The sequence below is a fragment of the Antarctobacter albus genome (assembly GCF_900101505.1).
Taxonomy (GTDB): domain Bacteria; phylum Pseudomonadota; class Alphaproteobacteria; order Rhodobacterales; family Rhodobacteraceae; genus Antarctobacter; species Antarctobacter albus.
This window is the reverse complement of the sequence record NZ_FMZI01000019.1, coordinates 1-57,671: the sequence shown is the minus strand read 5'-3', so window position 1 is coordinate 57,671 and position 57,671 is coordinate 1. Positions and strand designations below refer to the sequence as shown.

General features: G+C 67.7%; 47 protein-coding genes and 1 riboswitch (1 of these 48 running past the window's edge). Of the genes, 30 read left to right on the top strand and 17 right to left on the bottom strand.

Features of this window, described 5'->3' with window-relative positions; translation table 11 throughout:
* The 4 genes from BLQ71_RS23255 to BLQ71_RS26915 all read right to left on the bottom strand — a co-directional run.
* Positions 1-658: the 5' portion of a hydantoinase B/oxoprolinase family protein gene (locus tag BLQ71_RS23255; protein WP_074623434.1), read on the bottom strand. Its footprint begins 1,040 nt before the window's first position; only the first 658 of its 1,698 coding nucleotides appear in the window; the start codon lies at positions 656-658; its stop codon lies off the left edge, out of view.
* Positions 651-2,759 (bottom strand): hydantoinase/oxoprolinase family protein, encoded by a 2,109-nt coding sequence (locus BLQ71_RS23250; RefSeq protein WP_074623433.1) that lies wholly within the window; start codon positions 2,757-2,759, stop codon positions 651-653. Before BLQ71_RS23250 ends, BLQ71_RS23255 begins: the two co-directional genes overlap by 8 nt.
* 70 nt (positions 2,760-2,829) lie before the next feature.
* Positions 2,830-3,324: a LysR substrate-binding domain-containing protein gene (locus BLQ71_RS26920; protein ID WP_229754846.1), complete on the bottom strand. Its 495-nt coding sequence runs from the start codon at positions 3,322-3,324 to the stop codon at positions 2,830-2,832.
* Complete coding sequence (locus tag BLQ71_RS26915) at positions 3,284-3,634, bottom strand: LysR family transcriptional regulator (RefSeq protein ID WP_229754845.1); 351 nt, start codon at positions 3,632-3,634, stop codon at positions 3,284-3,286. Before BLQ71_RS26915 ends, BLQ71_RS26920 begins: the two co-directional genes overlap by 41 nt.
* A gap of 80 nt (positions 3,635-3,714) precedes the next feature.
* A riboswitch (cobalamin riboswitch) is annotated at positions 3,715-3,918 on the top strand.
* 116 nt (positions 3,919-4,034) lie between these two features.
* On the opposite strand from BLQ71_RS26915, the gene BLQ71_RS23240 reads away from it, so the two are divergent.
* Positions 4,035-4,337, top strand: coding sequence for a hypothetical protein (locus tag BLQ71_RS23240; protein ID WP_074623432.1), 303 nt, complete (start codon positions 4,035-4,037; stop codon positions 4,335-4,337).
* A gap of 20 nt (positions 4,338-4,357) precedes the next feature.
* Here BLQ71_RS23240 and BLQ71_RS23235 read toward each other — a convergent pair whose 3' ends face one another.
* Positions 4,358-6,676 (bottom strand): mechanosensitive ion channel family protein, encoded by a 2,319-nt coding sequence (locus BLQ71_RS23235; protein ID WP_074623431.1) that lies wholly within the window; start codon positions 6,674-6,676, stop codon positions 4,358-4,360.
* A 364-nt stretch (positions 6,677-7,040) separates the two neighbouring features.
* Between BLQ71_RS23235 and BLQ71_RS23230 the strand changes: the two genes are divergently transcribed.
* From BLQ71_RS23230 to BLQ71_RS23180, 11 genes are all read left to right on the top strand, one after another.
* Positions 7,041-8,654: a PIG-L family deacetylase gene (locus tag BLQ71_RS23230; RefSeq protein ID WP_074623430.1), complete on the top strand. Its 1,614-nt coding sequence runs from the start codon at positions 7,041-7,043 to the stop codon at positions 8,652-8,654.
* A gap of 273 nt (positions 8,655-8,927) precedes the next feature.
* The gene (locus tag BLQ71_RS23225) at positions 8,928-9,806 is read left to right on the top strand and encodes a Hint domain-containing protein (protein WP_074623429.1); all 879 of its coding nucleotides are present in this window, start codon (positions 8,928-8,930) and stop codon (positions 9,804-9,806) included.
* A gap of 352 nt (positions 9,807-10,158) precedes the next feature.
* A complete protein-coding gene (locus tag BLQ71_RS23220; RefSeq protein WP_074623428.1) occupies positions 10,159-12,564 on the top strand; it encodes a GcvT family protein in 2,406 nt (801 codons plus the stop codon).
* On the top strand, positions 12,564-14,111 hold the full coding sequence (locus tag BLQ71_RS23215; protein WP_074623427.1) for a trimethylamine methyltransferase family protein: 1,548 nt from the start codon (positions 12,564-12,566) through the stop codon (positions 14,109-14,111). Before BLQ71_RS23220 ends, BLQ71_RS23215 begins: the two co-directional genes overlap by 1 nt.
* A 95-nt stretch (positions 14,112-14,206) precedes the next feature.
* On the top strand, positions 14,207-14,773 hold the full coding sequence (locus tag BLQ71_RS23210; RefSeq protein WP_229754844.1) for a TetR/AcrR family transcriptional regulator: 567 nt from the start codon (positions 14,207-14,209) through the stop codon (positions 14,771-14,773).
* Positions 14,770-16,020, top strand: a complete 1,251-nt coding sequence (locus tag BLQ71_RS23205; protein ID WP_074623425.1) for a sarcosine oxidase subunit beta family protein — start codon at positions 14,770-14,772, stop codon at positions 16,018-16,020. Before BLQ71_RS23210 ends, BLQ71_RS23205 begins: the two co-directional genes overlap by 4 nt.
* An 81-nt stretch (positions 16,021-16,101) precedes the next feature.
* Positions 16,102-16,377: a sarcosine oxidase subunit delta gene (locus tag BLQ71_RS23200; RefSeq protein ID WP_074623424.1), complete on the top strand. Its 276-nt coding sequence runs from the start codon at positions 16,102-16,104 to the stop codon at positions 16,375-16,377.
* The gene (locus BLQ71_RS23195; RefSeq protein ID WP_074623423.1) at positions 16,374-19,184 is read left to right on the top strand and encodes a 2Fe-2S iron-sulfur cluster-binding protein; all 2,811 of its coding nucleotides are present in this window, start codon (positions 16,374-16,376) and stop codon (positions 19,182-19,184) included. The genes BLQ71_RS23200 and BLQ71_RS23195 overlap by 4 nt, the downstream gene beginning before the upstream one ends.
* Positions 19,174-19,701 (top strand): hypothetical protein, encoded by a 528-nt coding sequence (locus BLQ71_RS23190; protein ID WP_074623422.1) that lies wholly within the window; start codon positions 19,174-19,176, stop codon positions 19,699-19,701. Before BLQ71_RS23195 ends, BLQ71_RS23190 begins: the two co-directional genes overlap by 11 nt.
* Before the next feature lie 95 nt (positions 19,702-19,796).
* Positions 19,797-21,680 carry an autotransporter assembly complex protein TamA gene (locus tag BLQ71_RS23185; RefSeq protein ID WP_083342348.1) on the top strand — a complete coding sequence of 628 codons (1,884 nt, stop codon included), beginning with the start codon at positions 19,797-19,799 and terminating at the stop codon, positions 21,678-21,680.
* Positions 21,680-25,741, top strand: coding sequence for a translocation/assembly module TamB domain-containing protein (locus tag BLQ71_RS23180; RefSeq protein ID WP_074623421.1), 4,062 nt, complete (start codon positions 21,680-21,682; stop codon positions 25,739-25,741). The genes BLQ71_RS23185 and BLQ71_RS23180 overlap by 1 nt, the downstream gene beginning before the upstream one ends.
* A gap of 282 nt (positions 25,742-26,023) precedes the next feature.
* Here the strand turns inward: BLQ71_RS23180 and BLQ71_RS23175 are convergent, their stop codons facing one another.
* The 4 genes from BLQ71_RS23175 to BLQ71_RS23160 all read right to left on the bottom strand — a co-directional run bounded on the left by BLQ71_RS23175 (position 26,024) and on the right by BLQ71_RS23160 (position 31,180).
* Complete coding sequence (locus BLQ71_RS23175; RefSeq protein ID WP_043145741.1) at positions 26,024-26,443, bottom strand: universal stress protein; 420 nt, start codon at positions 26,441-26,443, stop codon at positions 26,024-26,026.
* Between the two features lie 23 nt (positions 26,444-26,466).
* The gene (locus BLQ71_RS23170) at positions 26,467-29,085 is read right to left on the bottom strand and encodes a TRAP transporter permease (RefSeq protein WP_074623420.1); all 2,619 of its coding nucleotides are present in this window, start codon (positions 29,083-29,085) and stop codon (positions 26,467-26,469) included.
* A 234-nt stretch (positions 29,086-29,319) separates the two neighbouring features.
* Positions 29,320-30,285 carry a TAXI family TRAP transporter solute-binding subunit gene (locus tag BLQ71_RS23165; protein ID WP_069210057.1) on the bottom strand — a complete coding sequence of 322 codons (966 nt, stop codon included), beginning with the start codon at positions 30,283-30,285 and terminating at the stop codon, positions 29,320-29,322.
* 19 nt (positions 30,286-30,304) lie between these two features.
* On the bottom strand, positions 30,305-31,180 hold the full coding sequence (locus BLQ71_RS23160; RefSeq protein ID WP_074623419.1) for a MurR/RpiR family transcriptional regulator: 876 nt from the start codon (positions 31,178-31,180) through the stop codon (positions 30,305-30,307).
* A gap of 120 nt (positions 31,181-31,300) precedes the next feature.
* On the opposite strand from BLQ71_RS23160, the gene BLQ71_RS23155 reads away from it, so the two are divergent.
* Both BLQ71_RS23155 and BLQ71_RS23150 read left to right on the top strand, forming a co-directional pair.
* Positions 31,301-32,110 (top strand): beta-keto acid cleavage family enzyme, encoded by an 810-nt coding sequence (locus tag BLQ71_RS23155; protein WP_083342347.1) that lies wholly within the window; start codon positions 31,301-31,303, stop codon positions 32,108-32,110.
* 9 nt (positions 32,111-32,119) lie between these two features.
* A complete protein-coding gene (locus tag BLQ71_RS23150; protein WP_074623417.1) occupies positions 32,120-33,442 on the top strand; it encodes an aspartate aminotransferase family protein in 1,323 nt (440 codons plus the stop codon).
* A 4-nt stretch (positions 33,443-33,446) separates the two neighbouring features.
* Here the strand turns inward: BLQ71_RS23150 and bchO are convergent, their stop codons facing one another.
* Genes bchO through crtA form a run of 4 tightly spaced genes read right to left on the bottom strand, consistent with a single transcriptional unit; the run spans position 33,447 to position 37,724 of the window.
* A complete protein-coding gene (bchO, locus tag BLQ71_RS23145) occupies positions 33,447-34,337 on the bottom strand; it encodes an alpha/beta fold hydrolase BchO (protein WP_074623416.1) in 891 nt (296 codons plus the stop codon).
* A gap of 5 nt (positions 34,338-34,342) precedes the next feature.
* A complete protein-coding gene (locus tag BLQ71_RS23140) occupies positions 34,343-36,019 on the bottom strand; it encodes a magnesium chelatase subunit D (RefSeq protein ID WP_074623415.1) in 1,677 nt (558 codons plus the stop codon).
* Positions 36,016-37,017: a magnesium chelatase ATPase subunit I gene (gene bchI, locus BLQ71_RS23135; protein ID WP_074623414.1), complete on the bottom strand. Its 1,002-nt coding sequence runs from the start codon at positions 37,015-37,017 to the stop codon at positions 36,016-36,018. The genes BLQ71_RS23140 and bchI overlap by 4 nt, the downstream gene beginning before the upstream one ends.
* A complete protein-coding gene (gene crtA, locus BLQ71_RS23130; RefSeq protein ID WP_074623413.1) occupies positions 37,014-37,724 on the bottom strand; it encodes a spheroidene monooxygenase in 711 nt (236 codons plus the stop codon). Before crtA ends, bchI begins: the two co-directional genes overlap by 4 nt.
* Positions 37,725-37,849: 125 nt before the next feature.
* Here crtA and BLQ71_RS23125 point away from each other — a divergent pair, with 125 nt between their 5' ends.
* Genes BLQ71_RS23125 through tspO form a run of 3 tightly spaced genes read left to right on the top strand, consistent with a single transcriptional unit; the run spans position 37,850 to position 40,920 of the window.
* Positions 37,850-39,418, top strand: a complete 1,569-nt coding sequence (locus tag BLQ71_RS23125; protein ID WP_074623412.1) for a phytoene desaturase — start codon at positions 37,850-37,852, stop codon at positions 39,416-39,418.
* Positions 39,415-40,449 carry a 15-cis-phytoene synthase gene (crtB, locus tag BLQ71_RS23120; protein ID WP_074623411.1) on the top strand — a complete coding sequence of 345 codons (1,035 nt, stop codon included), beginning with the start codon at positions 39,415-39,417 and terminating at the stop codon, positions 40,447-40,449. The genes BLQ71_RS23125 and crtB overlap by 4 nt, the downstream gene beginning before the upstream one ends.
* Before the next feature lie 6 nt (positions 40,450-40,455).
* A complete protein-coding gene (gene tspO / locus BLQ71_RS23115; RefSeq protein WP_074623450.1) occupies positions 40,456-40,920 on the top strand; it encodes a tryptophan-rich sensory protein TspO in 465 nt (154 codons plus the stop codon).
* A 6-nt stretch (positions 40,921-40,926) separates the two neighbouring features.
* Here the strand turns inward: tspO and crtC are convergent, their stop codons facing one another.
* Both crtC and crtD read right to left on the bottom strand, forming a co-directional pair.
* Positions 40,927-41,757 carry a carotenoid 1,2-hydratase gene (gene crtC, locus BLQ71_RS23110; RefSeq protein WP_496559535.1) on the bottom strand — a complete coding sequence of 277 codons (831 nt, stop codon included), beginning with the start codon at positions 41,755-41,757 and terminating at the stop codon, positions 40,927-40,929.
* Between the two features lie 5 nt (positions 41,758-41,762).
* Complete coding sequence (gene crtD / locus BLQ71_RS23105) at positions 41,763-43,346, bottom strand: 1-hydroxycarotenoid 3,4-desaturase CrtD (RefSeq protein ID WP_074623410.1); 1,584 nt, start codon at positions 43,344-43,346, stop codon at positions 41,763-41,765.
* Between the two features lie 87 nt (positions 43,347-43,433).
* Between crtD and BLQ71_RS23100 the strand changes: the two genes are divergently transcribed.
* The 13 genes from BLQ71_RS23100 (at position 43,434) to dxs (ending at position 56,346) form a co-directional block, all read left to right on the top strand.
* On the top strand, positions 43,434-44,303 hold the full coding sequence (locus tag BLQ71_RS23100; RefSeq protein ID WP_082024762.1) for a polyprenyl synthetase family protein: 870 nt from the start codon (positions 43,434-43,436) through the stop codon (positions 44,301-44,303).
* Between the two features lie 4 nt (positions 44,304-44,307).
* A complete protein-coding gene (locus BLQ71_RS23095; RefSeq protein ID WP_373286033.1) occupies positions 44,308-45,459 on the top strand; it encodes a methyltransferase in 1,152 nt (383 codons plus the stop codon).
* Between the two features lie 94 nt (positions 45,460-45,553).
* On the top strand, positions 45,554-46,495 hold the full coding sequence (gene bchC, locus BLQ71_RS23090) for a chlorophyll synthesis pathway protein BchC (RefSeq protein WP_074623409.1): 942 nt from the start codon (positions 45,554-45,556) through the stop codon (positions 46,493-46,495).
* The gene (locus tag BLQ71_RS23085; RefSeq protein WP_229754843.1) at positions 46,492-47,517 is read left to right on the top strand and encodes a chlorophyllide a reductase iron protein subunit X; all 1,026 of its coding nucleotides are present in this window, start codon (positions 46,492-46,494) and stop codon (positions 47,515-47,517) included. Before bchC ends, BLQ71_RS23085 begins: the two co-directional genes overlap by 4 nt.
* The gene (gene bchY / locus BLQ71_RS23080) at positions 47,504-49,003 is read left to right on the top strand and encodes a chlorophyllide a reductase subunit Y (RefSeq protein ID WP_074623408.1); all 1,500 of its coding nucleotides are present in this window, start codon (positions 47,504-47,506) and stop codon (positions 49,001-49,003) included. Before BLQ71_RS23085 ends, bchY begins: the two co-directional genes overlap by 14 nt.
* A 61-nt stretch (positions 49,004-49,064) precedes the next feature.
* A complete protein-coding gene (gene bchZ, locus BLQ71_RS23075; RefSeq protein ID WP_074623407.1) occupies positions 49,065-50,537 on the top strand; it encodes a chlorophyllide a reductase subunit Z in 1,473 nt (490 codons plus the stop codon).
* A 3-nt stretch (positions 50,538-50,540) separates the two neighbouring features.
* The gene (pufQ, locus tag BLQ71_RS23070) at positions 50,541-50,765 is read left to right on the top strand and encodes a cytochrome PufQ (RefSeq protein WP_043145765.1); all 225 of its coding nucleotides are present in this window, start codon (positions 50,541-50,543) and stop codon (positions 50,763-50,765) included.
* 137 nt (positions 50,766-50,902) lie between these two features.
* Positions 50,903-51,052 (top strand): light-harvesting antenna LH1, beta subunit, encoded by a 150-nt coding sequence (pufB, locus tag BLQ71_RS23065; protein ID WP_043145768.1) that lies wholly within the window; start codon positions 50,903-50,905, stop codon positions 51,050-51,052.
* 14 nt (positions 51,053-51,066) lie between these two features.
* On the top strand, positions 51,067-51,234 hold the full coding sequence (gene pufA / locus BLQ71_RS23060; RefSeq protein WP_043145809.1) for a light-harvesting antenna LH1, alpha subunit: 168 nt from the start codon (positions 51,067-51,069) through the stop codon (positions 51,232-51,234).
* Positions 51,235-51,358: 124 nt separating this feature from the next.
* On the top strand, positions 51,359-52,198 hold the full coding sequence (gene pufL, locus BLQ71_RS23055) for a photosynthetic reaction center subunit L (RefSeq protein ID WP_043145769.1): 840 nt from the start codon (positions 51,359-51,361) through the stop codon (positions 52,196-52,198).
* A 2-nt stretch (positions 52,199-52,200) separates the two neighbouring features.
* Positions 52,201-53,178 carry a photosynthetic reaction center subunit M gene (pufM, locus tag BLQ71_RS23050; RefSeq protein WP_175459258.1) on the top strand — a complete coding sequence of 326 codons (978 nt, stop codon included), beginning with the start codon at positions 52,201-52,203 and terminating at the stop codon, positions 53,176-53,178.
* 5 nt (positions 53,179-53,183) lie between these two features.
* A complete protein-coding gene (gene pufC / locus BLQ71_RS23045) occupies positions 53,184-54,299 on the top strand; it encodes a photosynthetic reaction center cytochrome PufC (protein WP_074623405.1) in 1,116 nt (371 codons plus the stop codon).
* A gap of 109 nt (positions 54,300-54,408) precedes the next feature.
* Complete coding sequence (dxs, locus tag BLQ71_RS23040; RefSeq protein WP_074623404.1) at positions 54,409-56,346, top strand: 1-deoxy-D-xylulose-5-phosphate synthase; 1,938 nt, start codon at positions 54,409-54,411, stop codon at positions 56,344-56,346.
* 64 nt (positions 56,347-56,410) lie between these two features.
* Here the strand turns inward: dxs and BLQ71_RS23035 are convergent, their stop codons facing one another.
* Together BLQ71_RS23035 and hemA are read right to left on the bottom strand one after the other, a co-directional pair.
* Positions 56,411-56,869 (bottom strand): c-type cytochrome, encoded by a 459-nt coding sequence (locus tag BLQ71_RS23035; protein ID WP_043145773.1) that lies wholly within the window; start codon positions 56,867-56,869, stop codon positions 56,411-56,413.
* A 59-nt stretch (positions 56,870-56,928) separates the two neighbouring features.
* Positions 56,929-57,671 (bottom strand): 5-aminolevulinate synthase (gene hemA / locus BLQ71_RS23030; protein WP_074623403.1); only part of this gene is annotated, 743 nt, incomplete at its 5' end.

Below are 57,671 nucleotides of genomic sequence, written 5' to 3'. Positions count from 1 at the left end.
GAGAGTTGGTGAGGATGAACTCGGACACGCCCGCAAGATCGGATAGCGCGAATTCCTCCATCATCTCCAGCAGGCGCCGCTGCCCGATCTCGTTGCAGGTGGCCAGCGCGTGAATGTCGCCCACCAGCTGGTCGGGTTCGCGCACGTTGCCCCGGATGATCTGCAACAGCGTGCGGTCGACCTTGCCCCGTTCGGCGAATTTCATGATCGGCAGGTACAGCCCTTCCTCGTGCACGTCATTGGCATCTGCGCCAAAGCCGCGCCCGCCGATGTCGGTCACATGCGCGGTGCAGGCGAAAAACCCGATCAGCACCTCGTCGCGAAAGACCGGCGTGACCACGGTGATGTCATGCTTGTGGCCGGTGCCTTCCCAAGGGTCGTTGGTCAGGTAGACGTCGCCGGGAAACATCGCCTGTCGCCCGATGCGGCGGATGAAATGGCCCACGGCATCGGCCATCGCGTTGACATGGCCGGGCGTCCCGGTGACCGCCTGCGCCAACATCTGGCCCTCGGCGTCATAGACCCCGGCGGAAAGGTCCCCCGCCTCGCGCACGGAGGGGGAAAAGGCCGTGCGCACCAGCGCCTGCGCCTGTTCCTCGACGACCGAGATCAGGCGGGTCCACATCACCTGGTAGGCGACTTTCGACGGTTCAGACATGGGCGGCGTCCTTCTGGTCTGCGGGCTGCGGCAGGTGCACGTCCAATGTGCCATCTGGCAGCGCGATGACTTCGCGGCTGGCAGGGACGACGACCGTGGTCTCGTCCTCGGTGATCAGCGCGGGTCCGGTGACAAGCGCCCCTGCGGGCAGATCGGCGCGCGGCAGCACCTGCGCCGTCAGGCGCTCGCCCCGCGCCGGATCAAAGAGCGGTCGTGTGGCCGTGCCCGTCATCCGCGCGGTGCGCGTGGGCGCCGGGACGCGCCGGGCGGCGGGCCGGGTGGTGAAGGCATTGACCGACCAGACCGTGATTTCCGCCTCCAGCCCCTCGACCGTGCGGCCGAACAGGGCGGTGTATTCGGTCTCGAACCGCGCCAGCAGGCGGTCGGCATCCGGTGCGGCCATGTCCTTGGATGGAACAGGCACGGGGATTTCCCAACCCTGACCGGCATAGCGCATGAAGACCTTGGCCTCGGCCTCGATGGGCGCCGTGGCATCGCAGGTGCGCACGAAACTTTCCGCCTCCTCGCGCAGTTCCGCGAACAGCGCCTTGACCGTCTCGGAATCGAACTCGCGCATCCGGGTAAAGACCGAGCGGTTGGCCTCGAAACTGAACGGCGCCCGCAGGAACCCGATGGCAGAACCGACGCCAGCCCCCTGTGGCACGAGGCAGCGCGCCACGCCCAGTTTCTCGCACAGCCGCGCGGCGTGCAGGGGCGCGGCGCCGCCAAAGGCGATCATCGTGTAGCGGCTCAGGTCCTCGCCATTTTCCACCGCGTGCACGCGGGCGGCATTGGCCATGTTCTCGTCCACCACCTCGGCCAGCCCATAGGCGGCCTCCAGCGCGTCCATCTCCAGCGTATCGCCGATCTCTGTCTGTAGCGCCGCCTCTGCGCGGTCCGGGTGCAGCGCGATGGACCCTCCGGCGAAATTCGCAGGGTCCAGCTTGCCCAGGACAAGGTCCGCATCGGTCACGGCGGGCCGCGTCCCGCCACGCCCGTAACAGGCCGGTCCGGGTTCAGACCCGGCGCTTTCCGGGCCGACGCGGATCTGGTTCATCGCATCCACCGTGGCCAGCGACCCGCCGCCGGCACCGATTTCGACCATGTCGATCACCGGGATCGAGATCGGCATCCCGGACCCCTTCTTGAACCGGTAGCTGCGCGCCACCTCGAAGACCCGCGCCGTCTTGGGTGCCATGTCGCGGATCAGGCAGATCTTGGCCGTCGTCCCGCCCATGTCGAAACTCAGCACCCGGTCCAGCCCGTGCCGCGCGGCAATCTCGGCGGCAAAGATCGCGCCCCCGGCGGGGCCGCTTTCGACCAGCCGCACCGGGAATTTCGCGGCCATTTCCAGCGAGAGAATGCCGCCCCCCGAATGCATCAGGAAAACCGGGCACGCCGCGCCCTCATGCGCCAGGCGATCCTTCAGGCGACCAAGGTAGGACGCCATCAGCGGGCGGATATAGGCATTGGCGATTGTGGTGTTGAATCGCTCGTATTCGCGCATCTGCGGAGAAACCTCGGAGGACAGAGAGACATCCACTCCGGGCAGTTTCTCGGCCAGTACCTCGGCCACCATGCGTTCATGCGCGTCATTGGCGTAGGCGTGCAACAGGCCAACGGCCACGCTGTCATAGCCCCCCGCGCGCAGCCTGTCGGCCAGCGCCGCGACCTCGGCCCGGTCCAGCGGGATCAGCACGCCGCCATCCGCGTCCATGCGTTCACGCAGCGTGTATCGCCGGTTGCGGGGCAGGAGAGGCTCGGGCAGCACGAGGTTCAGATCGTATTGCTCGAACCGGCTTTCGGTGCGCATCTCGATCACGTCGCGAAAGCCCTCGGTCGTGACCAGCGCCGTCCGCGCGCCCCGCCGCTCGATCAGGGCATTGGTGGCCAGAGTCGTGCCGTGGATCACCTGGGAAATCCGCCCGGGCCCCACGCCCGCCAGGTCACAGACCCGGTGCAGCCCCTCGACAATGGCCTCTTCCGGAGCGGCGTAGGTGGTCAGCACCTTGGTTGAGGTCAGTCCCTCCGGTCCTTCCAGCACCACGTCGGTGAAGGTGCCGCCGATGTCGACGCCAAGGCGATACTGTGGTTCGGGCATGAAAGGCTCCTGTCAGCGATACCGGGAAGCCTAGCGAGCCACCGCAATGCAATCCAATTATTTGATCGGATCAAGAGGATCGCTTTTCCTGATCCTCGGCCGCCGCCAGATGCGCCCGGGCCACCTCTTGCGCCAGTTCCGCCGCCCGGACGACATAGGAGGGCGCCAGCCCCGCGTCGTAGCGTGCGCGAAATCGCAGTGGGTCCGGCACCAAGAGATAGCGCAGTGGCACCAGCCGCCCGGTCGCGATCTGGTCGCGCAACTGCTCGATGGGCAGGGTGCCGTGCGCATGGGTCAGCACCGGGTGCCGCGCGATGTCGCGCAGGCTCAACGCGTGGCCCTGCAAGCCCAGCCCCGGCGCCGCGACCCAGACCTGCGGAAACTCGCCAATGTCCACGCCGCCCGAGATCTGCCGCCCGAACGGCCCGCTTTGCAGCGTCAGGTCCAGCCCCCGGCTGAACAGCGACGGCGAAAGGCTGGCCGAGAGGTCCACGGTCAGTTCCACGTCGATGGCCGGAAACCGGTCATTGAGGGCGCGCAGGAATGGACCCAGCCAGCTGTGCACAGATCATCTCTGTCACGCCGAGGCGCAGCACGCCCTCGAACAGATGATCCTCTCCGGCGGCGGCCACGAAGCCGTCCATCGCGGTCAGCACGGCCCGGGCGCGGGGCAGTATCTTGCGCCCCGTCGGCGTCAGCCGGACCGACCCGGCATCGCGGTTGAAAAGGCGCAGCCCCAACAGCGATTCAAGCGCCGAAATCCGGGTCGAGATATTGGGCTGCGTGGTGTTCAGCCGTTCCGCCGCGCGGTGGAAACTGGCCAGGTGGGCCACCTGCACGAAGGCTTCGAGCTGTTTGACGGTGATCTGGCCCACGCCCGCAGTCTGTCGTCTGCGACGCTCTGGCACAAGCGATGGTCCGGGGCGCGAACCGCTTGACCGCGGCAAGATGCTGCGCCACTTTGGCCGGTGATGGTGACCGCGTCCGCGCGGTCTGAAAAGGGAACGCGGTGCGGGGCCATGCCCCAAATCCGCGACTGCCCCCGCAACTGTAAGCGGCGAGCCATCCCGAAGTGACCACTGGGCCGCACGGCCCGGGAAGGTTCGGGACTGCGCCTTGACCCGCAAGTCAGGAGACCTGCCATCGCCGGGCGCCCTGCGCCCAAGCCACTCAACCCGGGCGGGGTGCCCCGGAGACGCGAAAGACGAATGGCAACCTGCCGCCCGTCCTGCCGCCGATCCATGATCCCCGCCCCAGCTTTGCGCGGAGGGCGCGATGACGATCGAACGGGTGCTGACCCTTTTACAGACACGGGCCGAAACACCGGAACGGGCCCGGGAACTGGCAAGCATGGGCTACATGCAATGGCTTGGCAGCCTGCCGGGCTGCGCAAGCTACGAGGAAGAAGCTGTGCGTGCCTGGATGCGGGCCCAGCCCTTTGCCGGCACGGATCCGGCGGTGGCGGTGTTCTGCGACCTGCTGCACCAATCCATCCGCCGTCGAGCGGTGCCGCTGGACCTGCCCTTGCCACAGCCGCAAAGGCGCGGAGGCGCCCGGAAACGGCGGTTGTCGATCTGACCGGAGCCTTTGGCCGCTGTCTATGCCGTGGTCGGGACCGCGCCATTGTCCGGGGTCAGGTGCACGGTCTGCGTCGGGTAGGCAAAGCTGACGCCCAGCTCTTCGGCCAGGGACAGGATGTCGAGGATCAGCGCCTGTTGCGCGGCGATCTGCGCCTCGTAGCTGAAGACGCGGAAATGCCCCCATAGCTCGATGTCGATGCTGTGGGGGCCAAGCGACTTGATGCCGATGGTCACATTGTCGGTCTCGGCCTCCGGCTGATCGCGGTAGACCTCCATCAGCCGCGCCACGAACTGTTCCAGTTGCGCACGCGGGGTTTCGTAGGTGAGGCCGATCTTCATCAGCACGCGACGCCTCCGCCGGCTGCCCCAGTTGGATATCACCTGGTCCGAAAGCTGGGCGTTGGGCACGATCATCAGGGTGTCGTCCAGCTTGCGCAGGCGCGTCGACCGCAGGCCCACCGTCTCGATCACGGCCAGCGTGTTGGCTGCCTCGACCAGGTCGCCCTTGCGGAAGGGGCGGTCCGACAGAAGGATCGCGCCGCCTATGATGTTGGACACGGTTTCGCGTGCGGCAAAGGCCAGGGCCACGCCACCGATCCCCAGGCCGGTCAGGACCCCTTCGTACGGCAGGCCGGCAACATCGGCGCAGCCGATCACCGCCCCGACGACGATCAACAGTTTCATCAGCCCCTGGGCCAGCGACAGCACGATTTCGTCCGTGTAGGCACGGGTCTGGGTCGCCTTGGCCATAAGCGCGCCAAAGATCAGCGAGACGACACGGTAGGCCAGCGCGGCGCTGGCCAGGATCAGCAGCATCGCGGACAAGCCCGACACCGCGCCGAAAGCCCGCAACGTCAGGCCCAACCGCTCGCTGGCGTCAAGGAACAGAAGGGCGGCGGCCATCAATCCGACCGGGCCGGCCAACTGTCCTACAAGGCGTCCCTGCCAGGAATCCTGCCCTGCCAGTCGGCGCGCGACGGCCCATCCCGCCATCAGCACCAGCGCCATGACACCCAGGTACGTCAGGACCCCCAGCCATTGCCAGGTCTCCAGTCCCCAGGCCTCGGCCTGCAGCCAGCCGGCACGCGCAAGGACCGCCTGCCGCGTGGCAAAGAACTGTGACAGGGGCGGCGGCGTGGTCAGGCCGGGCGCAAGGGGCATCTTTTCGAGGGCCGCGTAGATGTCTGGCAGCTCTGCCATCGTCTCGCGCGAGAAACGCCAGCGCCGCTCCACGGGGCGCCCCTCGCCGTCGAGGATGTCCGTTGGTGCGATGGTGATGTCGCCGACCGGATGGCGATAATAGACATAGGGCAGGGGGCGGTTGGGATCGTCGGGAATCTCCTGCCAGTAGATAAAGCCGATCCGGTCGATGCTCTGGCGCAGGTAATCGGCCATCAGCGCGCCCTCGATCCGGCGCAACTGACGCGGGACGTGATCAAGGTTCAGCGCCCGCAGTGCGCGGGTATCGCCCGCGCCGTCCCAGTCCTTGGCGCCCAGGAGGAAGTCCATCATCACCATGCGCGGACTGCCGGCCCGCGCCCGTTCGAGCGCCTCAAGCGTGTCGTGCCCCCGGGCATCAATCAGTCGTTCCAGATCTGCCTGCAGGATCACGGCGGGCGGGACGACCAGCTGCCACAGTCCCTCGGCGCCCAGGCGGAACCGCAGGCTGTGGTCGGCGCTTGTGCCTGCCGGGCTGATCTCGAAGGCCAGCGTCTCGCCAGGTTCTGCCCCGGCACGCGGGACCGGTGCATCCCAAAGCCGGAAGGTCGAGATATCGAGAATGTGCCAGAGCGCGCGCCGCCGTCGTTCCCGGTCCGACGAGTCCCCCTCCGGGCCATCGTAGGTCAGCAGGGGTTCGATCCAGCGCACCTGGCCTTCGCGCCCGTGGTAGATGGCGTCATTGCCCGCGGCGAGGATGCTGCGCAGCGTGGCCTGCGGAGTGGCGCCGCTGAACCAGGTGGGGCGTTGTTGCTGGGCGATCGCGGCGCGATGCCCGTTCCACCAGTCGCCTGACCCGAAACGCCCGGCAAAGCTCTGCCCGTCCGCCGACAGCACAAAGATGAAGTCGCCGCTTTCCCCACCCTCGGACCATGTGCCGCGCAGGACGCCGTCGCGCGTTGTGCCGGTGACCGTGCCGCCGCCGGGCTGGTAGGTGCCGCTGACCGCGTCGCCGCGTTGTTGCAGTAGCAGAAAGGCCTCTCCGGAGGACCAGAACGTCTGCCAGTCGCCGGGCCAGCCGGTATGCCCCTCCGGTTGTGCTGCCAGCGCGCGGGGCAGCATCAGGCAAAAGACCAGCAGCATCGAAAGGGCGGCGATACGGCGAAGGGGCAGGGGCATCCGTCGGATCCGTCTTTGGGTCGCGAAAGCATAGGCGCTTGCGCGGGCCTCGTTGCGATTCGGGGCGGTGGGCCGGTCCTTGTTGCCGTCTGCGTGGCAGAAGGGTCACGGCGTTGCGCGCCTTTGGGGCAATGTTGGCACAAGTCTGCGCAAGGAAAGGGCTTTGTTTCGTCTGCGAACCCGGAACAGAGTGTTTCCGGGACTGGATCGCAAATCCGGACTCGCGCAATGGTGGTATGTGTAAGGTGCCGCGGGGTAAGAGTGTGGCATTTTCATGGCCAGATTCGGGCGCACCCCGCGCCCGGAGTGGAACGGCAGGCCCCCGGCACGAAAGGGCCTGCAGCAGAACAGGGATCTTGGGCGAATGGCTTTGCCGACCTTGAACGGATTGTTCACTGGCCCGCTGCGTATCGACGTGGCGCTGCAATTCGACACGCTTGGCGGCGGCACGTCAAAGCCCCTGATGGCCTTGGGCGCACAGGGAGAGGCGCCGCAACTGGTCTTTGGCCAGATGGGGGCCAGCGCCGATCTCTACTTTGATTTCATCCAGGGAGACGAGACCTATCGCCTGGTGGCCGAGGATGCGCTGGTGGTCGGGGAAACGGCCACCTATTCGGCCCAGATCGACGATGCCGGCGTGATGTCGATCCTCAAGGACGACCAGCCCGTGGCGCAGATGCAGGCCGAGGTGCCGGTCGGACTTCCGGTCTATGACTTAACCGGCCCGGCGACCGAGTTTGATCCCACAGTGATCGACTTGACGGTCGAGCCGCTCAGCCCGGCAGACCCGGGGGGCGACATGGCGATTGTCGCGCATACCGACGACGATCTCTTGTTCATGAATCCCAGCATCGCCGAGACCATCGCCGCGGGGGATCCCATGACCACGGTCTACCTCACTGCGGGGGATGCCGGACAGGACGCCGACTATTGGGAGGCGCGCGAGGCCGGGGCCAAGGCCGCCTATGCGCAGATGGCGGGCTCTGACCCGGATGCCTGGGTTGATGAGACCGTGACCCTCGACATCGGTGGCGAGGCCTGGGAGGTGCAGAGCAGCTACCTGGCGGATGCGCCGCAGGTGCGGCTCTACTTCCTGCGCACGCCTGACGGAATCGATGGCGCGGGCACCGAGCCCTATGGCTTTGGCAGTCTCGAACTGCTGGCCGAGGGTGTGCTGGACGAGGTAACGACCGTCGATGGCGCGGTGACCTACACTTCTGGCGAGCTGACCCAGGTCCTGGGCGCGATCATGACACGGCACGCCCCGCAAGAGGTGATGTTGCAGGATGACTCCAGCGAGATCGAGCACAGCGACCACGTTCACACAACCGAATTTGCCGAGGCGGCGCTGGAGCTTTACGGCCAGAATGTCGGCGTCACGCTTTACACCGGATACGAAAGCTGGGCCGGGGAAGAGAACCTGACCCCGGACGAAACCGCTCTGGTCACATCTGTCTTCGAGACCTACGCGGCTTTTGATCCGGCGGTGACCGACGAGAACGGCGACCTGCGCGAACCCTACACCGACTGGGTCCTGCGCGAGTATGTTTCCGAGCAATACAGCCTGGTGGATGGAGAGCGGGTGGACGGCCCCCTGCCAGAGCCAGAGCCAGAGCCAGAGCCAGAGCCGGAAGAGCCGCAACCGGAGGATCCGGAGCCCGAAGATCCAACGCCAGAGGACCCGGCCCCGGAGGACCCGGAACCCGAGCAGCCCCCTGCCGGAGATGCCTTTTCCCCGGGCGGGTTCTATGCGCAGTTCCTGGACAGCTACGCCGGCAGATGGCAGGGCGCGCCGCCGGAAGATCCCGACCCGGAGCCCACGCCGGACCCGACGCCCGATCCGGTGCCAGGCGGAGACGATCCCTTTGGCGCGGGCGGTTTCTATGAGCAGCTGATGCTGCCGAATGCCTCCAAGTGGGACAGTTTCGACCTTCCCGAAGAGGAAGAAGACGACCTGTCCGAGGATGTGACAGCCTGATCCGACCGGGCGGGCAGGTTTCCCTGTGCCCGTATTCGCGTCATTGGACCTCGGGCTGCATCGTCGTCGCCTGAGCCGCAGACCAGCACGCATGTCGGGCCGACGCCGGTGTCGGCGCGTCAAGGCAAGGCTTGACCGGGAGGTGTGCCAGGTCGATGAATTGGGGGTGAGGTATCGTCCGGGTCCGACTGGGCGCCGTGAACGACTGTTTCGTTTATGGGTGAGGCGTTTCTTGCATTGTTTTTTCAGCAGCGGATCGGGAGATGACTTGAGATGTCGGAAACTTTCAACGGGTTTTACACCGTAACGGCGCTCGGCGGCGGCACGTTCCAAATCAACAGCGTCTATGACGCCAGTCCGACCCTGTTCGAGGACACGGCCGACGGTGTGAATGATGGCTCCATTGCGCCCGGCGCCCAGTTGACGGCGACCTCCGGCGGCAGTTTTACCGAAACCCTGCAAGGGATCGTCCCGGGGGAAGGCATCGTGACTTTTGGTACCTTGAGTTTTTTCTATTCTACCAATGATTCCAGCCTGAGTGTTGGCGATACCGTCACCATCGACACCTCCACCCCATATACGTTCTGCTTTCTTGCAGGCACGTCCATCACGACACCCGCAGGCGAGGTGCCCGTCGAAGCCCTGCGCATTGGCGATCCGGTCGTGACCGCATCCGGCAAGACCGTGCCGGTGAAGTGGATCGGCCACCAGACGATCCGCAAGACCATGTTCACCAGGCCCGAATGCGCACCGGTCCGGATTTCTTCAGGGGCATTGGGGAACGGGCTTCCGCGCACCGATCTCTTCCTGACTTCGGATCACGGGCTGATCATCGACGGGCTCGTGATCAATGCCGGGGCACTGGTCAACGGCGACACGATCCGTTTCACGGCTCTGTCAGAGATGCCCGGGACATTCACGTATTACCATGTCGAGACCGAGGCTCATGACGTTGTCCTCGCCAATGGGGTGCCTGCGGAAACCTTCATCGACTATGCGGCCCGGGGCAAATTCGACAATGCCGCCGAATACATGGCGCTTTATGGCGAAGAGCGGACCGTGCCCGAACTGGACATGCCCCGCATCAGCGCGGCCCGCCTAGTGCCGCCGTCGATCCGGGCAAGACTTGCGGGCCGCATGGACGCCGCCTGAGCCGCCGGAACTTCGTCGAAGGAAACGACGGCTGCGCGCCCGATCCGGTGGCAGCCGCCAGGACGCATTCGACAGCAAAGCCGATCGCAAGACATTTAGAGGCCGGAGTGACGTGCTGATCCGGGCAGCCCTGAGTTGAAACCTGCCCTGGCCGGTAGCGGTGCCGGCGACGCGCCACGCATAGCTGGCCCCGTCACAAAGTGACGGGTCCAGTCCTGTCCCCGAAGAGATGGAAAATCGCAGGTCCTTCGGCCTGGTCTGTCGCTCCTGTGTCAATCTCTGGACATTTCTGTCTAGATTTGGATCCGCCCCCCTCCTAGCCTGTCAAAAACGAATCCGGGGAGGGACGGAGATGAATACGCATTACCGTGTGGTCGTGATCGGTGGGGGCGTCGTCGGCGCCTCGGTGCTGTATCACCTTGCCAAGTTCGGCTGGACCGATGTCTGCCTGCTGGAACGGTCCGTCCTGACAGCCGGCAGTTCCTGGCACGCTGCGGGAGGTATTCACGCGCTGAACGCCGATCCGAACATGGCCGCGCTGCAGGCCTATACGATCGACCTGCTCTCCGAGATCGAACAGGAAAGCGGCCAGAACATCGGGTTGCATATGACCGGCGGGCTGACGCTTGCGGGCACGCCGGACCGCTGGGAATGGCTGCAGGCCAACTACCGCGTGTTCCAGTCCATCGGCATCGACGATTGCGAGTTGCTGACCCCCGAAGAGGCGCAGCGCCGCTGCCCGATCATGTCGACCGAGGGGATCCTTGGCGCCATGTGGGCCGACCGCGAGGGGTACATCGACACCACCGGCACCGTCCATGCCTATGCCGTGGCCGCGAAGAAACGCGGCGCCAGCTATTTCGAACACACCAAGGTCGAGTCGCTGGAACAGGTGGCGGACGGCTGGAAGGTGGTGACCGACAAGGGCACCATCACCTGCGAGCATGTGGTCAACGCCGCGGGCCTCTGGGCGAAACAGGTGGGCCGCATGGCGGGGATCGAATTGCCGGTCTCGCCTTTGAAACACCACTACCTCGTGACCGAGAGCATCCCCGAGATCGCGGCTCTGGATTTCGAGGTGCCAATGACAGTCGACCTCGAGGGGTTCACCTACATGCGGCAGGACCAGAAGGGGTTGCTGCTGGGCATCTACGAGGTCGAACATGAACACTGGGCGATGGACGGCGCGCCCTGGGATTACGGGATGGAACTGTTCCAGGAACAGACCGACCGGATCGAGCATGAGCTGACCTGTGGCTTTCACCGCTATCCGGTGCTGGAAAACACCGGGGTCAAGACCTGGGTCAACGGCGCCTTCACCTTCTCGCCCGATGGCAACCCGCTGGTCGGTCCGGTGCGCGGCAAGCGCGGTTACTGGACCGCCTGCGCGGTCATGGCCGGCTTCCTTCAGGGCGGCGGTGTCGGCAAGACGCTGGCCGAATGGATGATCCACGGCGAGCCGGAGGCCGATGCCTGGCCGATGGATGTGGCGCGCTACGGCGACTACGCCCAGAACAAGCGGTACATCAAGGAGACGACCGGCCAGTTCTACTCGCGCCGTTTCGTGATGACCTACCCGAACGAACAGCTGCCCGCCGGGCGCCCGCTGAAGACCGCGCCGGCCTATACGGCCATGAGCGAGGCGGGCTGCAAATGGGGCTGCAGCTGGGACCTGGAGGTGCCGCTCTATTTCGCGCCGCAGGGGTTCGAAGAAGTGCCGACGCTGAAACGCTCGAACGCCTTCGACATCGTGGGCGAGGAATGCCGCCACGTCCGCGAAAAGGTGGGCATGGTCGACATCACCGGCTTTTCGCGGTTCGAGGTTTCGGGCCCGAACGCAGAAAAGTGGCTTGATCGGGTCATGGCTTCGAAACTGCCCAGGCCGGGCCGCGCGAAACTGGCGCCGATGCTGGAACCGGGCGGACGGCTCAAGGGCGACCTGACGGTGATGAACTGGGGCGACGGCACCTGGTGGATCATGGGCAGCTACTACCTGCGCGAATGGCACATGCGCTGGTTCCAGGATCACCTGGACGAGGGTGTTAGCATCCGTGACCTGGGCGAAGAGATCTGCGGCTTTGCCCTGACCGGCCCGCGCTCGCGCGCCGTCATAGAAAAGGTCTGCGAGGGCGCGGGCGATCTGCCTTTCATGGGCTGCGCCGCGCTGGATGTTGGCCTGTTCCGCGCCCGTGTCGCCCGCATGTCCGTCGCCGGCGAACTTGGGTACGAGATCAACGTGCGCATGGGCGATCACATCAAGCTGCGGGAACTGCTGCTGCAGGCTGGAGCCGACGAGGAGATCCGCGAATACGGCTTCAACGCGATGCTCTCGCTCAGGCTGGAAAAGAGCTTTGGCATATGGTCGGCGGAATTTACCCAGGGCTACACGCCGGGCGAAACCGGCATGGACCGCTGGATCGACTGGGACAAGGACTTCATCGGCAAGGAGGTCGCGTTGAAGGAACGCGCGGCGGGGGCAAAGCGCCGTGTCGTGACGCTGGAAGTGGATGCCACCGACGCCGATGCCAGTGGGTATGAGCCGGTCTGGAAGGATGGCAGGCGCGTGGGCTTTGTCACCTCCGGTGGCTACGGTCACACGCTGGGCAAATCCTACGCCCTGGCCATGATGGATGCGGATGCGGCAGCCGAGGGCACGGAATTGACCGTCCATGTGGTTGGCGCCGAAAGGCCCGCGCGCGTGATCGCGCCGTCGCCCTACGATCCGGCGGGCAACGCCATGCGCGGCAAGCCGGTCTGATGGCCACCGAGGCACAGACCCCGGCCCGTCGCCGCCGCAAACGCGGTGGCGACGATGCGGCCCCGGCCCGCAAGGTCAACTATCGCCAGCTGACCAACCCGTTCACCCCGCAGACGGTTTTCACGCAGGACCGCATCGAGGCCATCCACGCCACCGCCCTCCGCGTGCTCTCGGAGCTGGGCCTCAAGGTGCTGCTGCCCGAGGCGCGCAAACTCTACGCGCAGGCGGGCTGCATCGTGGACGAGGACAGCCAGATGGTCCGCATCGGGCAAGAGGTGGTCGAGGCGGCGCTGGCCTCCGCGCCCCGCCGGTTCACGCTGCATGGCGGCGATCCCTCGCGCGATCTGGACATGGCCCTGGGCACGCTTGCCTTTCAGTCCGGGGCAGGGGCGCCGAATTGTTCCGACCTCCTGCGCGGCCGCCGCGCGGGCACGTTGCGCGATGTCGAGGAGCTGACGAAACTGGTTCAGCATTTCGACGCGATCCAGATGCTTTCGCCGGGGGTGGAGCCGCAGGACATCCCCGTCCACCTGCGCCACTACGCCTTTACCCGGATGCAGTTGAGTGTCTCGGACAAGGTGCCCTTTGTCTTTTCGCGCGGGACGCCGCAGGCGCTGGACGCCTTCGAGATGATTGCCGAATTCCGCGGCCTGTCCGAGGTCGAATTCCGCACGCAGCCGCATTGCTACACGATCATCAACACCAACTCGCCACGTCAGATCGACATTCCGATGGCGCAGGGGTTGATCGACTTCGCCCGCTACGGCCAGCCCTCGGTCGTCACCCCTTTCTGCCTGATGGGGGCGATGGCGCCGGTGACGGTGGCAGGCGCGGTCACGCTCAGCCATGCCGAGGCGCTGGCGGGCATCACCCTGACCCAACTGGCCCGCCCGGGCGCGCCGGTCTGCTATGGTGCCTTCGCCTCGAACGTCGACATGAAAAGCGGCGCCCCCGCCTTCGGCACTCCTGAACAGGTCAAGGCAAGCCTGGCCGCTGGGCAACTGGCGCGTCTCGTCGGGCTGCCCTGGCGCAATGCCGCCGGATGCGCGGCCAACACCAACGATGCGCAGGCCGCGCATGAGACAGAGATCAGCGCCTGGGGCGCGCTGATGTCGGGTGCATCCATCGTCATCCACGCGGCGGGCTGGATCGAGGGCGGGCTGACCGTCAGCTACGAGAAGTTCATCACAGACATGGAGATGGTCCAGGTCATGGCAGAGCTTTGCGCCGCAACGCCCTGTTCCGATGCGGAGATCGGCTTTGACGCCCTGGCCGAGGTGCAGCCCGGCGGGCATTTCTTCGGCTGCGCGCATACGATGGAGCGCTACGCCACCGCCTTTTACGAGCCGCTGGTGGCGGACTGGTCGAACTTCGGTACCTGGACCGAACGCGGCAGCCTGGATGCCAACGACCGCGCGCTGGGGCTCTGGCAGCAGATCCTGGCCGATCACAAGGCCCCGGCCTGTGCCACCGGCGACCGGCTGGCCGCGCTGGATGGGTTCATTGCCAAACGCACCGGGGAGGGCGGCGCGGCGCCGGCGGATTGATGGCAGGAGATGACAGCGGAAAGCAGCGACAGGCCGAGGTCCCAGACCTCCCCGGCAATACCAAGGTCACACGAGAGGATTGGCTGCACGCAGCGATGGAAGTCTTGATTTCTGACGGCGTGCAATCGGTCAAGGTGCTGACCATCGGCGCGCGCCTGGGCGTGTCGCGCTCGTCCTTTTACTGGTACTTCCAGAGCCGGCAGGACCTGCTGGACCAGTTGCTGGCCGAATGGGAGCGGACCAACACCGGCGTCATGATCGCCCATGCCGGATTGCCCGCGCCGACCATCACCGCCGCGCTCAACAATTTCTTTCGCTGCGTGGTGGACCCGAAAGGCTTCAACCACCGGTTGGATTTCGCCGTCCGGGAATGGGCGCGCCGCGATGACACGGTGCGCGCCGCCCTCGACCGGTCGGACACGGCCCGGCAAGAGGCCATCGCGCAGATGTTCGCCCGCCACGGCTATGACCCGGCAGAGGCCGACATCCGCGCCCGCGTGCTTTATTACCAGCAGATCGGGTACTACGCCCTGGAACTGTCCGAAACGCTGGAGGAGCGCCTGTCACGGGTCGAGGGGTATCTCTATTGCTTCACCGGCCAGCACCCCGCCCCGAGCGAGGTCGAAGATTTCAAGCGCATTGCCCGGAGCCTGGCCGAATGACGCGCTATTCCGCCCTCGCACTGGCCCGGGAGGGGCTGCGCGGCCACCGGGGCTGGCGCCCGGCCTGGCGCAAGCCAGATCCGAAACCCGCCTATGACGCGGTGATCATCGGCGGTGGCGGGCACGGGTTGGCAACGGCTTATTACCTGGCGAAGAACCACGGGGTCAGGCGGGTTGCCGTGCTGGAAAAGGGATGGATCGGGGGCGGCAATACCGGGCGCAACACCACGGTGATCCGGTCCAACTACTTCTATCCCGAAAGCGTCGCGCTCTATGACCTCGCGCTGCGGCTCTACGAGGGGCTGAGCAAGGAGCTGAACTACAACGTCATGCTCAGCCAGCGCGGCATGCTGATCGCCGCCCACACGCCGATGCAGATGGAGATCTGCGCCCGCATCGCCAATGCCATGATGCTGAACGGCGTGGACGGCAGCCTGATGGGACCGCAGGAGGCCCGCGCCCGCCTGCCGTTGCTGAACGACGCGCCCGACGCGCGTTACCAGTGCCTGGGCGGTGTCTGGCAGGGACGCGCGGGCATCGCCCGCCATGACGCGGTGGCCTGGGGCTATGCCCGTGCCGCCAGCGCGCTGGGTGTCGACATCGTCGAGGGCACTACCGTCACCGGGATCTCCACCACGGGGGCGCGCATCACCGGGGTCGAGACCGACCGGGGCCCCATCGCCTGCGACCGCTTGGGCATCGCCGCCGCCGGGGCCACGCCGGGCCTCGTCGCGCCCCTTGGCATCCGCCTGCCGATCCATGACTACGCCTTGCAGGCCTTTGTCTCGGAACCCGTGAAACCGATGCTGGACACGGTGCTGCTGTACCTCGGCACCGGCACCTATGTCAGTCAGTCCGACAAGGGCGAACTTGTCTTCGGCGGCGGACTGGACCGGGTGCCGACGCATGGCCAGCGCGGCAACCTGCCGGTGCAGGAAACCATCGTCTCTGGCCTGTTGGAAATGTTCCCGGCCTTCGGTCAGCTGAAACTGCTGCGGCAATGGGCGGGCGTGGTGGACGTGGTGCCCGACAGCTCGCCCATCCTCGGACCCGCCGGGCCAGAGGGGCTGTTTCTCAACTGCGGCTGGGGCACCGGCGGGTTCAAGGCGATCCCAGCGGGCGGCTGGCTGCTTGCGCATATGCTGGCCACCGGCGCCCACCACGAGGTTTCGCGCCCCTTCGACCTGACCCGCTTTGCCGAGGGCCGGCTGATCGACGAGGCGGCAGGTTCGGGGATCGCCCATTGACCGGGTCCCGGACAACCCGTCCCGGCGGACAGGCCCCGCGCCGCGTCTGGTGCGCGGACCGCAGCCAACAGGAGTGACCAGATGCAGATATTCCCCTGTCCCTTCTGCGGTCCCCGCGACGAGACCGAGTTTCATTTTGCCGCCGAGGCGGGTAAGCATCGCCCTGAGCCGGCGCCCGAGGTCACGGACACCGCCTGGTCCGATTACCTTTACGGCGCGGATGCGCCGAAAGGCCGGGCGCGAGAGGTCTGGGTGCATCTCACCTGCGGTGAATTCCTGTTGCTGACCCGCGATACCGTCACCCGCGAGGTGCTGGACGCTGCGGCGCTGCCCGGGCGCGGGGAGGCCGCGACATGAGCGGCTGGCGCCATCCGACACTGGGGCAGATCGACCGGGACAGACACCTGCGCTTTACCTTCGATGGAGAAGGGCACACAGGCTACGCGGGCGATACCCTGGCCTCGGCGCTGCTGGCCTCCGGCACCCGCGTGCTTGGCCGCAGTTTCAAGTATCACCGCCCGCGCGGTCTTTGGGGCCTTGGCGGAGAGGAGCCGAACGCACTGTTCGATGTCGGCCACGGCGGGATCTCCACGCCCAATTGCCGCGCCACGCTGACGCCGCTGCGCGACGGCATGGACCTGCGGGCCGTCAATACCCGCAAGGCCGCACGCGATCCTCTGGGCCTGCTGGACCTGGCGCAGCGCTTTCTGCCGGCGGGTTTCTACTACAAGACCTTCATGGCGGGCGGCTGGATGCGGTGGGAACCGATGATCCGCCGCATGGCGGGCCTCGGTCGTCTTGATCCGTCCAACCGCCCGTCCGGCGACATGCCGCAGCGCAACGCCCGTTGCGACCTGCTGGTGATCGGGGCCGGTCCCGCCGGGCTGGCGGCGGCCCGGGCCGCAGCGGGGCATGGGGCCACGGTCTGGCTGCTGGACGAGGCAGGCGCCCCCGGCGGCACCCTGCGCTGGCGCGGTGGAGAAATTGAGGGCGGACCCTGGCAGGACTTCGTGGCCGACACGGTGCAGAAGGTCGAGGCGGCGGGTGGCCGCGTCCTGACCGATACGACCCTTTGGGGAGCCTTCGATCACGGGCTGTTCGCGGCCTGGCAGCGGGGCGCGCGCGATTTCCATTGGCGCATCCGTGCCGCGAAAGTGGTGCTGGCGGCGGGGGCCATCGAACGACCGCTCTGGTTTGCGAACAACGATCTGCCGGGGGTCATGTCCGCCGAAGCGGCACTGCATCATCTTGTGCTCTACGGCGCCGTGGCCGGACGTCGGATCGTCCTGGCGACGGGCAATGACGGCAGCTATCCCGTGGCCGCAGCGCTGGCAGAGGCGGGATGCCATGTAACCCTGCTGGATGCCCGAGAGGACACGCCCGCAGCGCCCGAGGGCGTCGAAGTGCGCCGGGGCGTGGCGATCGACGCGGCCAGGGGAACGCGCAGCCTTGGCGCGGTCCGTGCCGGAGGGCAGCACATCGACGCCGATACCGCGCTGGTCTCGGGCGGCTATACGCCCAGCGTGCACCTGCACTGCCAGACGGGCGGCAAGCTGGACTGGGACGTGGACAGGGACGCGCTGATCCCGCGCCCCGGCACATCGCCGTTGATCCCGGCGGGGGCGGCCAATGGCACCTTCGGCCTGAACGCGGCGCTGGCAGAGGGGCATGCGGCAGGCGGCGGCATGGGGTCAGCCCCGAACGCCGCCGGCGCCACCTGGGCGCTTGCCCCCATGCGCCCGGACCCAAAGGGCAGGGGGCGCGTCTGGATCGACCCGCAGAATGACGTCACGCTCAAGGACGTGAAGCTGGCGGCACAAGAGGGCTATCGCAGCGTCGAACATCTCAAGCGCTACACCACCTTGGGCATGGCCACCGACCAGGGGCGCAGTTCCAATTTCGCGGGTCTCGCGGCGATGGCTGCACTGACCGGGCGCACGATCCCCGAAACCGGCACGACCACCTACCGCCCGCCCTTCACGCCCATTCCTCTGACTGCCCTGGGCGGGATGCGGCGCGGCGCACTGTTCAACCCGCTCAAGCGCCTCGCGCTGGAACCGCAGCACGCGGCCCTTGGCGCCACGTTCGGAGAGTACGGCGGCTGGCGCCGACCCGCCAAGTACAGCGATACGCAGGCCGAGGCGAAGGGCGCGCGCGAGACATTTGGCCTTTACGATGCCTCGCCCCTGGGCAAGATCGAGGTGATCGGCCCGGGCGCGGCGGAGCTGCTGGATTTCTGCGGCTATGTCGCCATGTCCACGCTGAAACCCGGGCGCGCGCGCTACGGGTTCATGCTGGGCGAGAATGGTGTGGTGGCGGATGATGGCGTCACCCTGCGGCTGGACGACAATCGCTTCATCCTCTCGGCCTCGTCCTCACATGTCGATCATGTGCGTTTGATCCTTGAGGAGGCGCGGCAGGACCGCTTTGACCCGTCCCGTGTCTTTGTCCATGACGTGACCGCGCAGTGGGTGACGCTCAGTGTCTCCGGCCCGCAGGCACGCACCGCGCTGGAAACCGCCGGGATGCCCGATGACGTCACCGCGCTGCGCCACATGCAGGTCGTGGAAACCCGCTGGACCCAGGTCCCCCTGCGCGCCGCCCGGGTCAGCTTTACCGGCGATGCCTGCTGGGAACTGTCCGTGCCCGCCCGCCATGCGCCCGGGTTGATGACCGTTCTCGAAGGCGCGCGCGAGGCGCTAGGCGGTCACTGGATCGGGTTGGAGGCCCTGATGATCCTGCGCGCCGAAAAGGGGTACATCCTGATCGGCAAGGACACGGACGGCATCACCATGCCGCAGGACCTGGGCTGGGGCCGCCCGCGAGAGCGGCGGCAGGACGAGTATTTCGGGCGCCGTGCCCTGTTCACGCCCGAAGCCATGCGCGAGGACCGGCGCCAGTTGGTCGGCCTGGACTGTGATGGTGCGCCGCTGCCCACCGGCGCGCATCTGGTGCCGCTGGACGGGCCCGCCCGCTCGCTGGGTTTTGTGACATCCTCCTATCATAGCCCGACGCTGAACCGATCTGTTGCCCTGGCCCTGGTGGACGCCGGGCTTGACCGAATGGGGGACACGCTGGGTGTCTTCCACCTGGGCCAACACCGCACCGCACGTATCTGCGCGCCCTGTGCCTTCGATCCGGAGGGAACCCGCCTTGCCGACTGACCTGCCTGACGACAGCACGCTCTGGACGACAGCCAGCCCCACGCCGGGCAGCATCCTGCAGGGGCAGAGCATGTCCGTCACCTGCCTGCCGGCGACGGGCGCGGCGCTGATCTCGGGAAACCTGGATGCGGCCATTGCGGCGCTTGCCCCCGGTGCGGCCTTGCTGGGCCTCCTGGACGCGCGCCCTCACACCCCCTTTGCCCTGCGCATCGCCCGAGACCGGGCCTTGCTGATCACGGCCGAGCCGCTGGACCTGGTGCCCGGCTGGCACGACGGGTTTGCGGTCAGCCCGGCGGATGATCTTTACCTCGTCCTTGCGATCACCGGAGAAGGTGCGCGCGGCCTGCAAGACGCCTGCCTGTCCGCCCCGGCGGGCAGCCCCTCGGCGGCGACGCCCTTCGGCGGGCATGCCTGCCTTGTCCTGGACAATGGCCAGGGGCCGGATGTCTGGGTTCCGGCGCCCGAGGCGGCGGCGCTCTGGCTGCGGTTGTCCCGGCTGGTTGCGGCCCTCGACTGATCCGGCTGCGCGGTCCGGCGCCGACCCCGCGCGAAAGTGACTCGGGACTGCAATTTGCCTCTTTGCGCCCGAGTCACATGTTATAGGGTAGAGGCATGGCGCAACGTCTAGATATATCCACGCGCGCAAACAGGCGCGCCAAGCGTCCGGCAGGGGCCGGGCGGCTGCGTGCGGTGCTGCGTGGCACCGTTTTTTCCGTGCTGACGGGTATTTGCCTGACGCTTCCGCGCCCGGCGGAAAGCTATGACAGCCTCACCTTCAACGTCGCCGGACCCGACAAGGAGGCGCTGATCCAGAGCCTGCGCTCGGTCTCGATTCTCTCGCAGCTGGAAGGCGAGGAAAACCGCGCGCCTCAGGACGTGCTGGCCGCCGCCCAGGGCGACTATGCCCGGCTGGTCGAGGCGCTCTATGCACAGGGCTACTACTCCGCCGTTGTGCGCATCCAGATCGACGGCCGCGAGGCCGCGACCATCCCGCCATTCTCGGTGCCTGAACGCATCGGCAAGGTGCGGGTCAAGGTGGATCCGGGTCCGACTTTTACCTTCGGAAAGGCCATTGTCGCCCCGGTCAACAAGCGCGCGCCCCTGCCAGAGGGCTTTGCGCGCGGGCAGCCGGCCCGCGCGACCGTGGTGCGCGACACGGCCCAGGCCGCGGTCGATGGCTGGCGCTCGGCGGGTTACGCCAAGGCCGGGATCGCGGATCAATCCATCACCGCGCGCCACGCGGACGCGCGGCTGGATGTGTCGCTGGCGGTTTCGAAGGGCCGGCAGTTCCGCTTTGGCGACGTGATCGTCACCTCGGAAAGCGCTGTGCGCGAGAACCGCATCCGCCAGATCGCGGGCATTCCGCGCGGCCAGACCTTCGATCCGGTCGAGGTCGACGATGCGGCGCAGCGCCTGCGCGCCACCGGCACTTTCCGGTCCGTGACGGTATCGGAGGCGGATCAGGGCGGTCCCGACGATACGCTCGACATCATGATCGACGTCACGGACCGCAAGCCGCGCCGTTTCGGCTTCGGGGCCGAGCTGTCCTCGTCCGAGGGCGTCGGGCTGTCGGGGTTCTGGCTGCACCGCAACCTCTTTGGCGGTGCCGAACGGCTGCGGGTCGAGGGCGAGGCCACCCAACTGGGCGGGTCGGGCATGCGGCCCGACTATGCGCTGAACGCCCGGTTCGAAAAACCGGCCGTCTATGGCGCCGACACCATGTTCTATGCCACCACGGGTTTCAGCTACGACGACGAGCCGGACTATATCGACCGCTCGTTCACGCTGGGCCTGGGGGTCTCGCGCGAGTTTTCCAAGCAGGTCAGCGGCGAGCTGGGGATCTCCTACAGCCGGTCGCGCATCACCGACCTTTACCTGCCGGGCGATCCGACCCGGATGCTGACCCTGTTGTCGCTGCCCACGGCCATCACCATCGACCGGCGGGACGATCCGCTGGATGCGACCGAGGGCCTGTTCCTGCGGGCCGAGCTGGAACCGTTTTCCATCGTCAGCCACGGCGAGGCCGGCGCGCGCTACGCGCTGGACCTGCGCGGTTACCGGGCCTTTGGCGTCGACGAGTCCCTGGTGTTGGCTGGGCGGCTGCAACTGGCCGGGCTCGTCGGACCGGATGCGCAGACCGCGCCGCCTGACTTCCTGCTCTACTCGGGCGGCGGCGGAACCGTGCGGGGCCAGCCCTACCGGTCCCTGGACGTGGATTATTCGGGGACGCGCCTGGGCGGGCGCAGTTTCTTGGGCCTCTCGACAGAGGTCCGCTATGACGTGACCGACACCATCGGCGTCGTGGGCTTTGCCGACGCGGGCTATGTCGGGACTGAGAGTTTCGTGGATGGGTCGGGCGACTGGCACGCCGGCGCAGGGCTTGGCCTGCGCTACGACACGCCGGTTGGGCCGATCCGCTTTGACGTGGCCGGGCCGGTGGGCGGCGACACGGGCGACGGCGTACAGATCTATATCGGGATCGGGCAGGCGTTCTGATGCGACTTTTGAGGGTTTTCCTGGTGCTGGTGCTCTGGCCGCTGGCGGCTTTGGCACAGACTGACGACCGCGGCTATATCCAGGGGCTGCTTGAGGACGCGTTGTCGGACGCGGGCCGCGACGTGCGGATCGAGGGCTTTGCCGGGGCGCTGAGTTCGCGCGCGACGATCGACCGGATCACCATTGCCGATGAGGATGGCGTCTGGCTGACCGCCACCGACGTGGCCATGACCTGGACGCGCACCGCCCTGGTGCGCGGTGCGGTCGAAATCGACGAGATCACCGTGGGCCGGATCGACATGCCGCGCCTGCCGGTACCTTTGGCCAGCGACGCGCCGCCCGCCCCGGAGGCCCGCAGCGCCTTTCAACTGCCCGAACTGCCGGTGTCCCTGAACCTCGCACAGCTGGATCTGCGCGAAGTGGCGCTTGGCGCGCCCGTCGCCACCGAGAACCTGGTGCTGCGCGTCACCGGCAATGCCCGGTTGTCGGGCGGGGACGGCAACGCGGAACTGCAGGTTCAGCGCCTGGACAAGGGTGGCAACCTGCACCTCTCGGGGGCCTATTCGAACACCAGCCGCGTGCTGACGCTGGACACCAGTTTCGAGGAACCGGCTGGCGGGCTCGCGGCGCGCGCGCTGGGCCTTGAAGGCGAGCCTGCCGTTGCGCTCAGCCTGACCGGCGACGCGCCCATCGACGATTTCGAAGCGAGCCTGCGGCTTTCGACCGATGGTGTCGAACGGCTGGCGGGGCAGGTGATCCTGCGGGCCGATGGCGATACCGAGACACAACGCGTCTCGCTGGACATCGGCGGGGACCTGGCGCCGTTGCTGGCGCCCGCCTACCGCGAGTTCCTGGGCGATGACATCGCGCTCAAGGCCGAGGCGACGCGCAGCGCGGACGGCGCCATCGCCCTGCAGGACCTGCGGCTGAGCGCCGAGGCGCTGCTGTTGACCGGCTCCGCTTCCATCAATGGCGATGGCTGGCCAGAGCGGTTGTCGCTCGAAGGGCAGATCACGCCGCCCGAAGGCGACGAGGTGCTGCTGCCGCTGCCGGGGCAGGAGGTCTATGTCACCGGCGTCACGCTGAAAGGCTCCTTTGACGCTTCGCAGGGCAATGGCTGGGCGCTGCGCCTGCAATCCGACCGGATCACCACCGCAGCGGGGCAGGCGGATCGCCTGTTGCTGAGCGGCGTGGGAGAGATCGACCGCGATGCGCCCCGTGTGACCGGCGACCTGATGCTGGCCGCGGGCGGCTTGGCCCTGGCCGATCCGGCCCTGGCCGAGGCCGTGGGCACGGCATTGCGCGGTGCGCTCTCCATCGACTGGGAGCCCAGTGCGCCGTTCTATCTTCGCGGGCTGGACCTGTCTGGGGCCGATTACGGCCTGACCGGTGTCCTGACCTTTACCGATGCCGAGACACTGAACCCGCGTGTCACCCCCGATCTGCGGTTGTCGGCCGAGGACCTGTCGCGCTTTGCCGCGCTGGCGGGCGTGGCGCTGGAAGGCGCTGCCAACCTGACCATCCGGGGCGAGGTCGCCCCGGTCACCGGCGGTTTCGACCTTGTTCTCGACGGCACCACGCGCGGCCTGGCGACGGGCATCGCGCAGGTCGATCCGTTGATCGCGGGCGTCGGCAGCCTGCAGGTCGAAGCGGTGCGCGACGAGGCCGGTCTGAGGGCCGAGAAACTCCTGCTGGTCACGCCCGAGGCGCGGATTGAGGGCGGCGGGACGCTGGCCACGGGGGCCAGCAGCCTGCGGGCCGAGGCGCGCATTCGTGAAACCGCGCTTGTCCTGCCCGAATTGAACGGCCCCACCACGCTGGTGCTGCGCGCCGACCAGGCCGGCGACGTCTGGACGCTGGGGGCCGAAGGCGACCTGGCCCGGGCCGGACGGCTGAACTATGCCGGGACGGTGGATCTTGGCCCCGATGTGCCGCTTGCCGACGGGCGGCTCGAAGCGACGCTGACCCGCCTGTCGGCCTTTTCCGGGCTGGCGGGCCGTCGACTGGGCGGCAGCGCCGAGCTGACCGTGACCGGCAGGGGCGGCCTGGACGGGGCCGATTTCGATGTCAGCGCCGAAGGACGCGTGACCGACGTCCGACTGGGCCTGCCGGAGATCGACCCGTTGCTGGTCGGCCGCACCGCGTTGAGCGTCAAGGCCACGCGCAGCGGAAACGGGGCGATCCGCTTTGACCCGTTGCGTCTGGACGGGGTTGTGAATGCACGGTTCACCGGCACGGTGGACCCGGCCGGGACCTATGGCCCGGAAGTGGACGGGCAGCTGACGGCCAGCGCGGCCTCGCTGTCACCCCTGTCGCGGCTGACAGGCCAGAACCTGCGCGGCGCGGCCCAGATCGAGGCCGAGGCATCGGGCGGCGTGCTGGACGGTCCGCTGAACCTGACGGCGGTTGTGCGGGGGCAGGGGCTTGGCATCGGCAATCCGACGGTCGACCCGCTGCTGGCGGGCAATTCCCGGCTGGACTTGCAGGTTGAGCGGCTGGACAGCGGCGCTTATCGGATCGGCCAGGCGATGCTGGATGCCAGCGGCATCGACGGAAGGGTAACCGGCAGCTATGGCCCTGGCGAAGCGGCGGATCTGAACCTGGTTCTGGCGCTGGCCAACCTTGGCCAGATCGTGCCGGATCTGCCCGGCACGGCACAGGTCACGGGCAGTGCCCGACGCAGCGGCGGACCCTGGCAACTGTCCCTGGACGGAACCGGCCCGGCGGGCATCGGCGCGCGTCTGCGCGGCTCCGCCGCTGCCGACTTCAGCCGCCTAGACGTGGCGCTGACAGGCTCGGCGCCGCTGGCCCTGGCCAACGGTCGGCTGGCGCCGCAGGTGGTCAGCGGCATCGCGCGCTTCGACCTGGGCCTGTCCGGACCGCCGGCGCTCTCCTCCGTCTCGGGAACGATCTCGACCGATGGCGCCCGCTTTGCTGCGCCGGCGCAGAACATCGTTCTGAGCGGACTGGGTGGGCAGATCCGCCTGTCCGGCGGCGGTGCCGAGGTGTCTATGGCCGGTGCCCTCGACAGCGGCGGGCGGGTGTCGCTGGAAGGCCCGGTCACCCTCGCGGCACCGTTCAACGCGGGGCTGGTCCTGCGCCTGCAAAGCGCGGTCGTGCGCCAACCGGACCTGTTCGAGACCACGGCAAACGGGCGCATCCGGATCGAAGGCCCCCTGACGGGCGGTGCACGGATCTCGGGCACCATCGACCTGGGCGAGGTCGAGGCTCGGATCCCGAACATCGGCGCCAGCTATGCGGCGCTGGACGGATTGGAACACCGGGGCATGCCAGGCGACGTGGCCGTAACCCTGCGCTACGCGGGCATGGACCGCAGCGCGCAGGCTGCCGGGGCGCCGCTGCCGGCCTTCCCGCTGGACGTGACCGTCCGGGCGGAGAACCGGATCTTTGTGCGGGGCAGGGGGCTGGACGCGGAATTGGGTGGTAGCCTGCGCCTGAACGGCACCACCTCCGACATCGTTCCGGCCGGGCAATTCGACCTGATCCGGGGCCGGCTGGACCTGTTGGGCCGCCGCCTGGACCTGACCGAGGGCGCGGTCTTCCTGCGCGGCAGCTTTGACCCGGTGGTCCGCTTCGTCGCGACCACGCGCGTCGAGGACACGGATATCACCATCACCATCGAGGGGCCCGCCTCGTCACCCGAGTTGCGCGTGGGGTCCATGCCCGAGTTGCCTCAGGATGAGGCCATGTCCTTTTTCCTCTTTGGCCGATCGGTAACAGAGCTGTCTGCCTTGCAGGCGGTTCAACTGGCCTCGGCGATCCGGACACTGTCCGGCCGTGGCGGTCTGGGGCTCACGGAATCCCTGCGCAGCGGCCTGGGGGTGGCGGACCTTGACGTGGGAACCAGCGATGACGGTACAGCCCGCGCGCGCGTTGGCGCCTACCTGGGCGAGAACATCTACAGCGATGTCAGTGTCGACGCCAAGGGCAAGACCGAGATCAACCTGAACCTGAACGTCAATTCCAACGTGACGGTGCGCGGGCGCCTGGGATCCGACGGGTCGAGCGGGCTGGGCGTGTTTTTCGAACGCGACTACTGAAGGGGGCGCCGGGACGGGACTGTTTGCGGCTTTGCCGCAAAGACGCCCGCCCGCCGACCCTGTGAACAGGCTGCGCCTGTTGCCGGCTTCGGGAGTCACCAGGGAACAAGCATCGCCTGATCCGCAGTCCCTCCCTCGCTTTTCGAGGGCCTGAGCCGGGGCGCGGGAGGGCTCCGGAGAACAGGCTGGGTGACGGATCTTCTCTGGTCCTGCAATGGGGCGAAATGCAAACGGCCCCGATCCTTGGGGACCGGGGCCGTCTTGATCGAACCTATGGAGTTTTCAGCGTACCACCAGGACCGACTGTTTTGCGTGGCGGACCACCCGCGCGGCATTCGGGCCGACCAGGTAGTCGCGCAATTCGGGACGATGTGCCCCGACGACGATCGCCTCGGCACCGATGTCTTCGGCGGTGCGGATGATCTTGTCGTAGACCGTGCCCTGGTCGACGTGCACATGGGCCTCGATCCCCAGCACCTCGTCGATCCACTTGTGCATGTTGGTGCGGGTTTCCTCCATCATCGTACCGGCGAAATCGCCGCCGAAGGCGGAGCCGACGAGGGCGAAGCCCATCGCCGGAACCACGCTGACCACATGCACCTCTGCCCCGCACATGCGGGCCAGCTTGCCGCCGTACTCGGCGATGCGCGCGGCGCCGCTGGTGTCGTTCAGGTCGACCGCGAGAAGGATCTTGCTGTACATCTCGTCTCTCCTCTTTGAGCCGCTCAGAACGGGGCCTGGGTGGCACGGCGGCGCTGCACCAGGACGATGCCCGCCAGGAGCAGCAGTGCCGGGATGAAGAAGATCTCCTTGGGCATGCGCTCGTTCTCGATCTCGACCCGGGTGATCTGGACGGGATCGTCGGCGTAATAGTCGAACTCCTGCCCGCTGACCGGCTGGATCAGGTCCGGCCCGCCAAAGGGTTCGTCCAGCAGCAGTTTGCCGTCCTCCTCGTTGACCACGAGGCCCTGTGCGTCCAGCGTCTCGGCCCCGGCAGAGGGCAGGACGATGGTCACGGGCCTGACTTCGAAAGTGTCGAAATCCGGGCCTTCGACGGTGATCCGCACGTCCTTGCCCTCTGGCACGTCGGCCATGAGCGCCAGCGCGGCCGGTCCCTCGGCGCTGTTGTACTTCTCGCTCACCTGGTCGAGGAAGTAGCCGGGGCGGAACAGCATGAAGGCGATCAGCAGCAGGACCGCCGTCTCCCACAGCTTCGACTTGGCGATGAAATAGCCCTGCGTCGCAGCGGCAAACAGCAACATCGCCGTCAGTGATATGAAGAAGACGAAGATCGCCTTGAACAGTCCCACGTCGATCAGCAACAGGTCGGTGTTGAAGATGAAGAGGAAGGGCAGCAGCGCCGTCCGGATGTCGTAGGCAAAGCCCTGGACACCTGTCTTGATCGGGTCCCCGCGCGAGATCGCCGCCGCCGCGTAGGCCGCAAGGCCCACCGGTGGCGTGTCATCCGCGAGGATGCCGAAATAGAAGACGAACATGTGCACCGCGATCAACGGCACGATCAGCCCCGCCTGCGCGCCGACGCTGACGATGACCGGCGCCATGAGCGAGCTGACGACGATGTAGTTGGCCGTCGTCGGCAGGCCCATCCCAAGGATCAGCGAGAGGATGGCCACGAGGATCAGCAGGACCATCAGGTTGCCGCCCGAGATCACCTCGATCACCTGGCCGATGACCTGGTGGGCGCCGGTCAGGCTGATGGTGCCGACGATGATGCCGGCGGCCCCGGTGGCGACGCCGATGCCGATCATGTTGCGCGCGCCCAGGATCAGGCCCTGTACGAAGTCGGTCCAGCCGGCCAGGGCCTCGGCCACATGGCCCTCACCGCGGAAGAAGGCCTTGAGCGGGCGGTGGGTCAGGGCGATGATGATCATGAAGATCGTTGCCCAGAAGGCCGACAGCGCGGGCGAGAGCCGGTCGAGGTTCTCGGTCCGGACCATCAGGTTCCACACCAGGATGAAGATCGGCACCGAGAAGTAGAGACCGCCGATCAGGGTGGGTGTCAGGCGGGGCGCCGTGGGTTCGCCCTCGGTGTCCTCCTCGATGTCGGGATAGCGCGCGGACAGCCAGACCAGCGCGACGTAGAGCACGCCGACCAGGGCCACCGCCGCGTAGATGGAATCGCCCATGATCGGGTCGAGGATGCCGCGCAGGCCGATCATCAGGAAGGCGCAGATCCCGAGGAAGATGAAGCCGGACAGGAAAAGGATCAGGATCATCAGGACGCCGATCTTGCGGCCCGGCTTCTCCAGCCCCCTGAGGCCCATCTTGAGCGACTCAAGGTGCACGATATAGAGCAGCGCGATGTAGGAGATCACCGCTGGCAGGAAGGCGTGCTTGACCACGTCGATGTAGGGAATGTTGACGTATTCCACCATCAGGAAGGCGGCGGCGCCCATGACGGGCGGGGTCAGTTGGCCGTTGGTGGAGCTGGCCACCTCGACCGCGCCGGCCTTTTCCGCCGGAAAGCCGATGCGCTTCATCAGCGGGATGGTGAAGGTGCCCGTCGTCACCGTGTTGGCGATCGAAGAGCCGGAAATCATGCCGGTCAGCATCGAGGACAGGACCGAGGCCTTGGCCGGGCCGCCGCGCAGCGCGCCCAGCAGCGCGATGGCCACCCGGATGAACCAGTTGCCGCCGCCCGCGCGGTCAAGCAGGGCGCCGAACAGCACGAAGAGGAAGATCATCGTTGTCGAGACGCCCAGCGCCACGCCAAAGACCCCCTCGGTCTGCATCCAGTAGTGGCCCAGGGCCTTGGACAGCGAGGCGCCGCCGTAGTTGGTGATGTTTCGCGCCCATTCCGAATAGCCGCCGAAGAAGGCGAAGAGCACGAAACAGGAGGCGATGATGACCAGTGGCAGGCCCAGGGATCGGTAGACCGATATCATCAGGACCACCATGCCGATGGCCGACATCACGATGTCGGAGGTGTTCCAAAGCCCGGGCCGGTCGGCGATCTGAAAGCGGAAGGCCACAAGATAGAGACAGGCCGAGACGCCCAGGATCAGCAGCGCCCAGTCATAGGCCGGGATGCGGTCGCGCGGGGCGGATTTCGTCAGCGGAAAGGCCATTGTCGCCAGGGCGATGGCAAAGGCGAGGTGCACGAAACGCGCCTGCGCCACGACATTCGCGAAAAAGCTGATGCCGGTGGTCGTGGCCAGCATGCTGGGCACCCGCGATGCGATGTAGAGCTGGAACAGCGACCAGACGATGCAGGTGCCGATGATCAGCTGTGCCTGCCATCTGGCCTGCGGGTTGCGCGCGCCGGTATCCGCTTCGGCGACCATGTCGTCGGCGCTGCGGTCCTGAGCCTGTGGATCGGCCATGATGTCCCCCTGTGTTTTTTCTTTGTCGCGGGCGGTTCGGGATGCCCTGCAAATGCCTTCGAAGACATTGGATCGTGCGCGCCCGGGTGCGGGCGCGTCCGTGGATCGGATCGTGGCGCCGCGTCGCGGTCGCCGGAAAACGCTTTGGGCGTCTCTCAAATCTCTTCGAAGAAATTTGTCCTGCCAAGGAAAAACGGCGGCAGGTCTGCCCTGCCGCCGTCCGTGGCCCGAGGATTACTCGATCAGGCCCAGTTCCTTGTAGGCTTTCTCGGCGCCCGGGTGCAGCGGTGCGCTGAGGCCGTCCTTGACCATCTGTGCCGGGTCGAGGTTGGCGAAGGCCGGGTGCAGCTGGCGGAAGTCGTCGATGTTTTCCATCACCGCCTTGGCCACGACGTAGACCACGTCCTCGGAAATGTCCGCGGAGGTGACGAAGGTCGCGCCCACGCCAAAGGTGGTCACGTCCGAATCGGTGCCGTCGTACATGCCGGCCGGGATCGTGGCCACACGGTAGTAGGGGTTGTCGCCGACCAGCTTGTCGATCGGTTCACCCACGACGTCGATCACCTGCACGTCGCAGGTGGTGGCCGCTTCCTTGATGGCGGCGGCCGGGTGGCCGATGGTGTAGATCATCGCGTCGATGTTGCCGTCGCAAAGCTGCTTGGCCATTTCCGAGCCCTTGTACTCGGTCGCAAGGGCGAAATCGTCCATCGTCATGCCGAAGGCTTCCATGACCACTTCCATCGTGGCGCGCTGGCCCGAACCGGGGTTGCCGACGTTCACGCGCTTGCCCGCGAGGCCCTCGAACCCGGTGATGCCGCTGTCGCCGCGAACCAGCAGGGTGAAGGGCTCGGGGTGGACCGAGAACACCGCGCGGATTTCGGGGAAGGGGTTGTCGGAGAAGGTCGAGGTGCCGTTGTAGGCATGGTACTGCCAGTCGGACTGCGCGACGCCGAATTCCAGCTCGCCGGCCTTGATGGTGTTGATGTTGTAGACGGACCCGCCGGTGGATTCGACCGCACAGCGGATGCCGTGCTCCTTGCGGGACTTGTTGACGAGGCGGCAGATCGCGCCGCCGGTGGGATAGTAGACCCCGGTCACACCGCCGGTGCCGATCGAGATGAACTCCTGCGCCGAAGCCATCGGTGCCGCGCACGCCACACCCAGGGCCACGACGGCACCGAGTTTCACATTATCGAACATAACTTCTCTCCTGTTGTCGTTATGGTGAGGTCTCATCCGCCCAGAAATCTCCCAGGCGTCGGTTTCTTTCCTCTACCAGGCGAATCTTTTCGCCTATGTCATCTTCGGACTGCGCGACGAGCATCGCAACCAGAGTTTCCATGAGCGCAAGTGTCGCCACGTAAGAGGAAAAGAACTGCGGGCTGTCCGACGGCACGCAAAAGCCGAGGTCGGCATGCATCAATGCCGGGCTTGCGTGGGTGTCGGTCAGAACGATCGTGGTTGCGCCGCTTTCGCGTGCCATCTGCGTGGCAAGGACGGCGCGTCGGGCATAGGGGGTCTTGGTGATGACCAGGAAGACATCGCCCGGTTGCAACAGTCCGATCGCCGCCGAAAGCGCGCTGCCCGCGCGCGACAGGACGGTCCAGTCGGACTGGAAATAATTGGCCAGGTAGGCGAGGTGCTCGGCGATCCCGTGCGAGGCGAAAGCGCCGAAAACGGTGACGCGGCGCGCCCGGGCCAGGGCGTTCACCGCCTCTTGCAGGCGTTCGCGGTCGATCCCCTGGGCCAGGCTGGCGATGTTCGACATGCAGGCCCCCGCCTGCCGGTCCAGCATCGAGGAGTCTTCTTCGCCGGGGGTCTGCAACTGCGTCGCTTTTTCGGCAAAGGACACCACCTGATCGCCGATGGCCTGACGGGACAGTTCGCGCAGCTCTTCGTAGCTGGTGAAATCCAGCGCCCGCGCCAGCCGCGAAAAGGTGGCCGGAGACACCGCGCTGGCCGCCGAGACCGACCGCAGCGACCGGGTGGCCACCTCGACGGGATGGGCGATGACGTAGTCCGCCGCCTCTCTCAACTTGTGGCTCAAACCGCCGTAGCGGTGCGCGATGCGCGCTTCGAGACGCTTGGCGGGCATCCGCTCTCCTGGATCGTTGCGACTGTTTCAGGATGTTTCATATGTTTTACATCTTGTCAACTTGAGAAACATATGTTTCAACGCTTTCTATTCGCAGCCTAGCCGAAAAGTGCCTTTGTCATGGGCCATGACCTCGCGTCACCCGTAGCTTCCGTGAAAATCATGGCCGCGCCAAACGGCGCCCGGCGTACGAAATCCGATCACCGGGCCTTGCCGATGACCGCAGCTGAACTGGCCGCGGAGGCGCGCGCCTGCCAGCAAGCCGGGGCCTGGGCGCTGCACATGCATGTGCGCGATACGCTTGGCCGGCATTCTCTGGACCCGGTGCTGTACCGCGAGGCTGTCGCCGAGGTGCGGGCCGCCGCACCGGGCCTGTTCGTGCAGATCACGACAGAGGCGGTGGGCCGCTATTCGGTCGCGGCACAGTTCGACTGCCTGCGCGAGGTCGTCCCCGAAGGCGCCAGCGTCTCGACCCGGGAAATGGCCCGCGATGTCGAGACCGCCGGCAGGCTCTACGCCTTTGCCGCCGAGGCGGGGATTGCGCTGCAGCACATCCTCTATGACCTGGCGGATCTGCAGACCCTGCGCAGCTTTCGCGCCGGCGGAGTGATTCCGTCCGGGGAGTGTTCGGTGCTGCTGGTCTTCGGCACCTATGAACCCCCGGTTCCGGCCCGCGTCGATGCCGTCCCCGAGGCTGTCGAGGCGCTGGAACGCGGGTTCCCCGACTGGGCCGCCTGCGCCTTTGGCCCGACAGAAGAGCCGGTGCTTGTCGAGGTCGCGAAACGTGGCGGCAATGTCCGCATCGGGTTCGAGAACAACATCCATCGTCCGGATGGCACGCTGGCCGTCAGCACCGCTGACAATATCCGTCATTTCCGATCCGCCCTGGCGCGCGCCAGCGGGTCGGAGGAATTGGCACAAACAAGGTAGAAAACGCCCATGTCCCATGTCTTCCATCGCAGCAGCGTCAAGGCGCCGCCCGCGGTTTCCCGCGGCGAGGGGGCCTATCTTTATGACCAGTCCGGCAAGGCCTACCTGGATGGGTCCGGCGGCGCCGCCGTGTCCTGCCTGGGCCACGGCGACGCCCATGTGACAGAGGCGATCCGCGCACAGCTGGACCAGGTCGCCTTTGCACATACCGGCTTCTTCACCTCCCCCCCGGCAGAGGCGCTGGCCGACCGGCTGGTGGCGCTTGCGCCGGGTGATCTGAACCGCGTCTATTTCGTCTCCGGCGGGTCCGAGGCGATGGAAGCGGCGCTGAAACTGGCGCGGCAGTATCACCTTGAGCGCGGCGAGGCGGGCCGCAGCCGGATCATCGCCCGCCGGCAAAGCTATCATGGCAACACGCTGGGCGCCCTGGCCACTGGCGGCAACGCCTGGCGGCGCGAACCCTTTGCGCCGCTCCTGATGGAGGTCAGCCATGTCGCGCCCTGCTATGCCTATCGCGGGCAACAGGAGGGCGAGAGCGAGGCCGCCTATTGCGACCGCCTGATCGCCGAGATCGAGGATGAGATCGCACGCGTCGGCCCGGAAAGTGTCATGGCCTTTGTGGCCGAACCTGTTGTCGGCGCCACGCTGGGTGCGGTGCCCTCGGTGCCCGGATATTTCAAGCGGATCCGCGAGATCTGCGACCGGCACGGCATCCTGATGATCCTTGACGAGGTCATGTGCGGCATGGGCCGGACCGGCACGTTGTTTGCCTGCGAGCAGGACGGGGTGGCGCCGGACATCCTCTGCGTGGCCAAGGGGCTGGGCGCGGGATACCAGCCCATCGGGGCGATGCTCTGCACCGAGATCATGCACAAGGTGATCGCGCAGGGCAGCGGCTTTTTCCAACACGGTCACACCTATGTGGGTCACCCGGTTGCCTGTGCGGCGGCGGGCGCGGTGCTGGACCGTGTGGTCGGCGACGACCTGCTGGGCCGGGTGCATCCGATGGGGGCTGTTCTGCGCGGAATGCTCGAGGACCGGTTTGGCCAGCACCCCCATGTCGGCGACATCCGGGGCAGGGGCCTGTTCCTGGGGCTGGAACTGGTCCAGGACCGCGCCACCAAGGCACCCATCGACCCCGCGCGCAAGATCCATGCCCAGGTCAAGGCGGCGGCCTTTGCCGAAGGGCTGATCTGCTACCCGAACGGCGGCACCATCGACGGCAAGCAGGGCGCACATGTTCTGCTGGCCCCGCCCTTCATCCTGACAGAGGATCAGGCGGCGGAACTGGTCGACAAATTGGCCCGCGCCTTCGTGGCCGTGGGTCTGTAAGGGCTCACCGCGCCGGGCTGGCAGATTTGCAGGCGGGCGGCAGATCCGACATCCAGTCCAGGACCGGGCGCATCACGGCGTCCGGGTCCTCTTCATGGGCAAGGTGGCCAAGACCGGGAATTGCCTGGAACTGGCCCAGCGGCAGGCGGTCGGCGGCGCGTCGGGAAATCTCGGGCGCCACGGCCCGGTCGCCCTCAGTGGCCAGCATCAGGCAGGGCGTTTCGATCCGGGGCAGCCAGTCCAGCACCGGGTCGACGTTCCAGCGGGCCATCATTTGCAGGGTTCCGTCCACATGCGCCCGGTCGGCAGTCAGCCGTGTGTAATAGCCGATGCCCTCGTCGCTCAAACGGCTGCCGGTGCTGGCGATCAGGCGGCGGGTGCGCGCCGCGCTGGCCCCGGCGGCGGTAAAGGCCAGGGCCGCCAGAGGCGTCGCCGCCATCAGCTTGGCCAGGATCGGAAACAGCCAGCCCGCCGCGCCATCGAACCGGCCCAGGGCGGCGTTCAGGCAGACAACGGCGGGCGCGGGCCGCAGCCTGCGCGCCAGGTTCAGCGCGATCGCGCCTCCGGCGGAATGCCCGATGACCACGGCGGGGTGCCATCCCTGCGCGGCACACAGCGCGGCGATGTCCTCTGTCATGTGGGCCAGGCTGCAACGGGCGCGGCTGCCCAGCCGGGTGAACCCCTGACCGGGCAGGTCCACTGCGACCACGCGGAATTGCCGGGCCAGAATGGGGATCACGTCGCGCCAGCTATGGGTCGATGCGCCGGCGCCGTGCAACAGAAGAACCGTGTCGCCGGTCCCGGTTTCCTGCACATGCCAGAGGTGCGGGCGCTGGGCGATGCGCCGGGACAGGCCGCTGTGCGGCCAGTCCGGCAGATCTCTGTCCCAGTCCACGGCGGTTATCCTGACAGGGCGGCGTCGGTTGCGGCGCTGATGCGCCGCGCATCGGCGCGCGGCAGGGCAAGGTAACGGGCATCCAGCCAGCCTGCCAGTTCGGCGCCTTCGGCCCCGGGCCGGTTGGCGGTGTCGATCACGACGGCGGGCAGGCCCAGGCTCCGCCACAGGCGGGCCATGTCACGGGCATCGGCGGCGGCTGCGGCGCGGCCCGGGCTGCCGTCCAGCGCGATGTTCCCGCGCCCGTCGGTCAGCAGCGCCAGGCAGGGGCTTTGCCCGTTGCGCAGCCCTTGCAGGGCCAGGTCATGCGCGGCGCGCAGTCCTGCCGCCAGCGGTGTGCCGCCACCGCCGGGCAAGGCCGCGATGCGGCGCTTGGCCTGCACCAGAGACCGGGTCGGGGGCAGGGGCACCTCGGCACGGGTGTCGCGGAAGGTGACCAGCGCCACGAGATCGCGCTTGGCGTAGGCCTGTGCCAGCATCAGTTCGACGGCGCCCTTCGCCTCGGCCATCCGGGCCAGCGCGGCAGACCCCGAGCTGTCGACCGCCAGGATCACCAGCCGGTCGGAATGCTCCTCGGTCCGACGCAGGCGCAGGTCGCCGGGGTGGATGATCAGATGTTTCTTGCCGGGCGTCGCCGCGCGCCGCAGCGGTTGCCAGGGCGCGGCCGCGCGCAGCGTGGCCACCACGTCGATCCGTGCGCGCCCGTCCGGGCGACCGGGCCGCGAGGGCAGGGGCCGTCCGCGCCGGTTGCCCTTGCGCTTGCCCCCCGCGCCAAAGCCCTGTCCACCCCCGCGCGCGGAGCCGCCCCGATCCAGCCGGGTCAGCAAGTCAGGCGGCAGGATGGCGGCAATGGCCTCGACCAGCAATTCGTCGGGGATGTCCTGCATCGCCGCGCCGTCGCCCTGCGCCTCGCTCTCCTGCTGCCGTGGCGGGTCCGGGCTGTCGTTCTCGGCCGCTGCCTGGGGGATTTGCGTGGCGCGGCTGGGCAAGACCAGCTCCGCCGCTTCGCGCAGGTGCTCTGATGTCACGCGGTCCCGGAGGTCGAGCGCCGCCAGCGCGCGCGCGCAGCGCAGGGCCAGCAGCGGCGCGCGCAACCCGTGGATGCCAAAGCGCGCGGCCAGGTGGACAAGCTGCGCAAGGTGATCATCCGGAATCTCGACCCTTGGCAGATGCGCCCGCGCGGCGTCCATGTCCGCCGGGGCAGGCAGGCGCAGCAGGGCGTGTGTGGCCCGGATTTCGGACAAGTCCAGGTGAAAGGCCAGCCGGTCGGTCAGGGCCTGTGGTGCGGTCTCGTCCGGGTCGGCGCCCTCGTCCAGCAGGACCAGGCAATGCCCGCTGTTCCCGTCCAGCACCCCGGCAAGACGGGCCGCCAGCCCGGGCGGCACGCGTTCCGCCATCGGCATGACCAGCGCCGCGGCGTGTTCGGCAAGGCCCGGCTGGCGCACCAGTCCGCCGCCTGCCAGCGATGCCGCGACATCCAACCCGCCAAAGAGCTGGATATCATCCAGCCCGGGATGGACCCGGCGCAGCGGCAGCGGCAACACCTCCAGCCCATCCTCCAGCCGCTGACGCACCGGGCCGGGCCGTGCGCGGATCACCATGCCGCCCAGCGCCGCCGGGTCGACGGCCAGTGCCGCAAGCGCCCGCCATGCCCGGATCCAGTCGGGGGGCGCTGTGGTCATGGCAGGGTCTCGGCGACGACGCGGGCGACTCGCGCGGCCGATCCCGCCTCGTCCAGGGGATCGCGGCGCAACCGGTGGCTCAGCGCCAACGGTGCCACGCTGCGCAGGTGATCGCGGGTGATTGCCGTGTCTTCAAAGGCCGCCTGCGCCCGCGCTGCCCGCAACAGGGTCAGTTCGCCGCGCAGCCCGTCGGCGCCAAGTGCCATGCTCAGCCTTGCGCAATCTGTCAGCACCTCTTCGGTCGGCTCCGTTCCGGCCAGGGCCGCGCGCGCCTCCAGGATGGCCATGCGCAGCGCCGCGTCCTCGGCCTGCCAGCGGGCCATGAACCCGTCGTGATCGGTTTCAAAGGCATGGCGGCGGCGGATGACCTCGACCCGTTCCTCGATGCTGTCGGGAGAGCGGACCTCGACCGAGAGGCCGAAGCGGTCCAGCAATTGCGGGCGCAGCTCGCCTTCCTCGGGGTTGCCGGAGCCGACGAGGACAAAGCGTGCGGCATGGCGGATCGACAGGCCCTCGCGTTCGACCGCGTTGAGGCCCGATTGTGCCACGTCCAGCAGCAGGTCGACGATGTGGTCCTCCAGCAGGTTGACCTCGTCGATATAGAGATAGCCTCGATTGGCCCGTGCCAGAAGACCGGGTTCAAAGGCCTTCTCGCCACGGGTCAGGGCGCGCTCGATGTCCAGCGCGCCGGTCACGCGATCCTCGGTCACGCCCAGCGGCAGGTCCACGACCGGGGTCGGGCGTTCCGCCAGTGTCTCGTCGACCGGGCCGGCCCAGTCGGGCACATCCTCCAGCCGGGCGGAATTGACCGGGCAGCCCGCGACCACGGTGATCGGCGGCAAGAGCGCGGCCAGCGCGCGCACGGCGGTGGACTTGCCGGTGCCGCGATCGCCAAAGACCAGCACGCCGCCCAGCCCGGGGTCGACGGCGGTCAGGATCATCGCCTGCTTCATCTGGTCCTGTCCGACGATGGCCGAAAAGGGAAAGCTCTGGGTCATGGCATCGGTCCGGCTGGTGTCAGGGAAGGCCCGCCCGGCCAGTGGCCGCTGACGCCGAGGATGCGGAACCGGGCGTACAGTTCCTCGCGGAACCAGTCGCCCTCGCGCACGGCGCGTATGGCGCGGGCATGGGGGCCATCGGCGCGGGCAAAGCGGGCCATGCTGGCGCTGTCGGGCCAGATCGAAAAGGTCACCTGGTGCAGCAATGGAACCTCTCCGATGCCGATCTTGAAGGTGACGGCGGGGTCGGCGCCGATGGCGGCGCTGATGTCGGGGACCCGGCGCCAGAACCGCCAGAGGTTTGACACCCGCAGCGTGGCCCGGGTCAGCGCCGCGATGGGGCCGGGTCCGGCCGTGGCGTTCCCCACCTCGAACGGGCTTTGACGTGACCAGGCCCCGCGGGCCGAAACCGGGGACAGGAACAACGTCCAGCTGTCCTCAGCCCGCCTGTGATACCGCCGATAAACCGGGGCGTCGCGTGTCTGGCGCCGGGCGCTTTGCAGGTCCGGCCAGGTGGCAAGGATCGCGTAGACGCCGGTTTCCGGCAGTGGCGTGAAGCCTTCGCCCGTGCCCGAGCCGCAGAGCTTCCAGAAGCCGATGCCTTCAGTCCGGCGCAGGGCCGGGCGGGCAAGGCCCATCATCGCAAAGGCCCAGAGCCGGCTGACCCCGCGCGGAAAGCGAAAAAGACTCAGGCTGACGACCTGGATGGCCTTTCCTCCTCTTGGTTGGCCTTCCTTGGCGGGTGTCAGGGTATCCTGACATGGAAATTCCTCTTGGAAAAGAGGTGCAATGCGAGATTGTCAATTTAACATTACACATGTAGGCTTGAGTAATGTTTACAGGCGCAGACTCCTTTCACAGGCACAGGCCGGTCGATCCCAAGGCGCCGCAGGCGCTGGTCGTGGGGGCCGGGCTGGGCGGGCTTGCCGCCGCGATGCGGCTGGGCGCCCGGGGCTATCGCGTCACGGTGCTGGACCGGCTGGACACGCCCGGCGGGCGCGGATCGGCCATCCACCAGGGCGGGCATCGGTTCGACCTCGGCCCGACGATCGTCACCGTGCCACAGGTGTTTCGCGATCTCTGGGCAGCCTGCGGGCGGCGGTTCGACGATGACGTGGACCTGCGCCCGCTCGATCCCTTCTACGAAATCCGCTGGCCGGACGGGTCGCAGTTTCGCGTCGGCCCGGATGCCGGGGCGATGCGGCAGGAGGTGGCGCGCCTGTCGTCCGGCGACCTGGCGGGATACACCCGGTTCCTGCGCGACAGCGAAGAGCGCTACCGGATCGGATTCGAGAACCTGGGCCGCCGCCCGATGCATCGGCTGGCCGACCTGATCCGGGTGCTGCCGACCTTTGCGCGCCTGCGGGCGGATCGGTCGGTCTATGGCCACGCGGCGCGCTGCGTGCGCGACGAGAGGCTGCGCATGGCGCTGTCCTTTCACCCGCTCTTCATCGGCGGCGACCCCTGTCATGTCACCTCGATCTACGCGCTGGTGAACCATCTCGAATCCGCTTTCGGTGTGCATTACGCGATGGGGGGCGTGGCCCGGATCGCAGAGGCGATGGCCAATGTCGTGACCGGGCAGGGCGGGGTGATCCGCCAGCGGGCCGAGGTCGATGAGATCCGGGTCGAGCGCGGGCGCGCCCGGGGCGTCAGGTTGACCGGGGGCGAGGAGGTGCCAGCGGATATCGTGGTCTCCAACGCAGATGCCGGGCACACCTATGACCATCTTCTGCGCGGCCTTGTCCGCCGCCGCTGGACCACGCCGCGCCTGCGCCGCACACGCTGGTCGATGAGCCTGTTTGTCTGGTATTTCGGCACCCGTGGCACGCGCGGCAAATGGCGGGACGTGGGCCATCACACGATCCTCAACGGTCCGCGCTATCGCGGCTTGCTGCGCGACATCTTCATCAAGGGCCACCTGGCCGAGGACATGAGCCTTTATGTCCACCGCCCCAGCGTCACCGATCCCGGTGTCGCGCCGGACGGGGGCGACACCTTTTATGCGCTCAGCCCCGTGCCGCACCTTGGCCACAAGACACCCGTCGACTGGGCGGACATGGCTGGCCGCTACAAGGACCGCGTTCTCAAGGTGCTGGAACGGGAATTGCTGCCGGGGCTGTCCCGGCACCTGGCAGAGTCGCTGGTCTTTACGCCTGAAACTTTCCGGGACCGGTATCTCAGCCCGCATGGCGCGGCCTTCTCGATAGAGCCGCGCATCCTGCAAAGCGCCTGGTTCCGCCCGCACAACATCAGCGAAGAGGTGCAGGGCCTGTACCTGGTGGGCGCGGGCACGCATCCCGGTGCCGGTCTGCCAGGGGTTGTCGGCAGTGCCGAGATCCTGGACCAGCTGGTGCCCGATGCTCAGGCGGCACCGAGCCTGCCGGTGGCGGCGGAATGATCGCGCCGGGGGACATGGCCCATTGCGTCGAGGCGATCCGGCACGGGTCGCGGTCCTTTCACGCGGCATCGCGGCTGTTGCCGACCAGGGTGCGGGAACCGGCGCTGGCGCTTTATGCCTTCTGCCGGTTGGCGGATGACGCGGTGGACCTGCAGCAGGAAAAGGCGGATGCGGTCCTGCGCTTGCACGACAGGCTGGACCGGGTCTATGCGGGCCGGCCTCTGGACGCCCCCGCCGACCGCGCCTTTGCCGCCGTGATCGAGGATTTCGACATGCCGCGCGCCTTGCCCGATGCCCTGCTCGAGGGACTGGCCTGGGACGCAATGGGCCGCCGCTATGCCACCCTGTCGGACCTGCGTGCCTATTCGGCGCGCGTCGCCTCGGCGGTGGGGGCGATGATGTGCGTTCTGATGCGGGTGCGCGACCGGGATGCGCTGGCCCGGGCCTGCGACCTGGGGGTCGCCATGCAGTTGACCAATATCGCCCGCGACGTGGGCGAGGATGCGCGCGAGGGGCGGCTTTATTTGCCGACCGACTGGCTGCAGGGCGCGGGCGTCGATCCCGCCGGCCTGTTGCGCGACCCGAGGCCGACGCCAGAGCTGGCCTCTGTCCTGCGGCGCCTGCTGCGCGAGGCCGGGCAGCTGTACCACCGGTCAGAGGCCGGGATCGCCGCGCTGCCGCTCTCGGCGCGCCCGGGGATCTTTGCGGCGCGGTTCATCTATGCCGGGATCGGCGGCGCGGTGGCGCGCAACGGATTTGACTCCATCACCCGGCGCGCCCGGACCTCGGGGGGGCAAAAGCTGGGCTGGCTGATGCTGTCGGGCCTGCGCGCGGGCCTGACAGTGGCGTTGCCACGTTCCGCGGTGATCCATGCGCGCACCTTGCCGGAAACCGATTTCCTGGTGCGCGCCGCCGCCAAGGATGCCGCGCCGGACTGGAGCGAGAGCCTGCACCAGGCGCTGGTCGCGCTGAAATTGCAGGAGCAAAACCGCCGCGCACCGTTGATGCCGCCCATGCCCGCCGCTAGGTAGATGGGCATGTTCTGGATCCTTTTCCTGATCTTCCTCCTGGCCTGTTTCGCGGCGGGCGCCACCGGTGGAATGTTTCCGCCGGGTGACTGGTATCGGTCGCTGGACAAGCCGCGCTGGACGCCGCCGGACTGGGTCTTTCCGGTGGCCTGGACCACGCTCTACCTGCTGATGGCCTTTGCGGGCGCGCGGGTGGCTCTGGCACCGGACAATGGCCTTGCGCTGGCCTTCTGGGCCCTTCAGATCGCGCTCAACACGCTGTGGACGCCGGTCTTTTTCGGGCTGCGGCGGATGCGGGCCGGGCTGGTGGTGCTCAGCGCGCTCTGGCTTGCGGTGGCGGCCGGCCTGGTGGCGCTCTGGCAGGTGGATGCCTGGGCGGGCCTGGCCTTTGTGCCCTATCTCTGCTGGGCCTCGGTGGCCTGGGCGCTGAACCTGTCGGTCCTGCGCCGCAACCCGGATGTGGCGCCCGCCTGATCTGTTTCAGCTGTCTTGAGCGAAGGACCAGCGCGCCCGGCGCGGGACGCGCAGCGCCAGCATCGGCTTGACCAGCGCAGACCGAAAGCGGCGCAGGTCCAGCGCCTCGTGCACGCCGGTTGTCTCTGTCCAGTCCAGCCGGGTCGTCACCATGCTGCGGCTGTAAAAGGGTGCGTCCAGCATGTTCTGCACCTGCCGCGGCGCATGGCCGGGGTCGGCCCGCGTCTGCCGCGTCACCTGCCAGAGCGAGCGGCGCAACCGCGCCGGGGGCGGCGGTGTCACCGACCGGGCCGCGCCCTCCGCGTCAAAGTGGATCGCAGCGGCCAGCGCGCTCCCGTCCCGCCGTCGGGCGTCGTAGAAACAGGTGCTGCCGGTGCCGGTGGGAAAGCGCCCCCATGTCCAGTTGTCGAAATCCTCTTCCAGCGCCCGGGTGCCGAAATTGGCATCGAAATAACCGTGCCCCTGCCAGCGCCAGCCCGGTGCGTCCAGGTCAACCTCGATCCGGCAGGTCGGCGCGAAGGGCCGCCAGACATGCGCCCCGTCCGGCGTCAGGGGCAGTTCGACCTGCGTCAGGGCCGAGGGCGTCACCGTGATGCGCCCGCGCAGGCGCCCGAACAGGGGCGGCGCGCCGCACTCGTCGATCCGGATTTCCAACTGGCCGTCCTGCCAATGCAGCGAGGACGGGCCGATGGTCAGGCTTTGTGGCGCTTGCCGCAGCGCGCCGCGCCCCCGGTCCGTCATCGCAAAGCGCCCGCCCGGCCCATAGGTGGCGACGTTCAGGCAGACGTGGTTTTCCGGGTCGCGCCGCCCGGACCAGGCGTACCAGGGCGAAAACACCGAGCCTATGAAGGCGATGACGCTGACCGCCCGCCCGCCGCCGTCGCGGATGCCGTCGACGTACCACCAGGCGTAGCCGTTCGGCGGGACGGCGAGGGCGAAGTTCGGTCGCTCAAGATCGCCTCGGCCGCGTGCCGGGCGGAGAGCATGGCCATCGGAACACCCGCCCCCGGATGCGCCCCGCCGCCCGCCAGGTAGAGCCCCGGTATCGGGCTGCGTGCCTTCGGTCTCTGAAAGGCCGCCATCAGTGCCTCCGGGCTCTGCCCGTAGAGCGCGCCTTGCGAGGCGGGAAACAGGCTCTCGAACCCCGTTGGCGTGGTCAGGCTTTGCGGTCCCGGCATCGGAGCAAAGCGTAGCCCCGCCCTGGCCAGCGTGTCGAAACAACGGGTGCGGCATTGGTCTGGCTCCTGGTCGGGGGCGGGAAGCGGGGGCGCGTTGGCGATGATCTCGAACCGTTCGAGATCCGGTGGCGGCGCGGGGCCGCCCCTGTCCATCGCGCAGAGGTAAAGCGTGGGGTCCGGCACCAGCACGCCGCGCGCCAGGGCGTCGAATTCGGGTTTCGGGTCGGCGCGGAAAAAGACGTTGTGATGGGCCAGGTCCACCCCCCGGGCGCGCGCCGCGAAGGCCCAGACCTGGGCCGATAGGCTGCGTTTGCGTTTGCCGTTCTGGCCGCCCGCAGGAACTGCCTCCGGGCCCAGGGCCCCGGTGGCCAGTGCCCGCGGATCGCCGTTGAACAGGACGCGCTCTGCCCGCAGCGTCCTGCCATCCGCGAGGGTGACGCCCCGCGCGCGGCCGTCGGAGATGTCGATCCGGGCCACATGGGCGTTGTGATGAAACCGTGCCCCGCGTGTCCGCGCGATCCGTTCCAGCGCCCGGGCCAGCCGATGCATCCCGCCCGCGATTTTCCAGACCCCAACGTATTCCGCCTGCCAGATCAGCGACAGCAGGGCAGGGGCGCGATAGGGCGAGGCGCCGACATAGGTGGCATAGCGCCCGAACAGCTGCGCCAGGCGCGGGTCGTCGAATGTCCTGTCCAGCAGCGCGGCAAGGCTGCGATGCGGGGCCATGTGGCGCAACAGGCCGGGCGCGCGCAGGGTCTGACCCGCCAGCCCGGCCAGCGAGGGATTGGCTGCCCGCATCACCGGGCCGTCGAAGGCCTCGAACAGGGCGCGCGCCCTGTCGCAGAAGGCACGGAACTGCGCAACGGCGCGGGCGCCGCCAAAGGCGCGCAGCGCCTCCAGGTTTTCCGGTTCGCTGTCGAAGAGGTCCAGCCGCGACCCGTCGGGCCAGAAGTGTCGCGCGATCAGGGGTTGGCGGATCAGCTCCAGGTGCGTGTCCAGCCGCTCGTCCAGGCTGGTGAACAGGTCGTCGAGCACCGGGCGCAGGGTCAGCACCGTCGGACCTGCGTCCACCGGCCCGGCGGGCGAGGGCAGGCAGCGCATCTTGCCGCCGGAACGCGCGGCGCGTTCGACCACCGTGATCCGAAGGCCGGCATGGGCCAGCCGCGCGGCGGCGGCCAACCCGCCGATCCCGGCGCCGACGATAAGGACGTCGCACCCCTGATGCGCGCTGAACCCGGAAGGTGTCATGCGGCAATTATTGACTCGGCGCCCCGATGTGTCCAATGTAAATTACACTATGAATGTAATTTCAAAATTACATGGTGGAGGTGCCCCATGCCCATGACCGCACGGATCGAAAGGGCGATTGCCCGGGCGCTGGCGCTGTCGCAAGGGGGATCGGCCCCGGCGAAACTGGCCTCTGCCCTGCCGTATGCCACCCAGCCCGGTGGCGCACGCATCCGCCCGACGATCCTCTTGTCGGTGGCGGCATCCTGTGGCGATGACCGGCCCGCGCTGGCCGATGCCGCCGCTGCCGCACTGGAGCTGATCCATTGCGCCAGCCTGGTGCATGACGATCTGCCCTGTTTCGACGACGCGGACCTGCGGCGCGGCAAACCGTCGGTGCATCGCGCCTATTCCGAGCCGCTGGCGGTGCTGACCGGCGACAGCCTCATCATCCTGGCCTTCGACGTGCTGGCGCGGGCGACGGTCGATCATCCGGACCGGGGCGCGCAGCTGCTCCTGGCGCTCAGCCGGCGCACGGGGATGCCCGGCGGCATCTGCGCCGGACAGGGTTGGGAAAGCGAGGCAGAGATCGACCTTGGCGCCTATCACCGCTCCAAGACGGCGGCGTTGTTTATCGCGGCGACCGAAATGGGCGCCATCGCTGCGGGCCATGCCCCCGAGGAGTGGCTGGACCTCGGCGCCCTCATCGGTGAGGCCTTCCAGGTGGCCGACGACCTGCGCGATGCCCTGCTGGACGAAGAGTCGCTGGGCAAGCCTGTGGGCCAGGATGACCTGCACGGTCGGCCCAACGCGGTCTGCGAAATGGGCATCGGCGGGGCGGTCGATCACCTGTCCAAGATCCTTGCGGCGGCCATCGCCTCGATCCCCTCCTGCCCGGGGGAGGCCATGCTGGCGCAGATGGTCAGCCACCAGGCGGACAAGATCATGCCGGCCGTGCCCGCGCGCTACCGGGCCTGAGACGGTGGTGGCCTCCGCCGACCAGCCCGGCCCGCGCCGCAGGCGTCGCGGCGGCTGGCTGGCGCGGCTGGTGGCGCGCCCCGGCGTGCAGGACTGGGCGGCGCGGCTGCCCTTCGGCGCCCGTCTTGCCCGACGTGACGGGGCAGAGATCTTCGACATATTGCAGGGCTTCGTCTCGGCCCAGGTGCTTGCCGCCCTGGTCGAGCTTGGCCTGCTGGAGCGCCTGCTAGGCGGGGCCGAACCGCCCGACGTGCTGGGGGCCGAAACCGGCATTGCACCGGATCGCATGGCGGCGCTGCTGCAGGCGGGCGCGGCGCTGGGCCTGTTGCGGCGGCGGCGGGGCGCAGCCTATGGCCTGTCGCGCAAGGGCGCCGCGATTCTTGGCGTTCCCGGCCTGACCGGGATGATCCGTCACAACTGCGCCTTTTATGCCGATATGGCCGACCCGGTGGCGCTCTTGCGCGGAGAGGCGGAGACGCAGATGGCGCGTTTCTGGCCCTATGTCCTTGGCCAGACCGGGGACATCCCGCCCGAGGTCTCGGCCCGCTATTCCGATCTCATGGCCCGCTCGCAGCGGCTGGTGGCGCAGGACACCCTGCGGTTGGTTTCGCTGAAGGCTGTCACGCGGCTGATGGATGTGGGCGGCGGGGCCGGGGTGTTCCTGACAGAAGCCCTGCGGCGCCATCGCGGTTTGCAGGGGGTGCTGTTCGATCTGCCGGGGGTCATGCCGCTGGCGGAGGAGGAGCTGGCCCGCGCCGGTCTGGCGGACCGAGTCGCCCTGGCGCCCGGCAGTTTCCGCGAGAACGCGCTGCCCCGGGGGGCGGATGCCATTTCCTTGGTGCGGGTGCTTTACGATCACGACGACACGACCGTGCGCGCCTTGCTGGCCTCCGTGCTGGAGGCCCTGCCGCCCGGCGGGCGCCTGATCGTATCAGAGCCGATGTCGGGTGGTGCGCGGCCGGATCGGGCGACGGACGTCTATTTTTCCTTTTACACCATGTCGATGGGCACCGGGCGGGTTCGTTCTGCCCGCCGCATTGCCGCCCTGTGCAAGGAGGCCGGATTCGTCGGGATCGAAGGGCCGTACACAGCGCGCCCCTTCATCACCACTGTCCTGGTGGCACGGCGTCCAGACAGCGATATATGTAAAGTTTAATTGACACATGTGCGTGTCGTGTTATCCTGACATGTGAAATCGACCGCGACGGCGACGCCCGCCGCGCGGACGAAAAAAAGGGGGAGGGGCGAACATGCAGACACGCGCTGTCCTTCTGAATGGTCCGGGGGATCTGTCCTTGGAACAGCTCGATCTCAAGGCGCCCGGCGCGGGCGACATCGTGGTCGAGATCGCGCATTCCGGCATCTCTACCGGCACCGAAAAACTGTTCTGGTCCGGCGCCATGCCGCCCTTTCCGGGTATGGGCTATCCGCTGGTGCCCGGCTACGAGGCCGCCGGAGAGGTGGTCGAGGCCGCGTCCGGAACCGGCTTTCGCCCCGGCGACCGGGTCTTCGTGCCCGGGGCCGATTGTTTCGACGGAGCCTATGGCCTCTTCGGCGGGGCGGCGGGCGTGCTGGTCACGGAGGCCGCGCGGGTCACGCGCATCGACGCCGCACTGGGGGCCGAAGGCGCCTTGCTGGCCCTTGCCGCCACCGCCCGCCACGCGATGGCGGGCCTGGAAAAGCGGATGCCCGAGCTGATCGTCGGCCACGGGGTCCTGGGCCGCCTGCTGGCGCGCCTGACCGTGGCTGCGGGCGCCCCGGCGCCCACCGTCTGGGAACGTGCGCCGGACCGTCGCCAAGGGGGCGAGGGCTACGACGTCATCGCGCCCGAGGAGGATCCGCGCCGCGACTATGGCGCGATCTACGACGCTTCCGGCAATGCCGCGATACTCGACGACCTGATCGGACGCCTTGCGAAGGGCGGCGAGATCGTCCTGGCCGGGTTCTATCCTGACGGCCTGCGCTTTGCCTTTCCGCCCGCCTTCATGCGCGAGGCCCGCCTGCGGGTCGCCGCGGAATGGCAGCACGAGGACCTTGCCGCCGTGCGCGCCCTCGTGGACAGCGGCGCGCTGTCGCTGGCCGGGCTGATCTCTCATGCGGTGCCGGCCGAGCGGGCCGCCGGGGCCTACCGGACCGCCTTCGAGGACCCGGCCTGCCTGAAAATGATACTCAACTGGAAGGAAGCAGCGTGAAGGACGACGTGCAGAAACACACCGAGACCGACGTGCCCGACCTCAAGACCTTCGACCAGAGGCTGCGCGACGAGGCGCAGGAAGACCTGGCCGACCTGATCACCGAGGAACCGACCAGCAAGACCCAGATCATCGCGATCTACGGCAAGGGCGGCATCGGAAAATCCTTCACCCTGGCCAATCTCAGTCACATGATGGCCGAACAGGGCAAGCGCGTGCTGCTGATCGGCTGCGATCCGAAATCGGACACGACCTCTCTGCTCTTTGGCGGCAAGGCCTGCCCGACGATCATCGAGACTTCGACAAAGAAGAAGCTGGCCGGCGAAGAGGTTCAGATCGGCGATGTCTGTTTCAAGCGCGGCGGTGTCTTCGCGATGGAACTGGGCGGCCCCGAGGTGGGGCGCGGCTGTGGCGGACGCGGCATCATCCACGGGTTCGAACTGCTGGAAAAACTGGGGTTCCACGACTGGGACTTCGACTATGTCCTGCTGGATTTCCTGGGCGATGTCGTCTGTGGCGGCTTCGGCCTGCCGATCGCGCGGGACATGGCGCAAAAGGTGATCCTTGTCGCCTCGAACGACCTGCAATCGCTTTATGTCGCCAACAATGTCTGCTCGGCGGTGGAATACTTCCGCAAACTGGGCGGCAACGTCGGCGTGGCGGGGCTGGTGGTCAACAAGGACGACCATTCCGGTGAGGCGCAGGCCTTTGCCAAGGCGGTGGACATCCCGATCCTGGCGGCGATCCCGCAGGACGACGACCTGCGCAAGAAATCCGCAAACTACCAGATCGTCGGCACGGCACAAAGCCAATGGGGCGAGCTCTTCGCCGGCCTGTCACAGGCCGTCTCGGACGCACCGCCGGTGCGGCCCGCGCCGCTGGACCAGGACGCTTTGCTGGCGCTTTTCGACGGTTCGGACACCGGGGCGGGCGTGACGCTGGTCCCCGCCACCGATGCCGACATGCGCGGCAAGAACGCCAAGCCGCAGGAGTCGCTGGAGGTGATCTATGACGACGCCTGATCTGGCCAGCCCGGGGGGCGACGGATGCCATTCCGCCGCCGACCTGGACCGGGCCGCGCGCAGCGCCGGTCAAAGCGACCTGTTGGATCAATACGCCCGCGACTACCCGCAAGGCCCCCATGACAAGCCGCAAAGCATGTGCCCGGCCTTCGGTTCCTTGCGCGTGGGTCTGCGGATGAAACGGGTGGCCACGGTCCTGTCGGGGTCGGCCTGCTGTGTTTACGGGCTGACCTTCGTTTCGCATTTCTACGGGGCGCGGCGGTCGGTGGGCTACGTCCCCTTCGATTCCGAAAGCCTGGTGACCGGCAAGCTGTTCGAGGACATCCGCGAGGCAGTACACAAGCTGGCCGATCCGGACCGTTTCGATGCCATCGTGGTGACGAACCTCTGTGTGCCCACCGCCTCCGGCGTGCCGTTGCGGCTACTTCCGGACGAAATCGACGGCGTGCGCATCGTGGGCATTGACGTGCCGGGCTTCGGCATTCCCACCCATGCCGAGGCCAAGGACGTGCTGGCGGGCGCCATGCTGAACTATGCCCGCCGCGAGGTCGAGGCCGGGCCGGTGGCCGCGCCCGAGGGTGGCGTGTCCGACCTGCCCACCGTGACCCTGCTGGGAGAGATGTTTCCCGCCGATCCGATGATGATCGGCGCGATGCTGGCGCCGATGGGACTGGCCGCCGGGCCCGTGGTGCCTTGCCGAGAGTGGCGCGAGCTGTATGCGGCGCTGGACTGCGGCGCCGTGGCTGCCATCCATCCTTTCTATACCGCCGCCGTGCGCGAGTTCCAGGCCGCCGGTCGCCCGATCGTGGGCAGCGCGCCCGTGGGCCATGACGGCACGGCCGCCTGGCTGGCCAGCATCGGCGAGGCCTTTGGCCTGTCAACGGACAGGGTGGCCGACGCGCAGAATGCCTTTTTGCCCGCCATCCGGGGGGCGCTGGAGGCGGCCCCGGTCAAGGGGCGGATCACGCTGTCGGGCTACGAGGGCAGCGAGCTCCTGGTGGCGCGCCTGCTGATCGAAAGCGGCGCCGAGGTGCCCTATGTCGGGACCGCCTGCGCGAAATCCCCCTGGTCCGCGGCGGATGCCGAATGGCTGCGCGCCCGGGGCGTGACGGTGACGTTCCGCGCCTCGCTGGAGAACGACCTGGCCGCGATGGAAGGGCTGCGCCCGGACCTCGCCATCGGTACGACGCCGGTGGTGCAAAAGGCCAAGGCGCTGGGCATTCCCGCGCTGTACTTCACCAACCTGATTTCGGCCCGGCCCCTGATGGGACCGGCGGGGGCGGGCAGCCTGGCCGAGGTCGTGAACGCGGCCATCGGCAACAAGCCCAGCATGGACCGGATGAAGGCCTTTTTCGAAGGTGTCGGCGAGGGCGATACCGCCGGTGTCTGGGAGGGCGCGCCCAATCTGCGCCCGGACTTCCGCGCGCTGAACCTCAAGAAACTGGAAAAGAAGGCCCGCGCCGCCAAGGCGGAGCAGATGATATGAGGGGGGTGACCTTTCATATCCGGCCGCTTGAACGCCCTTTTGCCAGTCGGGGAGGTGCCCCGTGCTGATCCAGGATCACGACAGGGCCGGGGGGTACTGGGGCGCGGTCTATGCCTTCTGCGCCGTCAAGGGTCTGCAGGTCATCATCGACGGCCCCGTGGGCTGCGAGAACCTGCCCGTCACGTCCGTCCTGCACTATACCGACGCGCTGCCGCCGCATGAACTGCCCATCGTGGTCAGCGGGCTGGGCGAAGAGGAACTGGGCCGCGACGGCACCGAGGGCGCGATGAAACGCGCCTGGGGCACGCTGGACCCGGCCTTGCCCGCGGTGGTCGTCACCGGCTCCATCGCCGAGATGATCGGCGGCGGCGTGACCCCGCAGGGCACCAACATTCAGCGCTTTCTTCCGCGCACCATCGACGAGGACCAGTGGCAGGCCGCCGACCGGGCGATGACCTGGCTGTTCACCGAATTCGGCATGACCAAAGGCCGGATGCCCAAGGAGAAAAAGCGCGAGGAAGGGGCGGCACCCCGGGTCAATATCCTTGGCCCCATGTACGGCGCCTTCAACATGCCCAGCGACCTGGCCGAGATCCGCCGCCTGGTCGAGGGGATCGGCGCCGAAGTCAACATGGTGCTGCCTCTGGGCGCCCACCTGGCCGAGATGCGCAACCTTGTGAATTCCGACGTCAACGTGGTGATGTACCGCGAATACGGGCGCGGCCTGGCCGAGGTGCTGGGCAAGCCCTACCTGCAGGCCCCCATCGGGGTCGAGAGCACGACGCTGTTCCTGCGCTCGCTGGGCGAACTGCTGGGGCTGGACCCCGAACCCTTCATCGAGCGCGAGAAACATTCGACCATCAAGCCGGTCTGGGATCTCTGGCGGTCGGTCACGCAGGATTTCTTTGCCACCGCGAATTTCGGCATCGTCGCCGGCGAAACCTATGCCCGCGGCATCCGCCAGTACCTGGAGTGCGACCTGGGCCTGCCTTGTGCCTTCGCCGTTTCGCGCTGCGCGGGGAAAAAGACCGACAACGACGCGATCCGCGCCATGATCGCCCGCGACCGGCCCCTGGTGCTGCTGGGGTCGATCAACGAGAAGATGTACCTGGCAGAGCTGAAATCCGGTCACGGACCCAGCCCCGCTTTCATCCCGGCCAGCTTTCCCGGCGCCGCGATCCGCCGCGCCACCGGCACGCCGATGATGGGCTACGCCGGGGCCACCTACCTGCTGCAGGAGGTCTGCAACGGGCTGTTCGACGCGCTGTTCCACATCCTGCCGCTGGGCTCCGAGATGGACGCCGCACAGGCGACACCGACACCGCTGCGCCGGAACCTGCCCTGGGACGAGGACGCCAGCCGCGCGCTGGACCGCCTGGTCGCCGCGCATCCGGTACTGACACGCATTTCCGCGGCCAAGACGCTGCGCGATGCCGCGGAGGAGGACGCGCAGCGCGCGGGCGCCGAGCGCGTGGCCCTCGCCGCCGTCGAGAGAGTTTCCGGCCTTGCCGGCCCAATCCAAGAGGAGGACTGACCGATGACCGACGTCACATCCAGCAGCCTGGGACAGACGCATGTCCGGCGCCGGCGCCGGGCCGAGTTCCACGTCTATTTCACCCTGATCTTCCTGCTTGCGTTGCCCTCGGAAACGATCGGCTGGGCGCGGGCGGTGATCCGCCAGAGGTCGCTGAACCTGCATGGCCCGCTGGCCCGCGCCTGGCGCGAGGCGGACCGAATCACGCCGATGATCTTCTCGGTCTGACCTCCCCGGGGGGCCGCCACCGAGACCCGACCTGACCGCCCGTCACGGGCGGACAGACCCCCTGAGGGACCGTGAAGGCCCCAAGGGACCCGGCCGCGGGGTTCGCGGCGTCAGCATAGCGTTCCGGAGGAAAGTTTATGGCTGATCAAAACGACCTGTCCTTCACAGGTCTCACCGACGAGCAGGCCCAGGAACTGCATTCCGTCTACATGAGCGGCCTCTGGCTGTTCGCGGCGGTCGCAGTGGTTGCCCACCTGGCAACCTACATCTGGGCCCCCTGGTTCTAGGAAAGGATATGGACGTGTCCAAGTTCTACAAGATCTGGCTCATCTTCGATCCTCGCCGCGTGTTCGTCGCGCAAGGCGTCTTCCTGTTCCTGTTGGCCGTCATGATCCACCTGGTGGTTCTGTCGAACGGCGTCAACTGGTTCGAGAACGCGGCCGCATCGCGTGCCGCGGCCGATGAGTGACCAGGGGACAATCGTCCCATGAAAGCGTTGCGGGCGGCCGGCCCGCCCGCAGCGAACGCACACCTCACACCTTAACGACGGCTTGAGATCTGATCGAACGGGCCGCCAAAAGCGGGGAAATACGATGGCGTTGCTCAGCTTCGAGAAAAAGTACCGCGTCCGCGGGGGGACGCTGATCGGCGGGGATCTCTTCGATTTCTGGGTCGGCCCCTTCTACGTCGGCTTCTTCGGTGTCACGACCGCCTTCTTTGCGGCCCTCGGCACCATCCTGATCTTCTGGGGGGCGGCCCACCAGGGCACGTTCAACCCCTGGCTCATAAACATCGCGCCGCCCGACCTGTCCTACGGGCTGGGGGCCGCGCCCCTGATGGAAGGGGGGCTGTGGCAGATCATAACGATCTGCGCCACCGGCGCCTTCATCAGCTGGGCCCTGCGCGAGGTCGAGATCTGCCGCAAGCTGGGGATGGGCTATCATGTGCCCTTCGCCTTCAGCTTTGCCATCCTGGCCTATGTCACGCTGGTGATCTTTCGCCCGGTGCTGATGGGCGCCTGGGGGCACGGCTTTCCCTATGGCATCTTCAGTCACCTCGACTGGGTCAGCAACACCGGCTACGCCTACCTGCATTTCCATTACAATCCCGCGCACATGCTGGCGGTCAGCCTGTTCTTTGGCACCACCCTCGCGCTGGCGTTGCATGGCGGGCTGATCCTCTCGGCGGCCAATCCCGAGAAGGGAGAGGAGATGAAGACGCCGGATCACGAAGACAGCTTCTTCCGTGACTTCATCGGCTACTCGATCGGCACGCTGGGCATTCACCGGCTGGGTTTCCTGCTGGCCATCAACGCGGTCTTCTTCTCGGCGGTCTGCATCATCATCTCGGGACCGGTCTGGACCAGCGGCTGGCCGGAATGGTGGAACTGGTGGCTCGATCTGCCGATCTGGCCCTCTCAGGCGGGAATGTGATCATGAGCGAATATCAGAACATCTTCACCCAGGTTCAGGTCGAAGGACCGGCCGAATGGGGCATGGACAACGACCTTGCCTCGGAACGTATCGTCACCCCGGGGTTCAGCCGCCTCGTCGGCTGGGTGGGCAACGCCCAGCTGGGGCCGATCTACCTGGGCTGGACCGGGATGATCAGCCTGGCCACCGGGGCGCTGGCGATCTTCATCATCGGGCTCAACATGCTGGCGCAGGTCGGCTGGTCGATCCCCGAGTTCCTGCGCCAGGGTTTCTGGCTGGCGCTGGAACCGCCCAGCCCGGAATACGGGCTGACCATCCCGCCGCTGAACGACGGCGGCTGGTACATCATCGCCTCGCTGTTCCTGCTGGTGGCGGTCTGTACCTGGTGGCTGCGCACCTACCTGCTGGCCGAACAGCACAAGATGGGCAAACATGTCGCCTGGGCCTTTGCCAGCGCGATCTGGCTGTTCCTGGTGCTGGGCCTGTTCCGGCCGATCCTGATGGGATCCTGGTCCGAGGCGGTGCCCTACGGGATCTTCCCGCACCTCGACTGGACCACCGCGTTCAGCATCCGCTACGGCAACCTCTACTACAATCCGTTCCACTGTCTCTCGATCGTCTTCCTTTACGGGTCGGTGCTGCTCTTCGCGATGCATGGTGCCACGATCCTGGCGGTCAGCCGGTTCGGCGGCGACCGCGAGCTGGAACAGATCGTCGACCGGGGTACGGCCTCGGAACGGGCGGCACTGTTCTGGCGCTGGACGATGGGGTTCAACGCGACGATGGAGGGCATTCACCGCTGGGCCTGGTGGTTCGCGGTGCTGACCCCGATCACCGGCGGCATCGGCATCCTGCTGACGGGAACGGTCGTCGACAACTGGTTCATCTGGGCGCAGGAACACCATTTCGCGCCGATGTATGACGGCAGCTATGGCTACGAGGCCTACGGGACCTACGAAGCCTTCATCGGACGGGAGTGAGCGCGATGTTCAAATGGTTTGACAAATGGAACCGCGAGCACCCCGCCGATATCGAACGCCCGGCGATCCTGACCGGCGTGGCCGGGGCGGTGGTGCTGGCCGTGGTTGCCGTGATGGCGCTGGGCCAGCCCTACAAGACCGACAGCCTGCAAACCGGCCCGCGCGGCAACGGCATGTCGGTGCCCGAGTTCGTTTCCGACCTCGCCGTGCCCGACCCGGCCATTGCCGAGCTGTTCGATGACCCGCCCTATGTGCCCGAAGAGGGCGAGGAGCTGGCGGGCGACATCTACCAGAACGTCCAGGTTCTGGGCGATCTGACCGACGCCAACTTCAACCGGCTGATGGCGGCGATGACCCGATGGGTCGCGCCAGAGCAGGGCTGTGCCTATTGCCACGGCGACGGCGATCTCGAAACCTACGGCGAGGACACCCTTTACACCAAGGTCGTCTCGCGCCGGATGATCGAGATGACCCGCAACATCAACGAGAACTGGGACGCGCATGTGAACGCCAACAAGCAGGTCGGCGTCACCTGCATGACCTGTCACCGGGGCCAGAACGTGCCCAGCGACATCTGGTTCAAGATGGGCGAGGTCAACATGGCCGCCGCCGGCTGGTCGGCGGTGCAGAACCGGGCGACGCCGCTCACCTCCTACACCTCGTTGCCGACGGACGCGTTGGAGAAATATCTGCTGGATGGTGACATGATCGGCGTGCACGACCTGGAAAGCCGCGTCGCCGCGCGACCGGGGGACGAGGGCGTGCCGACGATCCAGGACGCGGAACGCACCTATGCGCTGATGAACTACGTCGCCAATTCGCTGGGGGTGAACTGCACCTTCTGTCACAACACCCGCGCCTTCTACGACGGCGGGCAGGTGACGCCGCAATGGGCGACCGAAAGCCTGGGCATCCAGATGGTGCTGGAACTGAACAACGACTACCTGGTGCCGCTGGCCGAGGTGCTGGCCGAGGACCGGCTGGGACCGGTGGCGGGTGACGCACCCAAGGTCGCCTGCCGCACCTGTCACAAGGGCTATCAGCAGCCCCTGCAGGGCACCAATGTGATTGCCGACTGGCCCGAACTGGCGACCTCTGAGGCGCCGGACTACGGCCAGTAAACTCCCGGGGCGGGGCGGCCTGGTGTCGCCCCGGTCCTTTCAGTCCGGCCTGCCGCGCCGCTTGCCCTCTCGTGGTGGCGCCATGCCGGACCAGCGACAGGAGCGCGCGATGACCCTTGCTGACAAACCCCACACACCGTTTCTTGACCGGGTGGCCGGTCCGTCGGACCTGCGCCGGATGCCCGACACGGATCTCGCCGCGCTGGCGGACGAGTTGCGGGCCGAAGTGATCTCGGCCGTGTCGCAGACCGGCGGGCACCTCGGGTCCTCGCTGGGCGTGGTCGAGCTGAGCGTGGCGATCCACGCGGTCTTCGACACGCCCAAGGACAAGCTGATCTGGGACGTGGGCCACCAGTGTTATCCGCACAAGATCCTGACCGGGCGCCGCGACCGCATCCGCACCCTGCGCCAGAAGGACGGGCTGTCCGGCTTCACCAAGCGCACGGAATCCGAACATGATCCCTTTGGCGCGGCGCATAGTTCGACCTCGATCAGCGCGGCGCTGGGGTTCGCGGTGGGCCGCGACATGGGCCGGCCCACGGGTGACGCCATCGCCGTGATCGGCGACGGGGCGATCAGTGCCGGCATGGCCTACGAGGCCCTGAACAACGCCGGCGCCGAGGGGCGGCGGCTGTTCGTGATCCTCAACGACAACGAGATGAGCATCGCGCCCCCGGTCGGGGCCATGTCGTCCTACCTCAGCCGGATGTACGCCGCCGAGCCGGTGGCGCGGATGCGCTCGATGGTCGAGGGGATGGAGGCCGCCATGCCCGAACCGATGCGCAGCGGCGCCCGCCGCGCGCGTCAACTGGTGACCGGGCTGGGCGGCTCCGGCACGCTTTTCGAGGAACTGGGCTTCGACTATGTCGGGCCGATCGACGGTCATGACATGAGCCAGCTCTTGCCGGTGCTGCGCGCGGCACGGGCGCGGGCGCGCGGCCCGGTCCTGATCCATTGCTGCACCGTCAAGGGCAAGGGCTATCCTCCCGCCGAGACCAGCGCCGACCGCGGGCATGGCGTGTCCAAGTTCGACCCCGCCACCGGGCCGCAGGCCAGTCCCGCCAAACCCGGCGTCGCGCCCAGCTATACCAGCGTCTTCGGCACGGCCCTGACGCAGGAGGCCGCGCGCGACGACCGGATCGTCGCCGTGACGGCGGCCATGCCCGATGGCACTGGCCTGTCCAAGATGGCGGCGCGCTTTCCGAACCGGGTCTTCGACGTGGGCATCGCCGAACAGCATGGCGTGACCTTTGCCGCCGGCATGGCGGCCAGCGGGCTGCGTCCCTTCTGTGCGATCTACTCGACCTTCCTGCAGCGCGGCTATGACCAGGTGGTGCATGACGTCGCCCTGCAGAACCTGCCGGTGCGCTTTGCCATCGACCGGGCGGGCCTTGTGGGGGCGGATGGCGCCACCCATGCCGGGGCCTATGACATGGCCTACCTGTCGAACCTGCCGGGGTTCACTGTCATGGCCGCCGCCGACGAGGCCGAGCTGATGCACATGGTGGCCACCGCCGCCGCCCATGACGAAGGGCCCATCGCCTTTCGCTATCCCCGCGGCGCGGGCACCGGCGTCACACTGCCGGAACGGGGCGAGGTGCTGGAGATCGGGCGCGGCCGCGTGCTGGAAGAGGGCGAGGACATCGCGATCCTGTCCTGCGGGGCGCATCTGCCGCAATGCCGCGAGGCCGCCGCCGCCCTGCGCGAGGCGGGCCATACCGTCACCCTGGCCGATGCCCGTTTCGTCAAGCCGCTGGACAGCGACCTGCTGCGCCGTCTCGCGCTTGGCCACAGGGCGCTGGTGACGGTCGAACAGGGCGCCGAGGGCGGGTTCGGGTCCGTGGTGCTGCACGCGCTGGCCTGGATGGGGCTGTTGGACCGTGGTCTTGCGATCCGCACCATCTGCCTGCCGGACAGGATCATCGAACAGGCCAGCCCGGACGAGATGTACGCAAACGCGGCCATGACCGCCGGCGACATCTTCGAGGTCGCCCAGGGCGCGCTTGGCACCCGTGCCAAGGTGACGCCGCTGGCCCTGGCGCGCTGACCTGCGCCAAAGAAACGCCGCGCCCCCGGGCAGGGGGCGCGGCGTTTTCCTGTTCGGGGTCGTGTCAGTCGGCGCTGGCCTCGTCCATCTCGGGTTCGGGCCCGACAGAGACCAGGTAGGCCCAGACGTTCGCCGCATCCTCGTCGCTGCGGGCGCGGAAGGTCATCTTGCCCCGGGCCGAGCTGTCGTCGAGGTAGTCCTTGAGGAAATCAGTGGCATTGCGGACGTAGGGCACGAAATGCTCTTCGTCCCAGGCCAGCCCCGCCTCTCCAGCGGCGACCATCGAGTCCGAGTAGTTGAAATCCTCGTAGGTGCCCGCCGTTCGACCGGCGACGCCATAGAGGTTGGGGCCGACCTTGCCGCCCTTCTGGATCTCATCGCCCTCGGGAGAGACGATCATGTGGCAGGCGCGGCACTGGCGAAAGACCTTTTCCCCTTCCTCGGGATCGCCGGTCGCATGGCTTTCCGCAAGCACGGGGGTCGAGACCGCGCAGAAGGCGGCGGCTATGACAAGTGGTTTCATTCGTACTCCTCCCTTTTGAGTGACGTAGTGCGGATCTTCGGGGAATCGAGAACAGCCCCTCACGCGACGGCATGCGCGATGGCGCATTGCTTCCACAATACGGTGAGGGCCTCGACCAGGTGGTCGATGTCGGCGTCCGAATGCAGCGGTCCCGGGGTGAAGCGCAGGCGCTCGGTGCCCTTGGGCACGGTCGGATAGTTGATCGGCTGCACGTAGATCCCCCAGTCGCGCATCAGGATGTCCGCCAGCATCCGGCATTTCACCGGGTCCTTGATCATCACCGGGATGATGTGGCTGTCATTGGCCAGGTGCGGGATGCCGTGCCGGTCCAGCGCCGCGCGCAGGCGCGCTACCTGGCGGCGTTGCTGCCGGCGCTCGGCGTCGGAGATCTTCAGATGCGCGATCGAGGCCTGGGCCGCGGCCGCGACCGCCGGCGGCAGCGCGGTGGTGAAGATGAACCCCGAGGCAAAGCTGCGGATGAAATCGCAGAGCGCCCGCGAGCCCGAGACATAGCCGCCCATGCAGCCATAGGCCTTGCCCAGCGTGCCCTCGATCAGGGTGATCCTGTCGGCCAGGCCGCGGGCCTCGGCGATGCCGCCGCCGCGCGGACCGTAAAGCCCCACGGCGTGCACCTCGTCGAGATAGGACATGGCGCCGTGGCGTTCCGCCACCTCGACGATCTCGGCCATCGGGCAGATGTCGCCATCCATCGAGTAGACGGATTCGAAGGCGACGATCTTGGGCGCGTTGGCGGGCAGCGCCGCCAGCTTGCGGTCCAGGTCCTCGGGGTCGTTGTGTTTCC

Excerpts from the sequence above, each read along its gene's own strand:
- BLQ71_RS23250 (WP_074623433.1), bottom strand. The coding sequence starts at position 2,759 with ATGCCCGAACCACAGTATCGCCTTGGCGTCGACATCGGCGGCACCTTC.
- BLQ71_RS23240 (WP_074623432.1), top strand. The coding sequence starts at position 4,035 with ATGACGATCGAACGGGTGCTGACCCTTTTACAGACACGGGCCGAAACA.
- BLQ71_RS23235 (WP_074623431.1), bottom strand. The coding sequence starts at position 6,676 with ATGCCCCTGCCCCTTCGCCGTATCGCCGCCCTTTCGATGCTGCTGGTC.
- BLQ71_RS23230 (WP_074623430.1), top strand. The coding sequence starts at position 7,041 with ATGGCTTTGCCGACCTTGAACGGATTGTTCACTGGCCCGCTGCGTATC.
- BLQ71_RS23225 (WP_074623429.1), top strand. The coding sequence starts at position 8,928 with ATGTCGGAAACTTTCAACGGGTTTTACACCGTAACGGCGCTCGGCGGC.
- BLQ71_RS23220 (WP_074623428.1), top strand. The coding sequence starts at position 10,159 with ATGAATACGCATTACCGTGTGGTCGTGATCGGTGGGGGCGTCGTCGGC.
- BLQ71_RS23215 (WP_074623427.1), top strand. The coding sequence starts at position 12,564 with ATGGCCACCGAGGCACAGACCCCGGCCCGTCGCCGCCGCAAACGCGGT.
- BLQ71_RS23210 (WP_229754844.1), top strand. The coding sequence starts at position 14,207 with ATGGAAGTCTTGATTTCTGACGGCGTGCAATCGGTCAAGGTGCTGACC.
- BLQ71_RS23205 (WP_074623425.1), top strand. The coding sequence starts at position 14,770 with ATGACGCGCTATTCCGCCCTCGCACTGGCCCGGGAGGGGCTGCGCGGC.
- BLQ71_RS23200 (WP_074623424.1), top strand. The coding sequence starts at position 16,102 with ATGCAGATATTCCCCTGTCCCTTCTGCGGTCCCCGCGACGAGACCGAG.
- BLQ71_RS23195 (WP_074623423.1), top strand. The coding sequence starts at position 16,374 with ATGAGCGGCTGGCGCCATCCGACACTGGGGCAGATCGACCGGGACAGA.
- BLQ71_RS23185 (WP_083342348.1), top strand. The coding sequence starts at position 19,797 with ATGGCGCAACGTCTAGATATATCCACGCGCGCAAACAGGCGCGCCAAG.
- BLQ71_RS23180 (WP_074623421.1), top strand. The coding sequence starts at position 21,680 with ATGCGACTTTTGAGGGTTTTCCTGGTGCTGGTGCTCTGGCCGCTGGCG.
- BLQ71_RS23175 (WP_043145741.1), bottom strand. The coding sequence starts at position 26,443 with ATGTACAGCAAGATCCTTCTCGCGGTCGACCTGAACGACACCAGCGGC.
- BLQ71_RS23170 (WP_074623420.1), bottom strand. The coding sequence starts at position 29,085 with ATGGCCGATCCACAGGCTCAGGACCGCAGCGCCGACGACATGGTCGCC.
- BLQ71_RS23165 (WP_069210057.1), bottom strand. The coding sequence starts at position 30,285 with ATGTTCGATAATGTGAAACTCGGTGCCGTCGTGGCCCTGGGTGTGGCG.
- BLQ71_RS23160 (WP_074623419.1), bottom strand. The coding sequence starts at position 31,180 with ATGCCCGCCAAGCGTCTCGAAGCGCGCATCGCGCACCGCTACGGCGGT.
- BLQ71_RS23155 (WP_083342347.1), top strand. The coding sequence starts at position 31,301 with ATGGGCCATGACCTCGCGTCACCCGTAGCTTCCGTGAAAATCATGGCC.
- BLQ71_RS23150 (WP_074623417.1), top strand. The coding sequence starts at position 32,120 with ATGTCCCATGTCTTCCATCGCAGCAGCGTCAAGGCGCCGCCCGCGGTT.
- BLQ71_RS23140 (WP_074623415.1), bottom strand. The coding sequence starts at position 36,019 with ATGACCACAGCGCCCCCCGACTGGATCCGGGCATGGCGGGCGCTTGCG.
- bchI (WP_074623414.1), bottom strand. The coding sequence starts at position 37,017 with ATGACCCAGAGCTTTCCCTTTTCGGCCATCGTCGGACAGGACCAGATG.
- BLQ71_RS23125 (WP_074623412.1), top strand. The coding sequence starts at position 37,850 with ATGTTTACAGGCGCAGACTCCTTTCACAGGCACAGGCCGGTCGATCCC.
- crtB (WP_074623411.1), top strand. The coding sequence starts at position 39,415 with ATGATCGCGCCGGGGGACATGGCCCATTGCGTCGAGGCGATCCGGCAC.
- tspO (WP_074623450.1), top strand. The coding sequence starts at position 40,456 with ATGTTCTGGATCCTTTTCCTGATCTTCCTCCTGGCCTGTTTCGCGGCG.
- crtD (WP_074623410.1), bottom strand. The coding sequence starts at position 43,346 with ATGACACCTTCCGGGTTCAGCGCGCATCAGGGGTGCGACGTCCTTATC.
- BLQ71_RS23100 (WP_082024762.1), top strand. The coding sequence starts at position 43,434 with ATGCCCATGACCGCACGGATCGAAAGGGCGATTGCCCGGGCGCTGGCG.
- bchC (WP_074623409.1), top strand. The coding sequence starts at position 45,554 with ATGCAGACACGCGCTGTCCTTCTGAATGGTCCGGGGGATCTGTCCTTG.
- bchY (WP_074623408.1), top strand. The coding sequence starts at position 47,504 with ATGACGACGCCTGATCTGGCCAGCCCGGGGGGCGACGGATGCCATTCC.
- pufQ (WP_043145765.1), top strand. The coding sequence starts at position 50,541 with ATGACCGACGTCACATCCAGCAGCCTGGGACAGACGCATGTCCGGCGC.
- pufB (WP_043145768.1), top strand. The coding sequence starts at position 50,903 with ATGGCTGATCAAAACGACCTGTCCTTCACAGGTCTCACCGACGAGCAG.
- pufL (WP_043145769.1), top strand. The coding sequence starts at position 51,359 with ATGGCGTTGCTCAGCTTCGAGAAAAAGTACCGCGTCCGCGGGGGGACG.
- pufM (WP_175459258.1), top strand. The coding sequence starts at position 52,201 with ATGAGCGAATATCAGAACATCTTCACCCAGGTTCAGGTCGAAGGACCG.
- pufC (WP_074623405.1), top strand. The coding sequence starts at position 53,184 with ATGTTCAAATGGTTTGACAAATGGAACCGCGAGCACCCCGCCGATATC.
- dxs (WP_074623404.1), top strand. The coding sequence starts at position 54,409 with ATGACCCTTGCTGACAAACCCCACACACCGTTTCTTGACCGGGTGGCC.
- BLQ71_RS23035 (WP_043145773.1), bottom strand. The coding sequence starts at position 56,869 with ATGAAACCACTTGTCATAGCCGCCGCCTTCTGCGCGGTCTCGACCCCC.